Origin of the sequence: Oribacterium parvum ACB1, from assembly GCF_000238055.2 — a bacterium.
Lineage (GTDB): Bacteria > Bacillota > Clostridia > Lachnospirales > Lachnospiraceae > Oribacterium > Oribacterium parvum.
This window is the reverse complement of record NZ_KE148312.1, coordinates 1,595,515-1,653,185: the sequence shown is the minus strand read 5'-3', so window position 1 is coordinate 1,653,185 and position 57,671 is coordinate 1,595,515. Positions and strand designations below refer to the sequence as shown.

Annotated in this window: 56 protein-coding genes and 1 riboswitch (2 of these 57 only partly in view); of the genes, 8 read left to right on the top strand and 48 right to left on the bottom strand. The window is 43.3% G+C overall.

The annotated features are described in order from the left end of the window. A protein-coding gene (locus tag HMPREF9625_RS07395) for an O-acetylhomoserine aminocarboxypropyltransferase/cysteine synthase family protein (RefSeq protein ID WP_009534074.1) crosses the window boundary here: on the bottom strand, window positions 1-150 show its 5' end (the start). Its footprint begins 1,155 nt before the window's first position; the window shows 150 of its 1,305 coding nt (coding positions 1-150); it begins with the start codon at window positions 148-150; the stop codon falls past the left edge of the window. Between the two features lie 282 nt (window positions 151-432). Here HMPREF9625_RS07395 and HMPREF9625_RS07390 point away from each other — a divergent pair, with 282 nt between their 5' ends. Then, window positions 433-1,008, top strand: a complete 576-nt coding sequence (locus HMPREF9625_RS07390) for an ECF transporter S component (protein ID WP_009534073.1) — start codon at window positions 433-435, stop codon at window positions 1,006-1,008. Between the two features lie 106 nt (window positions 1,009-1,114). Here the strand turns inward: HMPREF9625_RS07390 and HMPREF9625_RS07385 are convergent, their stop codons facing one another. The 3 genes from HMPREF9625_RS07385 to recJ form a co-directional block, all read right to left on the bottom strand. Continuing rightward, the gene (locus HMPREF9625_RS07385; protein WP_009534072.1) at window positions 1,115-1,789 is read right to left on the bottom strand and encodes a hypothetical protein; all 675 of its coding nucleotides are present in this window, start codon (window positions 1,787-1,789) and stop codon (window positions 1,115-1,117) included. 257 nt (window positions 1,790-2,046) lie between these two features. Further along, window positions 2,047-3,300 (bottom strand): serine hydroxymethyltransferase, encoded by a 1,254-nt coding sequence (locus HMPREF9625_RS07380; RefSeq protein ID WP_009534071.1) that lies wholly within the window; start codon window positions 3,298-3,300, stop codon window positions 2,047-2,049. A gap of 98 nt (window positions 3,301-3,398) precedes the next feature. Beyond that, window positions 3,399-5,114 (bottom strand): single-stranded-DNA-specific exonuclease RecJ, encoded by a 1,716-nt coding sequence (gene recJ, locus HMPREF9625_RS07375; RefSeq protein WP_009534070.1) that lies wholly within the window; start codon window positions 5,112-5,114, stop codon window positions 3,399-3,401. Between the two features lie 312 nt (window positions 5,115-5,426). Between recJ and HMPREF9625_RS07370 the strand changes: the two genes are divergently transcribed. Next, a complete protein-coding gene (locus HMPREF9625_RS07370; RefSeq protein WP_009534069.1) occupies window positions 5,427-6,398 on the top strand; it encodes a CPBP family intramembrane glutamic endopeptidase in 972 nt (323 codons plus the stop codon). 85 nt (window positions 6,399-6,483) lie between these two features. On the opposite strand, the gene HMPREF9625_RS07365 is transcribed toward HMPREF9625_RS07370, so the two are convergent. Both HMPREF9625_RS07365 and HMPREF9625_RS07360 read right to left on the bottom strand, forming a co-directional pair. Then, on the bottom strand, window positions 6,484-8,013 hold the full coding sequence (locus tag HMPREF9625_RS07365) for a helicase HerA-like domain-containing protein (protein WP_009534068.1): 1,530 nt from the start codon (window positions 8,011-8,013) through the stop codon (window positions 6,484-6,486). Window positions 8,014-8,332: 319 nt separating this feature from the next. Then, entirely contained in the window at window positions 8,333-8,593 is a 261-nt protein-coding gene (locus HMPREF9625_RS07360) for a type II toxin-antitoxin system prevent-host-death family antitoxin (RefSeq protein WP_009534067.1), read from the bottom strand. A 128-nt stretch (window positions 8,594-8,721) separates the two neighbouring features. On the opposite strand from HMPREF9625_RS07360, the gene HMPREF9625_RS07355 reads away from it, so the two are divergent. From HMPREF9625_RS07355 to HMPREF9625_RS07340, 4 genes are all read left to right on the top strand, one after another. Continuing rightward, complete coding sequence (locus HMPREF9625_RS07355) at window positions 8,722-9,135, top strand: RrF2 family transcriptional regulator (protein ID WP_009534066.1); 414 nt, start codon at window positions 8,722-8,724, stop codon at window positions 9,133-9,135. A gap of 181 nt (window positions 9,136-9,316) precedes the next feature. Next, window positions 9,317-10,336 (top strand): glycosyltransferase family 2 protein, encoded by a 1,020-nt coding sequence (locus tag HMPREF9625_RS07350; protein ID WP_009534065.1) that lies wholly within the window; start codon window positions 9,317-9,319, stop codon window positions 10,334-10,336. A 264-nt stretch (window positions 10,337-10,600) separates the two neighbouring features. Then, complete coding sequence (locus HMPREF9625_RS07345; protein WP_009534064.1) at window positions 10,601-11,386, top strand: SDR family NAD(P)-dependent oxidoreductase; 786 nt, start codon at window positions 10,601-10,603, stop codon at window positions 11,384-11,386. 356 nt (window positions 11,387-11,742) lie between these two features. Continuing rightward, window positions 11,743-13,455: an ABC transporter ATP-binding protein gene (locus tag HMPREF9625_RS07340; RefSeq protein ID WP_009534063.1), complete on the top strand. Its 1,713-nt coding sequence runs from the start codon at window positions 11,743-11,745 to the stop codon at window positions 13,453-13,455. A 25-nt stretch (window positions 13,456-13,480) separates the two neighbouring features. On the opposite strand, the gene HMPREF9625_RS07335 is transcribed toward HMPREF9625_RS07340, so the two are convergent. From HMPREF9625_RS07335 to HMPREF9625_RS07260, 12 genes are all read right to left on the bottom strand, one after another. Then, the gene (locus HMPREF9625_RS07335) at window positions 13,481-14,293 is read right to left on the bottom strand and encodes a ZIP family metal transporter (RefSeq protein ID WP_009534062.1); all 813 of its coding nucleotides are present in this window, start codon (window positions 14,291-14,293) and stop codon (window positions 13,481-13,483) included. Window positions 14,294-14,666: 373 nt separating this feature from the next. Beyond that, window positions 14,667-15,194: a GNAT family N-acetyltransferase gene (locus tag HMPREF9625_RS07325; RefSeq protein WP_009534061.1), complete on the bottom strand. Its 528-nt coding sequence runs from the start codon at window positions 15,192-15,194 to the stop codon at window positions 14,667-14,669. Next, window positions 15,194-16,438 (bottom strand): dicarboxylate/amino acid:cation symporter, encoded by a 1,245-nt coding sequence (locus tag HMPREF9625_RS07320; RefSeq protein WP_009534060.1) that lies wholly within the window; start codon window positions 16,436-16,438, stop codon window positions 15,194-15,196. The genes HMPREF9625_RS07325 and HMPREF9625_RS07320 overlap by 1 nt, the downstream gene beginning before the upstream one ends. Window positions 16,439-16,519: 81 nt before the next feature. Further along, a complete protein-coding gene (locus HMPREF9625_RS07315) occupies window positions 16,520-17,224 on the bottom strand; it encodes a gamma-glutamyl-gamma-aminobutyrate hydrolase family protein (protein WP_009534059.1) in 705 nt (234 codons plus the stop codon). Between the two features lie 314 nt (window positions 17,225-17,538). Continuing rightward, the gene (gene grdD / locus HMPREF9625_RS07305; protein WP_009534058.1) at window positions 17,539-18,693 is read right to left on the bottom strand and encodes a glycine/sarcosine/betaine reductase complex component C subunit alpha; all 1,155 of its coding nucleotides are present in this window, start codon (window positions 18,691-18,693) and stop codon (window positions 17,539-17,541) included. A gap of 15 nt (window positions 18,694-18,708) precedes the next feature. Then, window positions 18,709-20,244 (bottom strand): glycine/sarcosine/betaine reductase complex component C subunit beta, encoded by a 1,536-nt coding sequence (gene grdC / locus HMPREF9625_RS07300; RefSeq protein WP_009534057.1) that lies wholly within the window; start codon window positions 20,242-20,244, stop codon window positions 18,709-18,711. 142 nt (window positions 20,245-20,386) lie between these two features. After that, window positions 20,387-20,860, bottom strand: coding sequence for a glycine/sarcosine/betaine reductase complex selenoprotein A (gene grdA, locus HMPREF9625_RS07295; protein ID WP_081485007.1), 474 nt, complete (start codon window positions 20,858-20,860; stop codon window positions 20,387-20,389). A gap of 64 nt (window positions 20,861-20,924) precedes the next feature. Next, on the bottom strand, window positions 20,925-21,254 hold the full coding sequence (gene trxA / locus HMPREF9625_RS07285; RefSeq protein ID WP_009534056.1) for a thioredoxin TrxA: 330 nt from the start codon (window positions 21,252-21,254) through the stop codon (window positions 20,925-20,927). 74 nt (window positions 21,255-21,328) lie between these two features. Further along, a complete protein-coding gene (gene trxB / locus HMPREF9625_RS07280) occupies window positions 21,329-22,276 on the bottom strand; it encodes a thioredoxin-disulfide reductase (protein ID WP_009534055.1) in 948 nt (315 codons plus the stop codon). Between the two features lie 423 nt (window positions 22,277-22,699). Beyond that, window positions 22,700-24,007 (bottom strand): glycine reductase complex selenoprotein B, encoded by a 1,308-nt coding sequence (gene grdB, locus HMPREF9625_RS07270; RefSeq protein WP_081485006.1) that lies wholly within the window; start codon window positions 24,005-24,007, stop codon window positions 22,700-22,702. Between the two features lie 10 nt (window positions 24,008-24,017). Next, on the bottom strand, window positions 24,018-25,298 hold the full coding sequence (locus tag HMPREF9625_RS07265) for a glycine/sarcosine/betaine reductase component B subunit (protein ID WP_009534053.1): 1,281 nt from the start codon (window positions 25,296-25,298) through the stop codon (window positions 24,018-24,020). Between the two features lie 33 nt (window positions 25,299-25,331). Continuing rightward, window positions 25,332-25,730 carry a GrdX family protein gene (locus tag HMPREF9625_RS07260; protein WP_009534052.1) on the bottom strand — a complete coding sequence of 133 codons (399 nt, stop codon included), beginning with the start codon at window positions 25,728-25,730 and terminating at the stop codon, window positions 25,332-25,334. Window positions 25,731-25,818: 88 nt separating this feature from the next. Next, window positions 25,819-25,907, bottom strand: a riboswitch (glycine riboswitch). Window positions 25,908-26,538: 631 nt separating this feature from the next. Between HMPREF9625_RS07260 and HMPREF9625_RS07255 the strand changes: the two genes are divergently transcribed. Then, window positions 26,539-27,900, top strand: a complete 1,362-nt coding sequence (locus HMPREF9625_RS07255; protein WP_009534051.1) for a uracil-xanthine permease family protein — start codon at window positions 26,539-26,541, stop codon at window positions 27,898-27,900. A 128-nt stretch (window positions 27,901-28,028) separates the two neighbouring features. Here the strand turns inward: HMPREF9625_RS07255 and HMPREF9625_RS07250 are convergent, their stop codons facing one another. From HMPREF9625_RS07250 to HMPREF9625_RS07225, 6 genes are all read right to left on the bottom strand, one after another. Beyond that, window positions 28,029-28,256, bottom strand: a complete 228-nt coding sequence (locus tag HMPREF9625_RS07250; RefSeq protein ID WP_009538293.1) for a hypothetical protein — start codon at window positions 28,254-28,256, stop codon at window positions 28,029-28,031. Between the two features lie 267 nt (window positions 28,257-28,523). Next, entirely contained in the window at window positions 28,524-29,900 is a 1,377-nt protein-coding gene (locus tag HMPREF9625_RS07245) for an alanine/glycine:cation symporter family protein (protein ID WP_009534050.1), read from the bottom strand. A 348-nt stretch (window positions 29,901-30,248) separates the two neighbouring features. Continuing rightward, window positions 30,249-30,884, bottom strand: a complete 636-nt coding sequence (locus HMPREF9625_RS07240; RefSeq protein WP_009534049.1) for a GDSL-type esterase/lipase family protein — start codon at window positions 30,882-30,884, stop codon at window positions 30,249-30,251. A gap of 277 nt (window positions 30,885-31,161) precedes the next feature. Then, window positions 31,162-33,087 carry a selenocysteine-specific translation elongation factor gene (selB, locus tag HMPREF9625_RS07235; RefSeq protein WP_009534048.1) on the bottom strand — a complete coding sequence of 642 codons (1,926 nt, stop codon included), beginning with the start codon at window positions 33,085-33,087 and terminating at the stop codon, window positions 31,162-31,164. Then, window positions 33,084-34,496 carry an L-seryl-tRNA(Sec) selenium transferase gene (gene selA, locus HMPREF9625_RS07230; RefSeq protein WP_009534047.1) on the bottom strand — a complete coding sequence of 471 codons (1,413 nt, stop codon included), beginning with the start codon at window positions 34,494-34,496 and terminating at the stop codon, window positions 33,084-33,086. Before selA ends, selB begins: the two co-directional genes overlap by 4 nt. Window positions 34,497-34,683: 187 nt before the next feature. Next, a complete protein-coding gene (locus HMPREF9625_RS07225) occupies window positions 34,684-36,504 on the bottom strand; it encodes an ABC transporter ATP-binding protein (protein ID WP_009534046.1) in 1,821 nt (606 codons plus the stop codon). A gap of 299 nt (window positions 36,505-36,803) precedes the next feature. Between HMPREF9625_RS07225 and HMPREF9625_RS07220 the strand changes: the two genes are divergently transcribed. Continuing rightward, window positions 36,804-37,280 (top strand): hypothetical protein, encoded by a 477-nt coding sequence (locus HMPREF9625_RS07220; RefSeq protein WP_009534045.1) that lies wholly within the window; start codon window positions 36,804-36,806, stop codon window positions 37,278-37,280. Between the two features lie 39 nt (window positions 37,281-37,319). Here HMPREF9625_RS07220 and atpC read toward each other — a convergent pair whose 3' ends face one another. The 24 genes from atpC to HMPREF9625_RS07100 all read right to left on the bottom strand — a co-directional run. Continuing rightward, entirely contained in the window at window positions 37,320-37,721 is a 402-nt protein-coding gene (atpC, locus tag HMPREF9625_RS07215) for an ATP synthase F1 subunit epsilon (protein WP_009534044.1), read from the bottom strand. Between the two features lie 12 nt (window positions 37,722-37,733). Beyond that, a complete protein-coding gene (atpD, locus tag HMPREF9625_RS07210; protein WP_009534043.1) occupies window positions 37,734-39,128 on the bottom strand; it encodes a F0F1 ATP synthase subunit beta in 1,395 nt (464 codons plus the stop codon). A gap of 20 nt (window positions 39,129-39,148) precedes the next feature. Next, window positions 39,149-40,009 carry an ATP synthase F1 subunit gamma gene (gene atpG / locus HMPREF9625_RS07205; RefSeq protein ID WP_009534042.1) on the bottom strand — a complete coding sequence of 287 codons (861 nt, stop codon included), beginning with the start codon at window positions 40,007-40,009 and terminating at the stop codon, window positions 39,149-39,151. 24 nt (window positions 40,010-40,033) lie between these two features. After that, window positions 40,034-41,554 (bottom strand): F0F1 ATP synthase subunit alpha, encoded by a 1,521-nt coding sequence (gene atpA / locus HMPREF9625_RS07200; protein WP_009534041.1) that lies wholly within the window; start codon window positions 41,552-41,554, stop codon window positions 40,034-40,036. Window positions 41,555-41,570: 16 nt separating this feature from the next. Then, the gene (gene atpH, locus HMPREF9625_RS07195) at window positions 41,571-42,110 is read right to left on the bottom strand and encodes an ATP synthase F1 subunit delta (protein WP_009534040.1); all 540 of its coding nucleotides are present in this window, start codon (window positions 42,108-42,110) and stop codon (window positions 41,571-41,573) included. Then, on the bottom strand, window positions 42,107-42,610 hold the full coding sequence (gene atpF, locus HMPREF9625_RS07190; RefSeq protein WP_009534039.1) for a F0F1 ATP synthase subunit B: 504 nt from the start codon (window positions 42,608-42,610) through the stop codon (window positions 42,107-42,109). The genes atpH and atpF overlap by 4 nt, the downstream gene beginning before the upstream one ends. 42 nt (window positions 42,611-42,652) lie before the next feature. After that, on the bottom strand, window positions 42,653-42,934 hold the full coding sequence (gene atpE / locus HMPREF9625_RS07185) for an ATP synthase F0 subunit C (protein ID WP_009428481.1): 282 nt from the start codon (window positions 42,932-42,934) through the stop codon (window positions 42,653-42,655). 200 nt (window positions 42,935-43,134) lie between these two features. Beyond that, window positions 43,135-43,896 (bottom strand): F0F1 ATP synthase subunit A, encoded by a 762-nt coding sequence (locus tag HMPREF9625_RS07180; protein WP_009534038.1) that lies wholly within the window; start codon window positions 43,894-43,896, stop codon window positions 43,135-43,137. Between the two features lie 3 nt (window positions 43,897-43,899). Continuing rightward, complete coding sequence (locus HMPREF9625_RS07175) at window positions 43,900-44,334, bottom strand: hypothetical protein (RefSeq protein WP_009534037.1); 435 nt, start codon at window positions 44,332-44,334, stop codon at window positions 43,900-43,902. Between the two features lie 73 nt (window positions 44,335-44,407). Next, on the bottom strand, window positions 44,408-44,674 hold the full coding sequence (locus tag HMPREF9625_RS07170; protein ID WP_009534036.1) for an AtpZ/AtpI family protein: 267 nt from the start codon (window positions 44,672-44,674) through the stop codon (window positions 44,408-44,410). A 322-nt stretch (window positions 44,675-44,996) separates the two neighbouring features. Next, window positions 44,997-45,845 carry an RnfABCDGE type electron transport complex subunit B gene (locus HMPREF9625_RS07165; protein ID WP_009534035.1) on the bottom strand — a complete coding sequence of 283 codons (849 nt, stop codon included), beginning with the start codon at window positions 45,843-45,845 and terminating at the stop codon, window positions 44,997-44,999. A 9-nt stretch (window positions 45,846-45,854) separates the two neighbouring features. Then, window positions 45,855-46,469: an electron transport complex protein RnfA gene (locus HMPREF9625_RS07160; RefSeq protein WP_009534034.1), complete on the bottom strand. Its 615-nt coding sequence runs from the start codon at window positions 46,467-46,469 to the stop codon at window positions 45,855-45,857. Next, window positions 46,466-47,161, bottom strand: a complete 696-nt coding sequence (gene rsxE / locus HMPREF9625_RS07155) for an electron transport complex subunit RsxE (protein WP_009534033.1) — start codon at window positions 47,159-47,161, stop codon at window positions 46,466-46,468. The genes HMPREF9625_RS07160 and rsxE overlap by 4 nt, the downstream gene beginning before the upstream one ends. A gap of 10 nt (window positions 47,162-47,171) precedes the next feature. Further along, window positions 47,172-47,780 carry an RnfABCDGE type electron transport complex subunit G gene (locus HMPREF9625_RS07150; protein WP_009534032.1) on the bottom strand — a complete coding sequence of 203 codons (609 nt, stop codon included), beginning with the start codon at window positions 47,778-47,780 and terminating at the stop codon, window positions 47,172-47,174. Window position 47,781: 1 nt separating this feature from the next. After that, a complete protein-coding gene (locus HMPREF9625_RS07145; RefSeq protein WP_009534031.1) occupies window positions 47,782-48,720 on the bottom strand; it encodes an RnfABCDGE type electron transport complex subunit D in 939 nt (312 codons plus the stop codon). A 3-nt stretch (window positions 48,721-48,723) separates the two neighbouring features. Then, window positions 48,724-50,127, bottom strand: a complete 1,404-nt coding sequence (gene rsxC / locus HMPREF9625_RS07140) for an electron transport complex subunit RsxC (RefSeq protein ID WP_009534030.1) — start codon at window positions 50,125-50,127, stop codon at window positions 48,724-48,726. 332 nt (window positions 50,128-50,459) lie between these two features. Then, window positions 50,460-51,302: a bifunctional 5,10-methylenetetrahydrofolate dehydrogenase/5,10-methenyltetrahydrofolate cyclohydrolase gene (locus tag HMPREF9625_RS07135; RefSeq protein ID WP_009534029.1), complete on the bottom strand. Its 843-nt coding sequence runs from the start codon at window positions 51,300-51,302 to the stop codon at window positions 50,460-50,462. 45 nt (window positions 51,303-51,347) lie between these two features. Further along, window positions 51,348-52,004 carry a cyclodeaminase/cyclohydrolase family protein gene (locus tag HMPREF9625_RS07130; protein WP_009534028.1) on the bottom strand — a complete coding sequence of 219 codons (657 nt, stop codon included), beginning with the start codon at window positions 52,002-52,004 and terminating at the stop codon, window positions 51,348-51,350. Window positions 52,005-52,075: 71 nt separating this feature from the next. Beyond that, window positions 52,076-54,802, bottom strand: a complete 2,727-nt coding sequence (locus HMPREF9625_RS07125) for a YfhO family protein (protein WP_009534027.1) — start codon at window positions 54,800-54,802, stop codon at window positions 52,076-52,078. A 16-nt stretch (window positions 54,803-54,818) separates the two neighbouring features. Beyond that, window positions 54,819-55,223, bottom strand: coding sequence for a GtrA family protein (locus HMPREF9625_RS07120; protein WP_009534026.1), 405 nt, complete (start codon window positions 55,221-55,223; stop codon window positions 54,819-54,821). Window positions 55,224-55,420: 197 nt separating this feature from the next. Then, window positions 55,421-55,918, bottom strand: coding sequence for a CarD family transcriptional regulator (locus HMPREF9625_RS07115; RefSeq protein WP_009534025.1), 498 nt, complete (start codon window positions 55,916-55,918; stop codon window positions 55,421-55,423). 223 nt (window positions 55,919-56,141) lie between these two features. After that, entirely contained in the window at window positions 56,142-56,621 is a 480-nt protein-coding gene (gene rlmH, locus HMPREF9625_RS07110; protein WP_009534024.1) for a 23S rRNA (pseudouridine(1915)-N(3))-methyltransferase RlmH, read from the bottom strand. Between the two features lies 1 nt (window position 56,622). Next, entirely contained in the window at window positions 56,623-57,198 is a 576-nt protein-coding gene (locus HMPREF9625_RS07105; RefSeq protein WP_009534023.1) for a hypothetical protein, read from the bottom strand. A 34-nt stretch (window positions 57,199-57,232) separates the two neighbouring features. Then, window positions 57,233-57,671, bottom strand: the final stretch of a protein-coding gene (locus tag HMPREF9625_RS07100) for a valine--tRNA ligase (protein WP_009534022.1). Its footprint extends 2,264 nt past the window's final position; only the last 439 of its 2,703 coding nucleotides appear in the window; its start codon lies beyond the right edge, outside the window; it ends in the stop codon at window positions 57,233-57,235.

The window sequence follows — 57,671 nt, the reverse complement described above, 5'->3', positions numbered from 1 at the left end:
AGCCTGATCACAATTCTCAAAGACAAAGGCGGTACTCTGATAAATCGGAACCGCTCTTGCACCGCTTGCCGGATCCGCCTGTTCCTGCCCTACATGAACCGCTCTAGTGTTAAAAGATAATTTTCTTTCCGCTATATTCTTCTTACTCATTTTTTACCTCCATAATTTGTACTACTCTCTTCTGCACGAAAATTTATCACATGCTTTGGTTACTGTCTAATACATTACTTTTTGATTTAGATATAGATTTAAGCTATATCTAACTGGTCTTATATTATTTTGCAAAAATGGGTATTTTATCAAGTCCAGATTTTGTTATTATCAAAAGAAGAATATGCAATTCTATTTCTAAAAATGAAAGTCCCGTCCATTCTCTTTGAATAAGCAATTGACGTACCGGGGCTTATCTTTTTACAACACGGAGGATAAAACATGAATAAGAAAGTTCAAAAGCTGACCCTGTGCGCACTCTTTGCCGCGCTCTCCTATGTAGTCTTCACCTTTCTACAGATAAAAATCCCAATCGGTGCGGACACCACTTCCATTCACCTTGGAAATGCAGTGGTTGTCATTGCAGCCCTTGTGCTTGGCGGACCCTTGGGCGGTCTTGCAGGGGCAATCGGCATGACCATAGGGGATCTCCTCGATCCCGTTTATATCACTTATGCACCAAAGACTCTCATCTGTAAAATGGTTATCGGTTTAATCGTAGGTTTTGTGGCACATAGGTTGGGTAAAATCAATGATTCGCAGGATCGTTCTCATATCTTTAAGTGGGTGCTTCTTTCTGCAGTATGCGGACTCCTTGCCAATGTCATCCTGGATCCCAGTATCGGCTATTTCTATAAACTCCTCATTCTCGGAAAGCCTGCCGCAGAACTCTCTTTTAAGATTAATGTAGCTGCTTCCGCTATTAATGCGGTGATGTCCACCATTGTTTCCGTACTGGTGTATATGGGGCTTTATCCGATTTTACGAAAAGAACATCTTGGTTTGCAGAACGCTTAAAATAAGCTACTATTTCTAATAAACAAGGTATCGCACACTTTACACACGATACATAAATAAAGAGCTTACGCATGTTCTTTCCGCGTAAGCTCTTTATTTATAACGGCTACTTTGATCCGACTTTCAATCCTTGTAAGCCGATTGCCCCCCAGGCAAGGAGCGCATTCCCGGATAAAATCGTCACAATCCAAAACATCGTCTTTCCTAAGCTTTGCTCCCGAATCTTTAAGAAACTGTACGGTCCGGAAACGAGGCCTGTTGCATTGAGAAGAATTAAGGGAATTGCATAAAGCAGGGTTGCGTAAAGGGCATAAGAAATCCATTTTTTCGGTACACGCTCCTCTCCCGTAACAAATAAGAAAAGAGAAAGGAACGGACAGATTAAATGGCTGTAAAGCCTCATCCCTCCCAAAAACTCATGTGCATAGCCATTTTCCGGTCCTAAAACAAGGAGAACCACAACAAAGGTCACCATCAGGGATGCCGTGGAAATAAAGCGCAGAAGGGTAATAAGGCTTGGGCGCTCCTCTTCTAAGGAAATACCGGCCTGCTGCTTCTTTTGAAAATACCCGCTGACCACACCTTTTCCTTCTTGATTTAGCTTTGGAAACTTCTTCAAGATATAGAGTAAAGATGCAATTCCACAAAGGAAATTGGAGTCTGTCGTATAAAAGCGGAGTGTGGTCCAGCCCTCTTCCGAAAAGGCGTGAAGCACTACTAAAAGCTCCAGGAGGAGCAGTATAAAATGCCCCAAAAATAATGCTTTTTCTTTCTTGTTCATCTTCTTTAAACCCCTTTTACTATTTTCAAAAACCCATCTTTAATCAGTTTTTAGAAAACTCATCTTTCACAATTTTTTAGGATAGCACAAATCCGTCAATTAATAAATAAAAATATTTAATCATAATTCCTTGCTTGAAAAAAATGGCTGTAAATTATCAAAGTCGAACTTTTTATTGCAGTGCCTATCTGCTGCATAAAAAAGTTTTGATAATTTACAGCCACTTTTAAAAATGAAAATTCAAAAGGAAAACACGTTTATCCTTCGTAGATTGGATACTTTTTTGTTAAAGCTAAAACCTTGGAAATGACTTCTTCCTGTGTTCCCTCAAAATTCGTAACCACCTTATAAAGGCAGTCTGCAATCACCGCCATATCCTCTTCCTTAAAACCTCTTGTTGTGATTGCCGGGGTTCCGATTCGTACGCCCGAAGTCTCAAAGGGAGAACGCGGCTCACGGGGAATGCTATTTTTATTCAGGGTGATATGCACCTTGTCACAAAGAATCTGGAAATCCTTTCCGCTGATTCCTTCAAAATTCGTCAAATCCACAAGCATAAGATGATTGTCCGTTCCGGAAGAAACAAGTTTAAACCCCCTCTTCATCATCTCGTCTGCAAGCACCTTTGCATTCTTTGCCACCTGCTCCTGGTAAGTCTTATACTCCGGCTTTAAAGCCTCTCCAAAACAAACCGCCTTCGCTGCAATCACGTGTTCCAATGGTCCTCCCTGTATTCCCGGGAAAATGGACTTGTTTAAGTGGTATTTTTCTGCTGCTGCGGCAGAGGAAAGAATCAGTCCACCTCTTGGTCCTCGAAGAGTTTTATGGGTTGTCGATGTCACAATATCCGCATAGGGAATCGGACTCGGATGCACCCCTGCAGCAACAAGCCCGGCAATATGCGCCATATCCACAAAGAGAACTGCTCCGACCTCGTCTGCAATCTCCCTGAACTTTTTAAAATCAATGATTCTAGGATATGCTGAAGCACCGGCAATAATCATCTTCGGCTTGTGTTTCTTTGCAATAGCAAGAACCTCATCGTAATCCAAAAATCCTTCATCGCTTATCCCATAGGGCACAATGTTATAAAACAATCCCGAGAAATTCACGGGCGAGCCGTGTGTCAGGTGCCCGCCGGCATCCAAACTCATGCCCATAATGGTATCTCCCGCCTTGCAGACCGCCATGGTTACCGCCATATTGGCCTGTGCACCGGAGTGAGGCTGTACATTGGCATACTCCGCACCAAAAAGCTTCTTCGCTCTTTCAATAGCAAGAGTCTCTACCTTATCAATCTCCTGACAGCCTCCATAATAGCGCTTTCCCGAATAGCCTTCCGCATACTTGTTGGTCAGAACTGTTCCCATGGCAACCATTGATGCGGTAGAAAGAATATTTTCCGATGCAATTAATTCGATATTGTTTTGCTGTCTTTCATATTCAGCAAGAATACCTGCGCCTACTTCAGGATCCATTTCCTGAATGTAATTCATAATTTCTTTTACCATAATATCCTCCTTGCCAATCTTTACCATGGAAATAGAATATTCCCGAGTTATCTGCTTTTTTACCCGTCAAAAAAGCCATCTTTCAAAACAAGCTCCGGCTATAGAAAACGATGTGCGGAAATCACTGCCTGCACTTGTTTCTGCCCATTATAGGCGTTGATTCGCGGATAGTAAACAATATTCATCTTCTTTCTATCTCCCTTTTCAGAAAGAAAGGCCTCTCCATCCGTAAAATAGATTCCTTCCATCCTCTTCCCCTGAGGATCCGAAAGGTTCAGCTTTACTACATTTCTGTGTTCTCCAAGAACTCGTACCCCCTGTATTTCCACTTCTTTTTCAGCAAAAGAAGGCTTCTCATTGCCTTTTCCGAAGGGCTCTAAGATTCTTAGGGATTCTGTAAATTCCTCCGTGCAATAGGAAAAAGGAAGGACCGTATCAATCCATAACTTTTCCACCATGTCTTCCGGCTCCAGACTACAGTCTTTCTCCAGTTTTTCCTTCAATAACGGTAAATTTTTTTCTTCCAGACTGAAACCTGCCGCCATAGGGTGACCGCCAAAGCGAAGCAAGAGCTCCTTTGCTTTTTCAAGACTTTCCGCCATAGGATAAGCCGGAATCGACCTGCCCGAACCCTTGACCTTGCCTTCCTCCGACTTTGTCACCACAAAGGTCGGACGATAAAACTCTTCCTTAATTCTTCCGGCAACAATCCCGGCAAGACTCTCGTGAAGTGCCGGTAAATAGAGAAGAAGAAGCTTTTTATCTCCCTCGGCCTCTGCAAGCTTCCTAGCTTCTTCCACGGCATTGCCTGTCAAGCTCTTTCGCTCTTCATTCAGTTCCTTTAGGTGCTCTGCTTTCAGCATGGCCTTTTCTCTATCTTTTTCAAGAAATAAGGAAATGGATTCCATAGCACTTTCCAATCTTCCTGAAGCATTGATTGCCGGTCCAAGCTGGAACCCCAAGGTAAACGCGGAAAGCTCTCTTTCTCCTTCTTTCCAATACAAAGCAAGCAGAGCTTCCAAGCCAATATTCCTTGTCTTTGGAAGAAGCTCCAAGGTCTTTCTCACTACAATTCTATTTTCCTTCTGTAAACTCATGACATCGCAGACCGTGGCAATGCCCGCAAAACAGAGAAGTTCATCCAAGACATCCTCTCCCCTACCGCGTTTTTCAATGAGCATTTTCATAAGAAGGTATACCACCATCGCTCCGCAAATCTCGGCATTCTTATATTTACTGTCCTCTCTTTTGGGATTCACGACAGAAAATGCCTCGGGGTAAATCTTTTTCCCATTTTCATCTATTCTTAAGTCATGGTGATCGGTCAGAAGCACATCCATTCCTGCCTCTTTGGCAAAGCGAAGTTCATCGAAAGCGGAAATGCCGTTATCACAGGTAATGAGAACCTGAACTCCGTCCTTCTTTGCTTCTTCAATGATATGCTTGTTAATGCCATAACCGTCGTTAATTCGATGGGGAATCACAAAACTTAACTGCCCCTCTTCCGTAAATTGAGAGATTGCAAGATAAAGAATCGTTGTCGCACAGACACCATCCACATCATAGTCTCCTACGATTCGAATCCTTTCTTTTCCGTCTATGGCTCTCTCCAAGCGATTGATAAAACGAATACTGTCCGGCAAAAATAAGGGAGACGGGATTTCTTCCCCGGTGAGAAACTCCCGCATCTCCTCCTCTGTTTCCAGATCTCTGTTTCGTAAAATGCGAACGAGGACCGGGTCCAGATCCAATTTATCCGCCAAAGCCTGAAAATCCGCTTTTTTACCATAGATATACCAGTTCTTTTTTCTCATATCCTTCTCTCTTATTCATTTAAAATCCGACGAAACGTATCTTTCTTCTTTTTAGCCTGCAAACTGCCAACGGGATGAATCTGCCCGTCTCCTTGTTTGCCTTTTCGATAAAATCTTGCTAGTATAAAGAAGTTTTAATTCCTTTGTATGATTTTGATATTTATCCTGATGTAGAAAGGATATTGTCGATAAAATCCATATTTGGGTGAATTTCATATTTTAGGATATTGGAGTGGGGATTGTGATATAAGAAACCCCTTTTCCCGAAAAAAATGAAAATACCAAGATATTGTAACAGAAAAAGAGGTAGATATGACAGATAAACAAATCAAAAATTATTTTAATATGACTGCACTGGGTTTCCTCGCCTATGCCGTCCTTCTGCAAATCCTTGCCGTAATTGTGGTCGTTCTTTTGGGAATTGCCTTTCCTAACATGTCATCCGATTCGATGTATTACAGTATGATGGTTACTGTTGTTCCCTGTATGCTTTTCCTGCATTTCCTTTTTCGGAACAGTAATCTTCCATCTCTTAGCGTAAATCCTGTGAATATAGAGGAAACCGGATCCGACAGCATGGATTTAGAGGAGAAAAGCTTCTCTCCCCTTGTCTTCCTTCATTACTTTTTGATTTTTTGCGGGGTACAGTGGATTTCCTCCCTACTAACCATGCCTCTGGTTTTCCTCTTTCAGAAAATAGGTATGGACCTAAGCTATTCGGAAATGGCGGCAAAGGGAGGAGCACTGGATAATATTCCCATGCTGATTTATACCGTTTTATTTGCCCCCGTTGTAGAGGAACTGGTATTTCGAGGCATATTTTATAAGCGCTTTAAGGCTTTTGGCGCTTTCTTTACCGCCTTTGCAAGTTCCCTCTTCTTTGCCCTAATACACAGTAATTTCTTGCAATTCATTCCTGCCTTTATGATGGGTTTTGTTCTCTTTTCTATTCGAGATAGATACGGATTGCGTTACTCTATTTTGCTGCACTTAACCAATAATGCTCTTGCCATAGTGGTCAATAACCTAGGTGGATCTCGGCTTTGGGTTTTATCTGCCTATGGCTTGATCCTTTTGGCAGGAACTGTCTATGCCCTTGTAAACTTGGTGAAAAACAGGACAAATCTTTCCTCTTTTCTTCCGGGTGAAGAAGAGCAGAAAAATCTGAGACTCTTCTTCCGTTCCCCGGTACTATGGTTTGATATTCTCATTCTTGTGGTTTTGGCAATCGTAATCATGATGAATCCGGGTGCAGGTGCAGGGGATATAGCAACAACTGTATAACGGATTAACTGTAAAAAATAAATATCTCATTTATATACAATATAGGTCTGCAATTAGGGCAAAACTTCTCGGTAGTTCATCGCCTTTATCTTCCAAAAAGAGTCTCCAATATGCCTCTTCCTAAAGCGGCACCGATATTACCGCCCAGTCGGCGTCCCATACCTTTTCCAAACACGGACTTTCCGATGCTTGCCCCGACTTCTCTTCCGATCGAGCCGGAAACGGATCGGCTGACTGACTTCACCACACGGTTTTGCAGCTTCGAAGTCTGTGCCTTGTCCCTTTCCTCTTCATTTTCTGAAACAGCCTTCTCCTTTTCCGCTTCCTCAGAAAGACCTTTTCTCGTAAGCATCTCGTAAGCAGAATCTCTGTCAATCATCTCATCATACTTAAGAGCCAAGTCTGATCCGAGCTTTGCTTTTTCCTTCTCTTCCGGGCTCAGTTCTCCGAGGAAAGTCTGCGGCGGGAAAATCATTGCCTTCTCCACCATAGTCGGCTTTCCATCCGGATCTAAGCAGGATACCAAAGCTTCTCCGGTCCCGAGATTTTCCAAAACCTCCAAGGTATCAAAGGCCGGATTCTCTCTGAAACTGTCCGCAACCGCCTTCAGCTTCTTCCTCTCTCCCGGCGTATAGGCTTGCAGACCATGCTGAATCTTATTGCCAAGTTGCGAAAGAATTTCCTCCGGAATATCCGCAGGATTTTGGCTCACATAATAAATACCAATCCCCTTACTGCGGATTAACCTCGTTACTTGCGTTATTTTCTCTAAAAGAACCTTCGATGTATCCTGAAAAAGCAGGTGTGCTTCATCAAAGAAGAAAACCATACGAGGCTTTTCCAAGTCTCCCACCTCCGGCAAATTCTCATAAAGCTCGGACAGAAGATACAAGAGGAAGGTGGAGTAAATCTTCGGGTCGGATGCCACTGACTTCGCATCCAAAATGGAAATCACTCCCTCACTGTTCGTTGTCAAACGGAAGAAGTCTTTGACATTAATCGCCGGCTCTCCGAAAAATTCCTCTCCACCCCTGTCTTCCAGAGCGACAACGGAACGCAGAATAGCATTTAAACTTTGTGTGGAGAGCTTACCGTAGGACTTTTCATACTCTTTACCGTTTTCACTGACATACTGCAGCATGGAACGAAGATCCTTTAAATCCAGTAAAAGTAATCCTTCTTCATCCGCAATGCGGAAAATGATACGGAGAATATCGCTCTGCACATCGGAGAGATTCAAAATACGACTCAAGAGCAAGGGCCCCATCTCCGACACGGTAGTTCTAAGAGGAATCCCTCCCTCCTTCGTAAAAGAGAAGAACTCCACCGGAAAGGCTCGGTAGGAAAATTCACTCTCGGAAAGCCCGCACTTCTTTCTTCTCTCTTCTATCTTTTCCGTCGCCTCTCCCGCCTTAAAAAGCCCCGAAAGGTCTCCCTTGAAGTCCGAAAGAAATACCGGAATGGAAAGTGCGGAAAAATGCTCCGCAAGAACTTTCAAACTCACGGTTTTTCCCGTTCCCGTTGCACCGGCAATAAAACCGTGTCGGTTCAGTTTATCCGAATTAATGCTTACTCTTTGTCCTTCGCTGTTTATTGCAAAATCAATCTTAGCCATAGTGCCTCCTATATCTAAAATATTCTATATTTTTTCTCTGTAATTTTCTAACACAGGAAAAAAACCGACTAAATATACGGTATTTTCCTCTACACGATATATTATAAGATAATCATGCTTCTTAAGTGCAAACTTCCTATACCCCTTTGAAGCTAAGTAGGAATCTTCACAAAATGAAAAAGAAGCTGCAAAAGCTTCCAAAAGGGCAAAAAGCTTGATTGATATCTTCCATCAGTTTATTTGCAGCTTGCATACTTTTTAAATTAACTGCTAAATACTGTATTGCGTTTCCAATTCCGCTCTATCAGTAACTTCAATATTATAAACCATACTTTGCCTTTATTTCCCTTAGCATAGTGCCTGCCGGTTTCGTTCTACCTGCAAGAATATCTGATTCTGCTATCTCTAAGTCTTTATAAATCTGCTCTTTGCGATGGATTTCCTCGTAGCTTTCTATACTCATTAGTACCATATCCCCGTAGCCATTTTTTGTAACATAAATCGGTCCGTCATTTTCATGACACATTTCTGAAATCTTAGCGGTATCTTTCAATTCTTTTATCGGAATAATTTTAGGCATTCACTCACCTCCTTTTCTAAGTTCTAATTATGCCATAATTATGTCCTTTATGCAAAGCACTTTCCCCGCTCCTTGCGTATTCCCCAGTGCTATGCTAGGATATTCAGTTATAAGAGGAGATGAAGACTATGATGATTTCAACCAAGGGGCGCTATGCCCTAAGCACTTTAATCGATATCGCAAAAAATCAGGATGAGAACAGTCCTGTTTCCATAAAGGAAATGGCAGAGCGGCAAGGCATTTCCCTGAAATATCTCGAACAAATTATTTCCCTGATGGTAAAAGGAAAGCTCTTAAAAAGTGTGCGTGGAGCAAAGGGAGGCTATCTTCTCTCTCGAGACGCCAAGGATATTCTGGTTGGTGAAATTTTGAATGCTGCGGAAGGGACTCTTGCACCGGTAGATTGTGTCAGAGACGGTGTAAGCTGTGAAAAATCCGCATCCTGCCCCACCTTTCCTCTCTATAAAGAAATAGAAGATGCGATTTATTCCGTGGTAAATCGCTATACACTTCGGGATCTTGTGAAAGGGGATAAGGCTTAAAATCCCTGTGCTTTCCTTAGCTTTTATGTTATATTGAATGTCGAGTCTTTCTTTCCGTGTATACTGCATTTTTCTATGAATGAGTACTGTTGCAATTTAGCCAGTATAAACGGTTTTAGAAAGAAAGCTGAGGTTTTAAACGACACGGTAATCTATCTTAATTTTTAAAAATGGAGAGTCTATGAAGTTAATCAGTTTTGCTATTCCTTGCTACAACTCTGCTGCCTATATGGGAAAATGTATCGAAAGTATCCTCCCCGCCGGGGACGAAGTGGAAATTCTTATTGTGGATGACGGTTCCCAGAAAGACAATACTTTAGAAATTGCAAAGGAATACGAGCAGAAATATCCTACTATCTGTAAGGCAATTCATCAGGAAAATGGCGGTCACGGGGAAGCCGTAAACACCGGCTTAAGAAATGCAAGCGGGCTTTATTTTAAGGTCGTGGATTCCGATGACTGGTTGGATTCCGAGGTTCTTTTAGAGATTCTGGAAAAAATCAGAAATATTACCCTTTCCGGAGACAGCATTGACCTGTTCGTTGCGAATTTCGTCTACGACAAGGTCGGGCAGGAGAACAAAAAAGTAATGTCCTATGGCAATGCCTTCCCGGAAGAAAAAATCTTCGGCTGGAACGACATGAAGCGTTTTAATCTGGGGCAGTATATCCTCATGCACTCCGTGATTTACCGCACAAAGCTTCTTCGCGATGCCAATCTTGTCCTTCCTAAGCACACCTTCTATGTGGATAATCTTTTTGTTTATCTGCCGCTTCCCCATGTAAAGAAGCTGTATTACTGCAATAAAAACCTCTACCACTACTACATAGGTAGAGAAGACCAGTCCGTGAACGAAACCGTAATGATCGGAAGACTGGACCAGCAGTTCCGTGTAAATCGCCTCATGATTGATTCCTGTGATGTCATGAAGGTACAGCCGAAGAAGCTCCGGAACTATATGATTCTTTACCTGGAAATCATCACTACCGTCTCCTCCGTTCTTTCCATCAAGTCGGAAAACGAAGAAAATATGGAGCGAAAGAAAGAGCTTTGGAACTATCTTAAGAAAGAGCATTTCCCGCTATGGATCCGTATGCGCTCAAGTTTCCTTGGTCAAGGAGTAAATCTTCCCGGGAAAATCGGAAACAAGCTGACTATTTTAGCTTACCGCTTAAGCAGAAAGTTCTATGGCTTTAACTAATTGTTATTCGATTGCAAGTTTTCCTTCATGATGAGTCCTATCTTCTTCAGTTCCAATTTCAAGCAACAAGGTCAAGAAGAAGTTAACTTGTGAATAAATAAATAAATAAACTTGTGAATAAAAATTTTAAAAAGAAAAAACCGGCTTTGCATGGCAAATCTTCCTTGCACAGCCGGCATATTTTTGCTAAAAAATACTTAAATCGTAATTATACTTAAATCGAAATCGCAAATAAGAATCATTCACTATCAACAGGGAGAAGAAATGAAGATTGCCATGATAAGCGGTGCATCAAGAGGCATCGGAAGAGCTGCAGCAAAGGCCTTTGCCAAGGAGGGATATTCTTTACTCCTAAACTGCGAAAAAAATATAGACTTACTGGAAGAATTAAAGGGGGAAATCGAAGAAGAGTTACAAAGATTGGAGATAAGCAAAGAAAAGGATGGCTCTGAGAACAACTTTGCACAATCCTTGGATATTACTCTAAAAAAAGGGGATTTCGCTTCCCCTTTCTTGGAAAGCTATTTTCGCGCTAAAGAAGCAGAGCAAGCTGAAATAGAAGAACTGGTCTTAGTCATTAATCAAGGAAAGTCTACCTTGAATCTTACACAAGACTATAGCTCTGAAGAAACCGACAGTCTCATTCAGGCAAACCTTCTCGAGCCTTTTCATCTTGCACAGCGCATGATTCCTTATCTGCTCCGCGCAAAAACAGGAAGAGTTTTCTTCAGCTCTTCTGTTTGGGGAAATGTTGGCGCCTCCATGGAAAGCTTATATTCTCTCACAAAGGGGGGTATCAACAGCTTTGTAAAGGCACTTGGAAAGGAGCTTGCTCCCACTCATATTGCCGTAAACGCCATTGCCTTCGGTGCGATTGATACCGATATGAATGCTTGGCTTTCCGAAGAAGAAAAATCTGAGCTCGAAAAATCCATTCCCTACGGCAGAATGGCAACAGTAGAGGAAGCCGCTGATTTCCTGCTTCTTCTTTCCAAAGCACCGCTCTATCTCACCGCGCAGGTCATTCCCTTTGACGGAGGATGGATATAAGCACTTAAGTACACAGCTTCAAACTCTCGCAGGTTCATTCTTGTAGTAATGCAAAAGCCTTGCGTATGTTCCCAATTTTCTATATAATCAAGAGCAGATACTAAACTTCAGTTAAACGAGATACCGCAAGCTTTGCGAGCGATACTCGTTATGAATAAAAACTGAAGTTTATTTTTTCTTGGAATAAGATTCCATCAGGACGTAAGTCTACGTAAAAGGTGATGCCATGATTCATTATCAATTTTGTCAGATGTAAACATAAGACGATATTTTACAAACCAAGATAGTGTTTTACCACGTCTTGTCCACTTATCAAGTGGGTATCGTTCTTTTCTTATGCGAAAGGACAGTTGATAATGATGAAAAAATTGAATAAAGAGCTTTATAGAACCCCTTTTTCTGTTGGAAAAAAATGGTTTCTTATTTCTATGATTTCTATGGTGATTTTAAGTGCCTATAATCTGATTATTTCATGGCTGCTCCAAAAAATCATCGATCTTGCAGCCGGAATAGATAAAACTCCCTTTTATCAGCTGGCACTCGTTTCTCTTCTTTCTTTTCTTGTATTTATTGTCTTCTACTTTATATTTCGATATGCTCACCCTAAATTTTTGCAGACATTGTCTACTTCTTACAAGGACTTGCTGTTTGCAAAAATTCTCCGGAATAATAGTAGAAAGGTTTCAGAACTTGGAAGCGGACAATTTCTTTCAAAACTCAGCAACGATTTGAAATCCATCGAAGAGAATTATTTTGATTTTTATATTACTCTGATCGATATCGGAATCAGTTTCGTTGGAGCCATCGTCTTAATGCTTTGGTACAGCCCTGTACTTACTATGGTAGCTATTGCTTTATCAATATTGCCACTACTCGCATCCATTCCGGCATCAAAGGAAATTACGAAAACCGAAAAAAATCTTTCCAAAGAAAATGCCGGATTTATGGAATTTATGAGAGATACACTTTCCGGTTATTCCGTAATCAAAAGTTTTCAAGCGGAATCCGAACTGGAAAGCCGTTTTCATGAGGAAAATGTAAAAATTGAAAAAGCAAAATTCCTTCGCAGATTTGCAGAGGAAAATATCAATCTCCTTTCCACCGCTGCAAGCGTAGTGATGAGACTGGGTGTATTTCTTTTCGGAGCCTGGCTATCCTTATCGAATTCGCATGTTACCCCGGGGATTGTGCTCGTCTTCCTTCAACTGCTTACCTTTGTTATCACTCCAATAGAAAAAATACCTTCTCTCTTTGCAAATCGTAAAGCGGCACGCTCTCTGATTGCACAAACTGCTGAACTTCTTTATGAGAAACCTGATGAACAAGAAAAAACAGAAATCCATTCTCTAAAATCGGCAATTGAAATTCAAAACCTTTCTTTTTCTTATGAAGCTAGTGAAAAAGCACTACGAAACGTCTCTTTGACTTTTCATGCCGGGAAAAAATATGCCATTGTCGGCACTTCCGGTTCGGGGAAGTCCACATTATTTAAACTGTTGACCAAGTACAGCAGCGAATACGACGGTAATATTCTATTTGACGGAATAGACTTGAGAAATATTACTTATTCCTCCCTTTCACAGATTATTTCTGCAGTGCAGCAAAATGTTTTTGTGTTCCATGACAGCATTTATAACAATATTTGCCTGTATAAAAACATACCGGAAAAGGAATTTGACTATGTGATTCAAAAATCCGGACTTTCCTCCCTTATTCAGCAAAAAGGAAAAAACTTCTCTTGCGGAACAAACGGAAATAAACTCTCCGGTGGAGAAAAGCAACGGATTTCCATTGCACGAGCCCTGCTTAGAAATACATCCATTTTACTTATGGATGAGGCAAGTTCCGCATTAGATGAAAAAACGGCAGACGAAATCATGCATTCTATTTTAGATATGCCCAGTACCACAAGCCTTGTTATTACACATCGTTTAAATAGTACGTTGCTTAAAAAATATGATGGGATTTGTGTTCTGCATCACGGGAAAATAATCGAGTTTGGCCCTTTTGATGAACTTATGAAAAATAAAGGCTTGCTTTACTCTCTGGTTCTGCTTTCCCAAAGTTAAAGAATATAGCAGCTAAAGGATATAACTACCCCAGAGCCACATCCAGTGCCATCATGACGGTAAATCCAACAGCGAAGAGCAGCACTCCCCAGTTTGAGTGCTCCCCTTCCGCGGTTTCCGGAATCAGCTCCTCGACAACCACATAGATCATCGCTCCTGCCGCAAAGGAGAGGAAATAGGGCATAAGAGGCGAAAATACCGGTGCAAAAAGAAGCATAAGAACGGCTGCAACCGGCTCCACTGCTCCGGAAAGAACACCATTCACAAAAGCCATATGTTTATTCTGTCCGTTTGCGTGCAGGGGCATAGAAATAATTGCCCCTTCCGGAAAATTTTGAATAGCAATACCGATGGAAAGCGCAAGCGCCGCACCAAGGGAAAGTCCTGCATCTCCGGTAAGCATTCCGGCATAGACCACACCTACCGCCATACCCTCCGGAATATTGTGAATGGTCACTGCAAGGAGCATCATAGTCGTACGCTGAAAAGAGCTCCTCGGCCCCTCCGCTTTCTCTGCATTCAGATGCAGGTGTGGAATCAGCTTATCTAAGGCAAAGAGAAAGAGCGTCCCAATCCAAAAGCCGATAACAGCAGGAAGAAAAGCAAATTTTCCGAGGCTACCGCTTTCTTCCATCGCCGGTATGAGTAAACTCCAGATGGATGCCGCAACCATGACCCCGGCCGCGAATCCCGTTAAACCCTTCTCTACATCCGGAGGAATCACGGGTGCATTTCCCCCTGTAGTCTTATTTCCCTTCAAAAAATACACGCACGCGGAACCAAGGCTCGTGCCCACGAACGGAATCAAAATTCCCAAAGCAATATATTTACCATCCATTCTTATTCTTTCCTTTACTACTGTCATTTTTCTAATGAAGAATCAGCCTTTTCTATAAGCTACTACTTTGCTATATGCGCGCGACTTTTCTGTCATTTCACTGCAACAAGAAAATCGTTATAGATTCTCCATTTGTACAAAATTAGATACAATAAACAATATACATCCGGTAAACACAAGAAATTTTTTATAGAAGTGAAATAGTAAAAAATGAGATAGAAAAAAAGAATAGAATAGTGAAATCCGCAAACAATATAGCTGATCCTTAAAAAATGCGTATCATGTATTCCCGCACGATACGCATTAAGCAACAGAATTTTCAATTTTTTCGATTTTTTTGATTTCTATTTCCTATTTCCTCCAGCCATCTCTTTTAAAACTTCAGGCGCATCTGATACCACTCTACATTCCCGTGTACCGAGTCGGAAAGTCCTTCCAAAGAAAAACCTAGCCGTGAATAAAAAGGTATTTTTTCTTTCTTACAAGTAAGAACCAGTCCCTCTCTTCCCTCTTCTTTCGCCATTCGAATGAACTCTTCCAACATCTTCGAAGCAATCCCTCTCCTTTGATAAGCGGGAACCGTATTCACTCCGAAAATCATCTGCCAGCTTCCCTCTTCATCATGCAGGGACGCATCCTCATACATTAGATCGGTCAAATTTTCTTCTTTCGTGCAAAATCCGTCCACAAAGGAAATCAGCTGATCTCCTTTATACAAAAGGAGAAAATGATTTCCGTAGAACTTTAATCTCTCTCGAAAGCTCTCTTCCGTTGCCGCTTCCAAAGGCGGAAAACATTCTTTTTCCACATCAGACACTGCAACAAGGTCTTCTATACTCCCTTTTCTTAAGCTCCAGTTCCCCTCCGTAAATCCCAATTCTTTCAACCATGAACTATTCATTATTTCTCCTGTAAACTCATCTTTTTCATCCAATTCTTACCGTCCACAAAACGAGAAACCATGAAGGACACCACATAATCTCCGGCTGCATTAATCATGGTTGCCGGAGGGTCAATCAGGTTCCCTATAGCCACAAGAATAGGAAATGCCAGTTCCATATTGTTCGGGAAGAAAATCGAAGCAATAATGTATTCTCCTATATATCCGCCTCCCGGAACACCACTCATGCCGACTGAGGACAGTACTGCAACAAGAACAATGGCCGGAAGCTCGGAAAAGTGCACCGGTGTTCCGAGTGCCCCCATTACAAAAACAATCTTTAAAACACAGGAAAAGCAGGAGCCGTCCATGTGCATGGTTGCTCCCAGGGGAATCACGATATCCGAAACATCCTTAGAGATGCCGCTTTCCGCTGCAGCCTCCATATTGGTCGGAATGGTCGCCACGGAAGAACAGGTTCCGAGAGACACAACGGCAGGCTTTAAAATGTGGCGGAACATCATTTTCACTCCATCCGCTCCGGCACCGATATAAGCCATAAGAGGGAAGGCCGTGAAAATGTAAATAAAGCAAACAGGATAGTAAAGAAGCAAAGCTCTCGCATAGCTTTCCGTAATCTGCGAACCGTAGGTCGCAACGAGATCGGCAAAGATGGCAAAAAAGGCAATCGGGGCATAGTATGTCACGATCTGCACAAACTTCATCATCACGGCGGTAAGACTGTCCAAAAACTCCGCCACCTTCTTTCCCGCTTCTCCACTCAGATTCACGGAAAAACCGAAGAGCAAGGAAAAAATAATCAGAGGAAGCATCGCCTTACGGGAAAGCAGCATGGAAAAGTCTTCTACCGTAAAGAAATTCAGCACCATTTCCGTCATGGTAGCATGTTCCCCGACTTCTCCTTTTGGTAGATTTGCCCATGCAGCTGTTACGGGCGGAAATATTTGACAAAGTAGAAAATAAACGAAGGCGGCAAAGGCTCCGGTAAGTACAAAGCTGATAATGGTTACCATCATGATTTTTCCGGCTCTTTTTCGGCTCTTGGTACTTGCAACTGCTCCGGCAATCGAAGCAAAGACCATAGGCACTACAATGCAAAACATCATTCGAATGAATAAAGTTCCGAGGAATGCAATCGAATGAGAAAAGCCCGGTGCCAGTGCTCCCGTAACTGCGCCAAATATCATGGCTAAAAGTAAGATAATTAAAAAGCGATAATTATTCGCTACGGATTTTGCCTTCATGTGTTTCTCCTTTTTTTGTTTTTTCCCAGTATAGCACCGGTACTACAAAAAAATGAAGCTCCTATTTCATTTTTTGTAAAATTATCCTTCTAATGGAAATCCGGTTAAAAACCGGAAAATTCCGGGGAAGCTTCCGTCAATTTCGGGGTGAAACTGAATCCCCAGCACCTTCTCCCCATACTCTATCGCTTCAATCGTCCCATCCTCACTGTGCCCTACGACTTTCAACTCCTCCGACGGCTCCGTAATCCGATAATTATGCATACTTGCGCCTTCTATCTCCTTTTCCGGAAAATACTTCCGAAGAACCGAGTCCTCCGAAATCGTGACTTTGTGTTTAACCAAGTCTTCCTCACCCCGATTCGGATTTAATTTCCAGTGCTCTTTCACAGGCTCAACAAAAAAGTACTTTTCCTTTTTCATTTCCGTATAGACTTCCAGAGTACTCTTACCGGGTCGGTTTTTCCGCTCTCTTTTCGCAATAAAATAACTGTGTATTGCCTGCATGCCGAGGCATACCCCGAGGAGCCTTTTTCCGCTTCTTAGTGCATAATCGATGACCTGAAAGTGATACGGGAAAATGCGTTTTCCTCCGCAGATTAAGAAGCTGTCACAGAGTTCCAGTGCTTCCTCTGAAAGAAAACCACCTACGTTTAAAATTCCAATTGGAAGTCCTCCATTTTCCGTAATACGTCTGGTGTAAAGCTCCAAAAATTGTGAACGGTCATGATAGGGGTTATCGGTCTCCAGTAAATTCGTTGAGGGAATGATGCCTACTTTTTTCATCGTTTACTGCTCCTTATCTATAAAAAGCCAAGTTGCTCTCATCCACTATAATGCAACCCGGCTTTTCATAAGAAAATATTTACTTAAAAATAATTTAAGATTGAAGAATATTCCTTATCTTAATTTGCTCTTTATCTTTATTTTAATTCTCCTCTTTACCTTCCTTTACCAAGGTTTTACTCATGCAGTGGTTTCTCCCGAATTTTGGGCATAAAAATAAGTGTGCTGCAAGAATGCTTTGAAACCTGCAGCGGCACTTATCTTATTCTTACTGATTACCTCTTACAAAGCGAGTAATAGTTCATTTATGTACATTAAGAGATATATCCCTTGGCCCTAAGCTCTGCTTCAGACTTTTCCAGGTTTGCCTCGGATACGAGGATAATCGGTCCTGTACAACCCATTCCGGATTCCGCATAGATTCCGAGTTTCCACAGGCAACGAACCGCATCATCAAGATCGGTGACTTCAATCCCGAAAAGTGCTGCAGTAACCACTTCCTTGGGAGGTTCCTTAACCTCTTCACCGCTTTCCTTCGGCTTGTTTGCCTCCCGAATCTCGGCAAGAATATCGTCAAGTCCGGCTCTCTTCGCCTTCTTGAACTCCTCTTTTGCAACTTCGAAAACCTTACCCTTAACGAGTTCTCCTGCAAAACGAAGTGCATTGGCTACAACAGGAGCACCGGAAGCACGAGAGACAATCATCACGAGCTTCTCATAATTCTCTCCGATACCGGGTCCATAACCGAATCCCTGCGCCTCAAAGGATCCGCCTGTTGTAAAGGAGGAAAGCATCTTGGAAAGCACATTTCCGGTTAAAGAATCGGTTACCAGGATATCCGCCGTACCGCGAAGTACATCGTTTCCTCTCATCACGCATCCACCGTCGGAACGGGAAGACTCTGCAAAATGAATCGGATAACCGTTCGCCTGAAGCTTCTTTAAAGCCTTCTCCGTCTGTCTTGCACCGTCTACGTTTAAGATACCGATAGTCGGCTCGGCATAGCCGCAGGCCTTTGCAGTGATGATGCCGTAAATGGCATTTTTTACCATTCCTTCGATACGGTCCGTACTGGAAGTACCGGTAGTGTTCGCAATAAACATTTCCTTACCGATACCCGGTGTTACGGCACGTCCTACAGTAGATACCCCGATAGGGAACGGATAATGCATGGTTACCGCACCGTCAATCTTTCTTTCGTTTAGAAGCTCGTCCATCTTATCATGTCCTGCTTCATCATCCGGAACTTCCACGGTCTCTACCAGCTCATGCTTTAAGGAACCGATATATACTACATCAACGCCGTCTCTTGCCGCGTCCACCGCAGCCTTCATGGAGTTTTCCTCCCCATGCTCGGAACCCATACCTGTTAAAGCGATACGAGGCTTCTTCCCAAAAGAACCGGTCTCTAAGCCCTCTGCCATGGCTAAAAAGGTATCGGCAATCAGCTCTTTAATTTCCTTAGCCATTCTACCCTTCCTTTCTTATTCCTGATTTCCCAAAATGGAAGCAGCAAAATCCTTCATGGACTTCGCAATCATAGAACGAACTTCTTCCTCCGATACTGCTCCTGTTCCCTTTCCGGTATTTTTCTGGATAATGAAGGAAACACCGTCAAAGAGGTTGGTCATTCTTCCAAGGAAAAGTGATCCCTTACCGATAATCATAGCCTTGTTCATCTTTCCGGCTTCAATGTCTTCCTTGGCAAATCCAACAAAAGGCACACCGGAAGGAATATGTCCCTGTGTCGGAGCATAACCCACTAAGCCCTTCTCCTCGGTAAAATTAGCAAGGTCAGCTTTCTCAAGCCAGCCCTTCTTTACGGCAAGAGCGGCAATCATCTTATAGTTCGCCATCGGCACATCTCCTGCACCTGCGGGCTTGGTAATGTCGGCATTCTGCATCTCCGGAGAGAATTTATCGATATCCTTTACGGTAAGTCCTGCGCGCTCAAGCGGATCGGCTACAAGAGAACCGATAACGTTCTGCGGAGCAGCTCCTGTACCTACAGTATGACGACCGATGATATCCAGATTGATTTCAGCGGACTTTCCGTCATTCTCGGAAACGATAATACAGAAGGAAGCAAGGCAATCCTCAAGCATCGGAAGCTCTTTCTTTACATGGTCTTTCCCGTTCATGGCAAGTTTCGGTACACAACCTCCACCGATTACGGCAACGGTATGGTATGCCCCGGCTTTAACCAAAGCGGCGGCCTCAATCATGGCATGAGACGGACCTGCACAGAAGCCTCTGGCATCGGAACCGGTTGCATTCATAAGTCCTGCAATTTCAGCAGCTGCCTTCGCAAAGTTTCCGCCGCCACGCTGGTTTACATCACCGCAGGCTTCCTCGGAACAGTCGATAACATACTCGATTTCATTGGCATTTACGCCGGAGTGCTTTAAGGAATGTAAAATAGCAAGAACAGAACTTGCCTTATTCATGATGTTCTCAAGCATTACCTCTGCGGATAAGTTTACATCAATATCATGTGCTCTCTTTACACAACCGATAAGCTTACCTTCATAGAACAAAGGCTCAGCCTCATGTCTGTCTACAAAGCCCTGAATCTCGGAAAGCTCAGCACCCTCTGTTACACGATTTAAGATTTCTTCGGTAATAACAGGATCCTTTGCAAGCTCCGGCTTATGCTGAGCCACAAAGCCCTTCTCCATATATACAACTTCAAAGCAGTCACAAGCCTGTGCAAGAAGCAGGAACTCCGCCTCCGGCATAATCTCACCGAACTTACCGTAACGGCTTGCACCCTCTACTTTTTTATCATAATAAGGAAACTCCACTCCTTTTAACTCTTCCGGAGTCTTGTTTCCGATATAAACCTGATTTGGCCAATATGTCACACAATCCTCAAAGGAACGAACATGCTTTCCCATCTCCTTTAAGAAATCTCCGTCCGGATTTACCACTCTTTCCGTAGCAATGGTGGAACCATGCTGCAACATCAGTCCCGGTGTGTAATTTAAGCAATAACCTACGCCTTTAATAATACTATTCATATTGATTCCCTCTTTTAAAGAATTAAACTTGTCATATCGTGACTAAGATGAAAGAAACTAAGAGATTTTTTTGCTATTTTTTTCTCAATTTTTCGTAATTTTTTTAGAAAAAAGGGGAGCCCGAAAAAGCTCCCCTATTTTTTTAAAGGTACTTACAATACTCGGAACGAATATTGTTCATTTCATTTACGATGTCATCAACATCTAAAACCATTTCCATCATGCTGACCTGGTCGTCATAAACGGCCTCGTCAAACTCTGCTTTAAGCTCCGGTTCGCAAACATGATAAACTGTGAGTCCAAGCTGGACCCCTGTCAATGGACCTGCGAAGGTAGGATCACCTGCTGTAACGGTCTCAGCTGCAAGCCCTGCAGCCTCTCCCTCAGCAGCGCCAAGAACTACAACCAGATTCTCCGGTCCGAACTTCTCAGCAAAATCCTTTACTCTCTTCTGATTTTCCAAATCCATTGCGCCTGCGCTCGTTCAAACGAAGCATTCAGTGGAAGCGAAAACTACTTCTCCGCCGGCAGTCTCAACACAAGCCTGAATAGCTGGTCCTGGAACGCCGTCACGGTCTCCGATGATGATTACTTTTTTACCCTTTAAAATAGCCATCTCTTCTCTCCTTTCTTGAAAAGTTTATATCGTAATGGCAAAACGCCAAATACGCGGTATAAATTTAGGCATTTAATGCAACGTACTTCTCCACCATTGTCTTAATGGATTCTTCTGTTGCAGCATCCTTAACTAATTCTTCGACCTTCTGGCCATCCTTATAAATCGCCATAACCGGAAGTCCGAGAATCTTCTGGCCGATTGCCAGTCTTCTTGCCTTTGTTGTATTTAAGGAAGTGAACTTCAGCTTTCCTTCATACTGATCAGCTAAAGAATGAACGAAAGGCATCAGTGCAGCACAAGGTACACATCCGTCTCCAAAAAAGTCTACGAATACATAGCCTTCAGCCTTTAATACTTCCTCTTCAAAATTGTCCTTATTAACTTCTAACATAATTCCTCCTTTTATATAAAATAATCTGTTTTAAAATGATGATGTACTCAAGAAAACGTATCTTCGAGGAATGATTACTCCATCTCGTTCAGATATTTCTCTGCCTGCGTTGCGGCAATTGCACCGTCAGCGGCAGCGGTCACAACCTGTCTTAAACTCTTCACACGAACATCCCCTACGGTAAATACACCGGGGATATTGGTGTGCATATCTTCATCAGTAGGAATATATCCTCTTTCATCCATCTTAAGATTGGTTCCCTGGAAAAGCTCCGTAGTCGGAATTCTTCCGATGAAACCGAAGATACCGAACATACCGTCTTCTTCACTTGCTTCCAGAACCTGCTCCTCGCCTGTAACTACGTTCTTTACCTTAATCTTCTGTAGGATATCGTCTCCGGAAAGTTCCTCTACAACAGTATCCCACATAATATGAAGCTTCTCGTTCTTGAAAGCCTTCTCCTGAATGGATTTTGCCGCTCTTAACTCATGTCTTCTGTGAATGAGCGTTACGGAGCTTGCAAACTTAGTCAGGTACATAGCCTCTTCTACAGCGGAATCTCCTCCACCGACTACAAATACGGGAAGGTCCTCAAAGAAGTTGGCATCGCAGGTTGCACAGTAGGAAACACCCTTTCCGAGGAACTCCTGCTCTCCCTTACATCCGATAGGACGAGGATTGGCTCCCGTAGCAATAATCAAGGTTTTTCCCTCATACGTTCCGTTAACACCCACAAGTCTCTTTACATCCCCCTCCAGCTCTACAGACTTGATTGTATCGTGTACACGATCACAACCAAAATGCTCAGCCTGCTCTGTCATTCTCTTAATCAGAGAAGGTCCGGACTCTCCTTCTACAATCTGTCCCGGATAGTTCTCAATAGAATCCGTGATTGCAATCTGTCCTCCATCCTGCCCCTTTTCGATAATACAAGTGGAGAGCCTTGCTCTACCTGCATAAAGGCCTGCTGCAAGTCCCCCCGGACCGGCACCTAAGATCAAAACATCATACAGCTTTGACATAGTCTTCTGAATCTCCTTCCCAATGCTTTATTATTTATTTTTTCTGCAAAAGCAGTAGAAACCCGTTTCAAATCAGTATCTCTATTATACACTAAGCAAAGTTCTAGGAAAGAAAATTTCCAAGTTATTCCTTTGTGTATTTACACTCTAGAGGTACTATCCGTAAAATAGCCAAATATGAAAAAATCCTTTTTTGCAAATCTCTTTTACAAAATCTTTTGGGTTCTCACCCATTCTGTTAATTCAGAACGAGATGTCGCACGCTTTGCGAGTGATACTCGTTAAGAATTGTAAGGGGCAGGGTTCCTGCCCCCTCGAATTCTGTTTAGTTCAATACAGAGCTTAAACTCCTGTACTAAACTTGCGTTTTTAAAGTTGATTTAAACTTTATAAATCGCAGATATCTTACAAGAAAATCATCCTTTACTTAAAGATGGTCTGCTTATCTACATCCACGGTGAGTGCATGTAAAGCTTTCTCTACGATCTTTCTTCTCAATGCCTTCTCTTCCTCAGGCTTTAAGGACGGATTACCAAGCGGGTGAGGAATAGCAATAGCCGGAACGATACGGTTTGCACCTACTGTCATGGAAATAGGTGTAACAGTACATACATGTACAACAGGAATTCCTGTAGCTTCGATACCTTTAACCATCGTTGCACCGCAACGTGTACAGGTTCCTCACGTACTGGTCAGAATGACCGCATCTACATGGTCTTTCTTCAGTTTTGCACCGATTTCCTCGGAGAACTTCTTAGCGGAAGCAACGGCTGTTCCGTTACCTACAGTAGTAAAGAAATAATCGTAAAGCTTTCCGATCTTTCCTTCCTTCTCAAGGTCTCTTAAAACATCCACCGGAAGAACTCTATCCGCATCCTGATTTGCGTAGCTCGGATCATATCCGCCGTGTGCAGTCTCATACGTCTCGGCGGTTAAATCATTTACTCCCTTGATGGAGTACTCGCCGTAACGAGTTGCGTTGGAAGACTCGATGTGGTCCGGATTTCCCTTCGGAACAATACCGCCGGAAGTAACTAAAGCGATAGTAGCCTTGGAAAGATCCTTAACAGCAGGCATCGGATCTACACGGTCGAAGGACGGCATCGGATACTCTGTAGTAAATTCCTTGCCTGCAATCTTAGCAAGAAGCATCTTAACCGCACGCTTGGAACCTCTCTCCTCTTCGAAGAAGTTTACACGAATTCCCTGCGGGATATATCCTTCTTCCTTGGAAGAACCGATATGCTCTCCGCGAGCAATCTTTAAGCCTAAAGGAGCCATCTTTTTAACGGCATCTCTCATGCCGGCAGCGCTGTTCTTTGTGGAAACAATGTAGACCTTGCTCTTTGCTTCATCAGCACCCGGGTTCTCTACATACATACCTGTAATAACAGGGATATGCAGCTCATCCTGAACGGCAACAGCGATGGTTGCGCAAGCAAATCCGTAACGACCGGCGTTAAATGCAGGTCCTGCGATGAATAAATCCGGCTTAAGCTCAGCAACCTTCTTTAAGATTTCCGGCTTTACCTTGTCTGTATTCTCACCAAAAAAACTGTCTCCGCAAACGATGGTTCCGATAATTTCAGCCTCATCGCCGAAAGCCTGCTGAAATGCAAGTCCCGGTCCCATTGGGCCCTCATGGTACTCCATTGGATAATCAGCCTTATCCTCTCCACCTACCTGAGCGAAGAACTGGTTAATATATTGTACAACTCTTAATTTTCCCATTTCTTTCTCCTTATCTTGCACTAAGCTTATTGAATCCTACTTCAGAAGTAGCACCGGTAATAACCTGTAATTCCACTTCCAACGATCCGTCCGGCTTCAGTGTTGTATCACTTGCTCCTGCAATCTTTGTTACATAGTCCAGTGTGCCGATCAGCTTATCGAGCTTCGGAAGGGTGATCAACTGGTTCGCATTTCCGGCAGTTACCAATGCATTTGCGGCAACATCCGCATCGGCAAGAGACTGAGACTTTCCGTCTCTTCCTGCATACTCATCGGTAACGATAACGGTCTTGATTCCCTCAGCCTCAATCTTCTTGCAGTTCATAATGAGGTCAGTATCCGGATTTCCGAAGCCTTCCTCGGTAACAATTACCGCATCCAGGTGAAGCATCTTGCAAAGCTTTGCAGTCTGGTTGGAAGAACGCTCCTTATCAGCAAGGTAAACGTTCTCATTGGTAATAATATGTGCTACAAAGTTGATGGTCTTTCCATGCTCCTCGAAGAGATCCTCAATAACCGGGTTGTTCTCGTGAACATAGGTCGGATTCTTATCACAAGCGGAAACACAGTTTCCGGAAATGATAGCGCCATCCATATCCTCTGTCGGATAGAGAATGGTGGGAAGAATCTTCTTCGCATCTACGCCGTATACATAGGTATCATGAAGAAGTCCCTGAGACTGTAACATCTGTACATAACCAACTCTCGGAAGATTCGGATAGGCATTTGCTCCCTCGATAAGATCTAAGGTCTCGTATACCTTGGTCTCATCCGGAGTTAACTCCTTTGCCTTCTCCGCGATAAATGTAGCAGTCTTAAGACCTGCCATACGAACAGCCTGCTCATACGCGTGAGACTCTGTTCCCTCTACCGGTTTACATACACAGGTTAAGTTAAGAGTCTTGGAGAACGGAGTGTACTCTGCGCCAAGACCTGTCATATCAATGATTCCCTCCTGGAAACCAACAATCGGTCCTGCAGTAACCACCGCCATACCCTTTAAGCAGTAGGTCTTTCCTGAGCCGACTGTCTCTACGGAAGAAATCACTCCCGGGAAAACGCCGCCCTTTCCTTCTACCTTTACTCTGGGCTCAATAACATCCTTAACCGGAGTGATACGAACCGACTCGCCCGGTTTAGCGATATCGAATTCTACTTCTTTGATCTTTTCTTCCGTAAGGAAGACCTCCGTAAGTTCCTTCTTCGACACATAGAGAACATGATCCTTAATCTCGGTTGTGTCTGCGAACTGGATGTCCTTGATGAAAATCTTACCTAATTCCAGTTTCACTTTTGCTACCTCCTTTAAAAAACTTTATGTTAATTAATGCAACATAAGCGACTCTAATCCGCTATCCAGAAGCGTCCAATCCAAAGTCTGAAAATCCTTCTGCACTTCTTCTGCATGAATACGATCCTTTTCCTCGAATTTCTCACAGGTATTTAAAGCATATTCAATCAAATCCAGAGATTTCATATCAAAGCCCTCTTCCGGGGTCTTATCCAAAAGGACTGACTCATACGGAGTTTCATTCGGCTTGATGGAACCGTCAAGAGGATGTGTCAGAATCTTTCCTCCCATATGAACCATATCCCTTACTCCCTTTAAAATATCCATGAATGAGATTTCACGAAAATCAATTTCGACATCCGTATTCGGATACTTTTTAGGAAAATTCTCCTTCACCAGCGGGTTATTTGTTACAATCACCAGACTCTTCATCTCTTTTCTCCTTTCTTCCATAGAGAAACAAAAAACAGGGTCGGAGAACTGTCATTCCCACAACCCTGTTTCACATTGATTCAGAGTCCCCAATATATCCATCCTTTTACCTGAAAGATTCATTGCGCTTTGCAACTTGCCTCTTCGGTGGTTTGCACTCTCTCTGGATATATCTTGTTTTTTATTTAGTATAAAAAACAGAATTTAGGCGTCATACCTTTGTTTATATTTTAACGTAATCCTTCGTTAAATCAACCAAAACAGGGTAATTATAGCCATCTTCTATGAATGTCGGCTAAGGAGGGGCAAAGAATTAATTCAAGAGCCGATATACGGCATAAAATCTATAAATATTATCCTATATATATATATTTCTTAACGGATGAAAATAAAACAAAAGTCTCTTATTTTCACTTATAGAATTTATCTATTACGCTTATGCAATATAGCTAAATACAATTTTACATTTTTTAATTTATTAGATACTATATACATAACCCGAGACGAAAGTCAAAAATAGCCAAAGATGAAAAAAAGAGAGAGAAAAGGCATGAATGAACATGTCTTTTTTCTCTCTTTTGTATAGACATTTTTCGCTCACCGACTGTACAATCCTAATCCGATTCAAAAAAATTTCAGCTATTCTCAGCACTGCATAAATCATTTTTAAAACTCAAAAAATTATACAAAATCATAAATTAAAATCTGTAGGAATTGCCAAGTTGTATTTCGAAGTGTTTTTAGCTAGTATTATTTGGTCAAAAAATAATTTTGTTTCCATAAAATCATTTTGGTCAGGAGGGGCTATATGAATGTAGAACAAAACAAAATGAATGAGTTATTTAAGTGGGACGGAAAGCCGGCTGTGGCTCCCACCATATCCTTGGCTTTACAGCACCTTGTCGCCATGATTATCGGCTGTGTAACTCCGGCGATTATCATTTCCAACGTAGCAGGATTGGAAATAGGGCAAAGAATCATCTTGATTCAAGCATCTTTAACCATGTCTGCCGTTTGTACTTTCTTTCAGCTCTTTCCTATTAAGAAAGGATTTTTCGGAGCGGGACTTCCGATGATTCTGGGAATCAGCTTTGCCTATCTCCCCAGCATGCAGGCCATTGCAGGAGAAGGTGGCGGAGTCGAAACCATTGTAGGCGCTATGATGGTCGGCGGTATCGTTGCCGTAGTAGTAGGTGTTTTCGTAAAGAAGATTAGAAAGTTTTTCCCGCCGCTCATTACCGGTACCGTTGTGTTCACTATTGGTCTATCTCTCTACCCGACTGCCATCAACTATATGGCAGGTGGTGTTGCAAATAACGCTGAGTTAATTGCTAAAAAGGGACTTCCGGAATCCATGATTTACGGTTCCTGGCAGAACTGGCTGGTTGCTCTTATTACCTTGATTGCCGTAATGTGCTTCAGCACCTTCGGAAAAGGTATTTTTAAACTGGCTTCTATCTTACTCGGTATGGTAGTCGGATATCTTGTTGCACTCGCTTTCGGCATGGTATCTTTCAAAGAAATCGGCACTGCATCCTGGTTCTCCTTACCGCATTTCTTACCCTTCGGTGTTAAGTTCAGCACCCCCGCTTGCATTTCCATCGGCTTGCTTTTTGCGATTAACTCCATTCAGGCAATCGGTGACTTTACAGCAACTACCATGGGCGGTTTCAACAGAGAGCCGAGTGATGATGAGCTTCGTGGCGGAATCATTGCCTACGGTGCAACGAACTTCCTGACTTCTTTCTTCGGAGGACTTCCCACAGCAACCTATTCTCAGAACGTGGGTATCGTTATCTCCAACAAGGTTGTTGCAAGAAGAGTATTTGCCACAACAGGACTGTTTATCTTAGCTTGCGGACTTTGTCCTAAATTCTCCGCACTGCTTACTACGATTCCGCAATGCGTACTCGGAGGAGCAACCATTACCGTATTCTCTACCATTGCCATGACAGGAATCAAATTAATCACACAGGAACCTTTAACAGCACGCTCCACCACAGTTGTCGGACTTGCTGCCGCTATCGGTGTAGGTATCGCACAGGCTCCGGCTTCCTTAGGACTCTTCCCGGTTTCCTTCACCATGATCTTCGGAAAGTCTCCTGTTGTATTGGCTACCATCATTGCGGTATTCTTAAATATCGTTCTTCCAAAAGAGAAGAAAGCATAAGATATTGTCACTTAACGAGATGGCGCGTACTATGCGGGCAACACTCATTTTGAATAAGAGCCAAAAGAGCTTAAGACCATTCCGTCTTAAGCTCTTTTTCTTTTTATATTCTATTCCCGAAGTATTTTTTAACTTTCTTTTTTCCTTAGCATTGCATATCCGGCAAGAGAAAGGAGAGATATTCCAAAAAGGGACGCCCACAGTCCGGAAAACATTTCATCTCCCGTGGAAACAGTTGATCTTCCTCGAGCATTCTTTCCGTTTGCGTTACGATTCGCAGCAAGCACGGTTCCGTTCTTTTCTTCGGGAAGATTTCCCTCAGTAGCAGATAAAGAAACACTATCTCCGGAAGTCATCGGACGATCTGCACCAAGAACTCCTCCCGAACTTTGCGGAATAGAATTTCCCGGGATTGCAGATGTATCGGACGGTTTGGGATTTACAGGGGTTCTTTCCGTAATTCCGTTTCCGCCGGGATTTCCGTTCTGTCCGGGATTTACCGGCTGATTCTTCTTCTCCAGACGAGTAGAGAAGGCAGCCCTGTTTTCACCGGACTGCCTTCAAATATGGATTAAAACTCTCCCCCCTTCAATGCATTTCTGCAAGCTTGAGTTTAATGCAATTTACTTTTCTCTCTTCTTCGTATCTCTTACCACATTAAAGAGAGCAAGAAGAGCGAGTACGTTCGGGATTACCATAAGTGCGTTGAAGAAGTCGGACATATCCCAAACCAAGTTTACCTTTAAAGTTGTGCCGATAATGATACAAACCACAACGATTGCAGAATAAAGCTTTACTGCTTCCTTGCCAAACAAGTACTGAACATTCACTGCACCAAAGAAATGCCATCCTAGTACTGTAGAGAAAGCAAAGAAGAAAAGACAGAAAGCTACAAAGAAATGACCAAAATTACCAAATCCGGCCACAAAAGCCTGCTGGGTTAAACGAATACCGGTAAAAACCTCACCCGTAGACGGATCAATCGTTCCGAGGATACCGCTTGTCAAGATAACAAACACGGTTAAGTTCAATACTACGAAAGTATCGATAAATACGGAAACCATAGCGCAAAGTCCCTGTGCATCCGGGCACTCCGCCTTTGCTCTTGCATGAGCGTGAGGAGTAGAACCCATACCTGCTTCGTTAGAGAAAAGTCCTCTAGCCACACCGAAACGAATTGCCTGACGGATGGTAATACCTGCTGCTGCACCTACAACTGCCTGCGGGTTGAAAGCACCGATAAAGATGGATGCAATTGCTCCCGGAAGCGCTGTGATATGCAAAACAATGAAAATCAAAGCACCTACAATATAAATACCTGCCATGAGCGGAACAACTTTTTCCAACACAGCAGCAAGTCTCTTTGTACCGCCAAAGAAAATGAAAGCGGCAATGGCTGCTACAAATACTCCGATAGCCACACTGGGAATATTGACATTCATAACAGCAAATACTTCCTTGAACGCAGCACCAATGGAGTTGGACTGTACCATATTTCCCATGAAGCCGAGTGCAAGGGTAATAAAAATCGCAAAAGCTGCTGCCATTGCTTTTCCTAATCCACCCTTAAAAGCGGCTTTAATATAGTAAACCGGACCTCCGGTTACTTGTCCGTTTTTTTCCTCTTTATAAGTCTGCGCAAGAACAGCCTCACCGTAGATGGTAGCCATTCCAAAAAAAGCGGATACCCACATCCAGAAAATTGCCCCGGGTCCACCACTTACGATTGCTGTTGCCGCTCCGGCAAGGTTTCCTGTACCAACCTGAGCTGCAATAGCAGTTGCAATCGCCTGGAACGGAGACATTTCTCCTGTATCATGCTTCTCACCATTCAGATTGAAATGCCCGAAAACCAGTTTGAACCCCTCTCCAAAACGACGAAGCTGGATAAACTTCAGACGAAAAGTGTAATAAATACCTGTTCCGCACAAAAGGATGATGAGCAAAAATCCCCACAAGAAATCATTCCCTTTGTTAATGATAGCATTTAAAGCATCCATATCTTTCTTCTCCTCTTCTAGAGTCGCTTTTCTCTGAGATATTGTATTGTTTGTCTCAAATCAGCGCCTCATCACTTAGACATTGTGATTGACCCTTTCATCAATCGCTCCCCGCCATTGGATCATCTTTTCTTTCCGGAAACATAAAAATAGCTGAAATAAGATAATGGTTCCCATGAAAGAAACTGTATCTTGCCTCCTCTTTATTTTTATCTTATTTCGAATTTGTTAAGATTTTATCTATATTTCTCGTCTTTTTCAACAATATTATTGTATTTATAGGGATAGTCTATAGTAATTTTTTATAAGGAATGTAGTTCTCCTGTAATTTTTAATAAAATGACTTTCTTAGTCCAGTTTAAAGAAATCTTCTCTTCGAATAAACTCCGCAAGTTTCGCTCCAAGATTCTTTTGCGCATCTCCTGTAAGATGCACTTTATCCGGATACCTTTCCAATGTAAGTTTTGCCGTATTAAAAGAAAGAATTCCTTCCGACTCACAATACACGGACAATGCTTCATTCAGTTGTCCATCCACAGTACTAAAAGCGGAATAGGCTTTATCACCGCTAAAATCCAGACTAGGAGGACAGACATAGAGAATATCTTCAGAAAGAAAGGGAATATTTTCTTTTTTAAAATCAGAAAAAAAGCCCTTAAGATGATTCAAAACTCTTGGAATATCCGGACGACCATAACTTAAAAAATCATTTACTCCCAAAAAAAAGATAAGGAAATCCTTACTTGTCAAGTTCTTACAGGCCTCCTTAAAGTCTTCCCACTCAAAAGGAAGATAGGGAATACAACGCCCCACCTTGGCTCGGACAGAAAAATGAACTTCCGGAAAAGCTTTCTCCAGCATCGTCGTGTAGCGTTCCTCCACCGGGAGCCTCAGATCCTGATGCGCATCATTCGGAAGATAGCCGTAAGTTAAAGAATCCCCATAAATCAGACAAGAGCATTTTCTTTCAGTTCCGTCCTTCATGACATTCCCCCTCTTATTGATTTGATATTTATAGACGAGATACCGCACGCTATATAAGCGACACTCATTAAGACTATGAATTTCAAGTATCCGATTTCTATCGAACCTGAATTGTAATTAATTTCGATTGTTATTCTCCCCTATCCTTTTTGTAAAGCGTGCGAAGACATCGGCACTTAATGAGCACAAGCAAAGCGATGTGCGAATTTAGTACCGCTATGTCGTAGCCCGAGCGAGAGCGACTTTACAAAAAGGATAGAGGAGAAGAGATAAACGCTTATTGATGCTTCAGCTCCTGGCCGGCCACTCTCTCCGCCTCTCCCGCAACTCTCTTCGTCATCTTCACCTTATCAAAGTACTGAATCAGTGCTTTAGCGCACTTTCTGCTCGTTCCAAACTGTTCCTTCAAGCTTGCAATGCCGAGTATCTCATTTTCTGAAAAATAGCTCTTAAGATAGTCTTCCGCCTTGTCAAGATTCTCTTTTAAGATTAGAAGCTCCGGATCCTCTCCGACCTTTACAAGCTGCCCTTCCACTACCAAGTTTTGCAGAATGTCGAGAAAGTCCTCTTCCTTCGCTTTCTTTCGGTCGAGCTCCTCCACACGAGGAAGCATAAAGCCGGCTTCGGAAAGCTGGGACAAGATATTTGTTTCCATTCTTTGGTAGGCTTCGTCCTTGAAATCCGTTCTATCTGTGAGGAGCAGGTATTCGCCTTCCAAACGCACGCCGGAAATAAAGGGCATACAGGCATCAAAGAGGTTTTGCTTACTATTCTTTAAGAGCTTTTCGCGCATCTCCGCCTTCGGAATGCCGATTCGATAGGGGTGTTTTTTATAAAAAGTTTCCAGTACATGCTCCATTTCCGTACTGAGGATATACGCATTTTCTTTATGCAGAAAATAGCGTTCCTTCTGCACAAGAACAGGGAAAACACGCTCTTCCCGGATCAGATTCTCCATGGCGGGCTCGATTTCTTCCTTCGAGTGAGAAATTCGCTTTGCGAGAGCCGAAATCGTATACAAGGTTTCCAGTTCTTCTCGAAGAAGGGTTTCCAGTACATCCTCTAAAGAGCCCTTGTCCTTACTTAAAAGCTCCTGAATGGTATCGTCCGAGAAGCGTTTCTTCTTTCTGGCATTGGGTTCAAGTACCACGCCGCCTCCGATGGTTTCCACCGGACTGTAAAAGCGGAGAATAAAACGATCACCCCTCTTAAATACCGTTTCCTCTTCCAAAATAAACTCACAAAGCCCCTCTTCTCCCGGGCCGATTTCTTCCTTGTCCAGAAGCACCACGCGACAAAGCACTTCCTTTGTCCCGGACAGGAAATGCAGTCTTTCCCTGTTTTTCAGGCTTCTCTTCGTATCGGGAAGCATGGTCACCTTTCCGTCCATAAGGGTGGAATTCTCCATACTGTTTTCCGCAGAAATAACGGAGCCCTTATGGAGCTCTTCCTTCTTTACACCGGTTAAATTCAGCGCCACACGCTGTCCGGCTTCCGCAATTTCGGAGTCCTGCTCATGCACCTGAATGTTTCGAATCCGCGCTTTCAGTCCTTCCGGATAGATCTCCAGTGCATCTCCCTTATGAAGCGTTCCGGAAATAAGCGTACCGGTAATAATGGTTCCAAATCCCTGCAGGCTGAACACGCGGTCAATCGGAAGACGCGGAATTCCTTTGGTATCTCTTTCCGGAAGCGCCTTTACCATCGCGGAAATTGCCTTTTTGCAATCCTCTATTCCCTCCCCTGTAACGGAAGAAACACGAACAACCGGTGCGTCCTCCAGGATGGTATCCTTTAGTTCCTTCCGAATATCCTCTTCCATCATAGAAATCCATTCCAGATCCACAGTATCACACTTTGTCAGCACCAAAATACATTTTTCAATACCGAGGAGCTTCAGGATATCCAGATGTTCTCTTGTCTGCGGCATGATTCCTTCATCGGCGGCCACAACCACAAGTACCATGTCCATCCCCACTACACCGGAGACCATTTGCTGAATAAACTTCTCATGTCCGGGTACATCAATGATTCCGCAGCGTAAGCCTTCTTCCAAGTCAAACCAGGTAAATCCCAGCTCAATGGTAATCCCTCTATCCTGCTCTTCCTTTAAGCGGTCTGTATTCCTACCGGTCAGCGCCCGTATCAGTGTCGTTTTTCCGTGATCGATGTGTCCCGCCGTACCGATGATAATGTGTTTCACTCTAAAGCCTCCTGAAAACTCTCTACTACTCTTTCTAATTCTTCTTCCCGAATCGTGCGAAGGTCAATCCAGAAATCATCCTCCATAACTCTTCCGATTAAGGGCTCCTTGGTAAAATGCAGTCGTTTCTCCAGCTCCGGCACGCTGATTTTATGCGGATGGAAGGATACGGCAAAACTGTCCATATAAGTATCCGGAAGAGATCCGCCTCCCACCTGTGAGGTACAGGCACGAACTGTACAATCTCCCGGTAAACGATTGTCCCGAAACAAGTTGCATAAGCTCTCCGCTCTCTCCTTTATAGAAGAAAGCGGTTCGGAAAGCATTTTCAAAACCGGAATCCGCTCTTCAATCCCTTCCATGTGAAGGTACTCCCGAAGCGTCATGGAAAGTGCCGCTACCGTAAACTTATCAATTCGAAGAGCTCTCGTCAGCGGATTCTTCTTCATGGCATCGATATACTTTTTCTTTCCGATGATAATGCCGGCCTGCGGTCCGCCAAGCAACTTATCTCCGCTAAAGCAGACAACGTCCACCCCGGACTCGATTGCCTCCTGCACCATCGGCTCATGCCGAATGCCGTACTTTTCCAGCGGTAGAAGTACACCGGAGCCCAAGTCCTCAATAATCGGAATATTGTGCTCTAGGGAAAGCGACTTTAAATCCTTTGCCTCTACCGACTCGGTGAATCCCATGATGCAATAGTTACTGGTATGCACTTTTAAGAAGGCCTTCGTATTTTCCGTAATTGCCTCTTGATAATCGGATAGATGGGTCTTATTCGTCGTTCCAATCTCCACCATCTCCGCATCGGACTGTGCGCAAACGTCGGGAATCCGGAACTTTCCCCCTATTTCAATTAACTCTCCACGGGAGACAATAACTTCCCCGCCCTTAGCCAGGGTGGAAAGAATGAGCAGCACGGAAGACGCATTGTTATTCACCACCATGGCATCCTCCGCCCCGGTGATTTTACAAATCATCTCTTTCATATGAGAATAGCGCTCGCCTCTCTTTCCCTCTTCGAGGTTATACTCGAGGTTCGAATAGGAAGAAAGCAGCGTCGCAAGCTCGGTGGAAATCTTGTGGCTAAGCGGTGCTCTTCCGAGATTCGTATGTAAAATAGTTCCGGTTCCGTTTAAAACCGGACGAAGTTTCAGCTCGATTCCCTGCTCCACGTGCTCCGCTATCGCATCCTCAATATGGTCAATTCTGCGCAGAATTTCGTCTTCTCTATTTTCTTCGGAGGGAGACAGTAGTTTGATTTCTTCCCGTATCTCCTCGACCGCTTCTCTTACCTTGTCAGTCACATAGGAGAGACCGTAGTCTTGAATTAAATCCAGTACTTTCCCCTCTTCCAGAAGGATGTCTACCTTCGGAATTCTTCGGAATAAATTGTTCTTGTCCATATACAGCTCTTTTCTGTTTTGATGATGGGAAAAACGAGATACTGTGCTTTTCTCGCATGAAACGCATTATAGACGAGATACCGCATACACCGCACGCGATAGCCGTCCATAAAGATAATAAAATGATATAATCAATATATTATAGCAAAAAAGAGGAGAGGGAAAAAGCAGGACTTTTCCCCTCTTTTTATTCCGCCTCCACATGATACAAGGCATAGAAATAGCCCTTTTTCTCCAATAGCTCCGTAAAGTTCCCTTCTTCCTCGACTTTTCCGTTCTTTAATACGCATATTCTATCCACACGGCTTAAAATCCGGCTATCTAGGTCATGAAGAACCAGAATTTCCGTTGTATTTTCTATGTTTAGCAAAGTGTCCAAGACCAGATAAGTATTTTCCTTATCCAAGGAAGCCGTAATCTCGTCCGCAAGTAAAATGGGCGTTTTCCGAAGCAAGCTTCGCGCAATACTGATTCTCTGCCTCTCTCCTCCGGACAAGGCTGCTCCGTTTTCTCCACATAGATAGTCTAAGCCCTTTTCCTTTACGAGATTCCGAAGTCCTGCCCGCTCTATCACGGACTGTAGTTCCTCTTCCCGGCAATTCTGAAAAAGACAGATATTTTCTCGAATCGTTCCGTCAAAGATAAAGACCTCCTGCTGGATGTAGGAGATTTCCTTGAAAATTCTGTCTTCTCCCAAATCCATAGTGTCCTGCCCGCCAATGCGGATTGTCCCGGACTGTGCTCTTTCCATGCTCATAAGGATTTTCAAAATGCTGGACTTTCCGCTTCCGGAAGTCCCGAGAAGAACCACCTTCTCTCCCTCTTTTACCCGCAAGTTTAAACCTTTCAGAACTTCTTTTCCTTCCGAATAGGAGAAGCAAATCTGATTAAAGAGAATCTCTCCGCGAAGGGAAGGTAGTGCTTCCGCCATACCTGATTGCTCTTCTATAGCAATTTTATCCCCTACTCTGTCCTTATGCTCGGTTGTGCTTTGATGCTCTATGAATTCCTGTTGCTCTAGGGCCTTTTTGTTCCCCACAACTTTTCGTAACTCTTCCTCCCTCTTTATCGTATCCCAAAACTTATCCGTAAGCCTGTACGCGGCCTTCGCTTCCGAAAGCATGGAAGGAAGAGAACTTAAAGGATCAATCAGATAATGAATCAGCTGTGAGAAGGCAATGACTGTTCCGATGGAAATGCTATGCCTTGTAAATGCAATATACGCAGAAAGAAAGAGAATGGAAAGCCTTGTGATATAGCCTGAAATAGCCGCAAAGTAATTTACCTTTTCGACGCACCTTTCCCGTTTCAACATCGTTTCTTCCGTTTTTTCGTTTACCGCGCCATGCAATTTTGAAAAGATGGCTTCCACCTTATAACTTTTGATAATGGTAAAGCCGATGGAAAAGTCTTTTAAAAAAGCGAGATACTCCGCATTTCTTGTCGACAACCGGTCTTCCAGCTCTCCCATATTTTTCCCGGAATACAGCGCCGCAAAGAAAGGAATGAGAGAAAGAACGCAGGACATACAGGCCAAAAAGACATTGTAACGAAGCATCACGATCATCGCGCCGATACCGCAGAAAAGAATCTGCGTGATAATCGGAATCTGATCCAGAAACTGCTCTTTTATCTTCATGAGGTCGGTACTTAAAGCGGAAAGATACACCGAACTGTTCGAAGCATAAAAATCCGCAACCTTCTTTTTCAATAAATAATCGCAGGCAAAGTTCCGGTACTGTAAGACCGCCCTGGTACTGAATTTTGTTCTAAAAAAATATGTCGCTACGGCGGAAAAGAACTCCATCAAAAAAATACCGGCAGTAAGAAGAATAATCCCTCTTAAAGAATATTCTCTACTTCCCGATAAGTAATCAATCAAAATCTGAAATAGCTGCGGCACCGAAAGAATCGCCAAAGATAAAACACTGGTTCCAAGCACTGCCATAAACAAATTTAAGCTGTTATTCTTAAAAAAATTCCGGCTCAGCGGATTGCATTTTAACATGATTCAAGTATGCCTTTCGTTGTTCTAACTCACGATAAATATTCTATATTAATTTATAATAGCATAAGTAAATATATTACAAAAGAACCGATAAGCTACATCCTTATAAGCTGTTCAACTATCCTTTTAACTAAGATGCTTATCTAACTATTTACTTGCATGCTATACAGGACTTTTTAATTAATTATGGCGTGTTGTGATTATAATTAATATATTATTCCATTTTATTTAATCTATACTCCTTATACTATTTTTCATATAAAAGATGATTATATTTCATATAGTAAGGATACAAATCAATGGCTAACAAAAATTTACTGAAACTAAGATTTCTCTTCTATCTTCTATTAGCAGTCTGTTTTTTTCTAATTGCACTAAAGCCTGCCGGCCGTTTTCTGCAAATAGAGGATGATTTAAAAGAGCTAAAAGGAAAGGCAAGCAACAAAACTATTGAATATCGCAGTGAAAGAGGCTTTGGAAACGATCGTCTGGACATTTATTCCTTTACACTTCCTCCGGAGGCTGTGCAAACGCAATTCTTTTCTATCTTAGAAAGCCAAGATAGCTTTTTCAAAATAAAGTCAGACGAAGATGTAAAGGATAGAGTTTTGAACTTAATCGACATACTCCCCAAAAATGATCCTTTAAGAAACAAACTGGAAAACTTATGCAATGAGAAACCACGATTTCGTTATCAAAGCACATTTGGAACTGAAAAAATATATATCATCAATGAAGGTCAAGAAAAAGGATATTGCCTGATTAGCGAGATTTAAAGAACTGCGGAGGAAAAATCTCCTCCGCAGTTCTTCATTTTATTTCTCTGCTGTTTGTAAACGAATCAAAGCTCTATAGAGTTTAGCCTGTGCACGAACTCGCGCTTCTTCGGAACTTTCCTCCTCGATGCGCTTTTCGGCCTTGGCTTTGGCGCGCTCTGCACGCTCCACATCGATTTCATCACTCCACTCGAAGGTGGTCGGAATCAATCTACAGTGGTTGTCCATCATGGAAAGCATACCGCCGATGCAGGCGCCCTTTTTCTCGGTACCGTCCGGAAGAATGACCTTGGCTGTTCCCATTCCCACAGCAGTGCAGTAGTTAATGTGATGCGCCATGATAGCCAAATCTCCGGTGATACTGCGAAGGCTCAGTCTTTCCACTTCGCCGTTGAACTTCTCTCCGTCCATAGAAACAATCTCTAATGGGAACATTGCCATAAGCGTCCCTCCTTACTGTTTCTTTGCTTTTTCAAAGACTTCTTCAATCGTTCCTACCAAGAGGAATGCGGACTCGGGAAGTTCATCACATTCTCCGTCCAGAATCATCTTAAAGCCGCGTATGGTTTCCTTCAAAGGAACATACTTTCCTTCGAGTCCTGTAAACTGCTCCGCTACGGAGAAGCTCTGAGACAGGAAGTTCTGAATCTTTCTCGCACGGTAAACGGTAATCTTATCCTCTTCGGAAAGCTCATCCATACCCATGATGGCGATGATATCCTGCAATTCCTTATAACGCTGTAAAACCTGCTGTACGCCTCTTGCTACCTGATAGTGCTCTTCTCCGACAACTTCCGGAGTAAGAATACGGCTGGTGGAATCCAGAGGATCCACTGCAGGGTAAATACCCTTACTTGCGATATCTCTGGAAAGTACGGTCGTCGCATCAAGGTGCGTAAAGGTTGTTGCGGGAGCCGGGTCTGTTAGGTCATCCGCAGGCACATAAACCGCCTGAACGGAAGTAATAGAACCCTGCTTTGTGGAAGTGATACGCTCCTGTAAAGCACCCATGTCGGTTGCAAGGGTCGGCTGATATCCTACGGCAGAAGGCATTCTTCCAAGAAGTGCGGAAACCTCTGATCCTGCCTGGGTAAAACGGAAGATATTGTCAATGAAAAGTAGTACGTCCTGATGCTTCACATCACGGAAATACTCCGCCATAGTAAGGCCGGAAAGTCCGACTCTCATTCTTGCTCCGGGCGGCTCATTCATCTGTCCGTAAACTAGGGCTGTCTTATCCAAAACGCCGCTTTCCTTCATTTCCCCGTAAAGGTCGTTACCCTCACGGGTACGCTCTCCTACACCGGTAAATACGGAAATACCGCCGTGTGCTGTTGCGACATTGTGGATTAACTCCATGATTAAAACGGTTTTTCCTACACCCGCACCGCCAAAGAGACCAATTTTACCACCCTTTGCATAAGGGCAAATGAGGTCTACAACCTTAATTCCGGTTTCCAGAATTTCTGTCGCGGGAGTCTGTTCTTCAAAGGAAGGCGCCGGACGATGAATCGCCCATCTTTCCTCTGTTTCGGGAGCCGGCTTCTCATCCACAGGCTCGCCCAAGATATTAAAAATTCGTCCTAAGCAGCCGTCTCCGACAGGCACCGTAATGGGGCTCCCTGTATCAACTGCTTCTGTTCCTCTTACAAGGCCATCCGTTGAGCTCATGGCAACGCAGCGAACCGTGTCATCCCCCAACTGTTGTGCCACCTCACAAATCAGCTCATGTCCGTTAAGCTGAATGGAAATGGCATTTAAGAGAGCTGGCAGTTCGCCTTCCTGGAATCGAATATCCAGAACGGCGCCCATGACCTGTATGACCTTTCCTACATGTTTCTCTGTCATGTATTTCTCCTCTAGCTATCCTATAACTCTTCCGCACCGGCAACAATTTCCGTAATTTCCTGGGTAATGCTTGCCTGTCTGGCTCTGTTATAGAACAGACTCAATTTATCAATCATCTCTCCGGCATTGTCCGTAGCCGCTTCCATTGCAGTTCTTCTCGCCGCAAGTTCACTGGCGACAGAAGTGCAAACACCGCTATAGACGAGTCCGGCAAGATACTCCGGCACTATCGCATTAAAAACATCCTCTCCACTCGGTTCATAAAGAATCAAGTTTCGGATTGCCTTCGCCTCTTCTTCACTCTCCTCTTTCAGGTCTGAAAGCGGCAGGAGGGAAAGGCTGTCTACCTTCTGGCTCATCATGGAAATAAAGTCTGTATACAAAAGAACAATATGTCCAAACTCCCCTTCACGGTAGGCTTTACAGAGTTCTTTTCCTATGGCATAGGTATCGGAGACATTGAGTTCTCCCACCAAACTATAGTTTTCATTCACAATGCTGTAGTGTTTCTGCCTTCCATACTCAAGGGCTTTCTTTCCTAAGGGAAATAAAGCGAAATCCTTTCCCTTCACTTCTTCCTCAAGGGCACGGAAAAGGTTTGCGTTATACCCTCCCGCCATGCCTCGGTCACCGGCAATCAGCACATAGCACCATTTTTCCGATGCGTTTCTCTTCACATAGGGAGAAGAAAAGTCTGTGTTGCCGTTTGCGATTTCCGACAAGGTTTTCTTCAGCGTTTGGAAGTACGGCTTCGTATTCTCCGCCCTCTCCTTCGCTCTTCTTAACTTGGAAGAAGCTACGAGTTCCATTGCCTTGGTAATCTGCATTGTGTTTTGAATGCTTTTAATACGGAGTTTCACGGACTTCATATTTGCAGCCATGTTTTTCTCCTTTTATCTCTACTTCTACAGTCTCTTTAAAAATTCCTCTGTAAAACGCTCCAAGGAAGAATTTAACTTCTTCTCCGTATCCTCTTCCAGCTTTCCGGTACTTACGATAGCCTGCATAGTATTGACCGCCTCCGCATCGGAATCAAGGAAATGATACAGTTCTTCTTCGTACTTCTTGATATCCTTTACTTCCACCTTGCTCAAAATGCCGTGTACTACGGCGTAGAGGATCGCTACCTGCTTTTCTACCGGAACGGGCTCGCCCTTGCCCTGCTTCAGTACTTCCACGATACGTTCACCTTGTGCAAGTCTTTGCTTGGTATCCTGATCCAGATCGGATCCGAACTGGGCGAAGGATTGCAACTCTCTAAACTGAGAGTAAACGAGCTTCAAGGTACCGGCAACCTTCTTCATGGCCTTAATCTGTGCATTTCCGCCTACACGGGATACGGAGATACCGGGGTTAACCGCCGGCATGATTCCGCTATGGAAAAGCTCGGTCTCGAGGAAAATCTGTCCGTCTGTAATGGAGATGACATTGGTCGGAATATAGGCCGATACATCTCCTGCCTGTGTCTCAATAATCGGAAGCGCCGTAAGGGATCCTCCTCCAAGCTCTTCGGAAAGCTTAGCCGCTCTCTCTAAGAGTCTGGAATGCAGATAGAAAACGTCTCCGGGATAAGCTTCTCTTCCTGGCGGTCTTCTAATCAGAAGGGAAATTGCACGATAAGCCACAGCATGCTTACTCAAATCATCATAAATAATCAGGACGTGCTTTCCCTGATGCATGAAATACTCGCCCATCGCGCAGCCCGCATACGGTGCGATATACTGCAAGGGGCTCGGCTCGGAAGCGGTTGCCGCAACAACGATGGAATAATCCATAGCGCCGGCATCCTTCAATTCATTCACAAGAGCGGTAACCGTAGATCTCTTCTGTCCGATAGCGACATAGATACAGATTACATCCTTCCCCTTCTGGTTGATAATGGTATCGATAGCAATCGTTGTCTTACCGGTCTGTCTGTCACCGATAATCAACTCTCTTTGTCCCCTTCCGATAGGAATCATGGAGTCAATGGCTTTGATTCCCGTCTGCAAAGGTTCTTTAACCGGCTGTCTTTTGATAATGCCGGGTGCAGGACTTTCTACAGCACGGAACTCCGTGCTCTCAATGGGGCCTGCTCCATCAATAGGCTGTCCGATGGCATTCACTACTCTACCAATCAGAGACTCGCCAACCGGTACAGAAACAACTCTTCCTGTACGCTTTACACTCTGTCCTTCCTTGATTCCCACATCGGAACCGAAAAGGACAGCGGAAACACTGGTTTCTTCCAAGTTCTGCGCCATACCGAAAGTACCGTCACTAAACTCCAGAAGCTCACCCGCCATACAGTTTGTAAGGCCGGAAACTCTGGCAATACCGTCACCAACCGTAAGGACGGTGCCGGTTTCATTTTGTACGATAGCATTTTGGTAATATTTAATCTGGCTTCGAATGACCTCGGATATTTTTTCTGGTTTTAATTCCATTCTATGCCCATCCTTTTTACAAGACTACTTCATTTACATTTTTCCGTATCTCTTTTAATCTGCCGGAAACGGTACCGTCCAAGGTCTTTCCGTCGACTTCCACCTTGAGTCCCCCTAAAACCTCGGGGTCAATCTTCTCCGACAGGATAATCTTCTTCTGACAAAGCTTCTCCAGCTTTGTAATCAAAGCCGCTTTCTGCTCTTCACTTAAGGCTACAGCACTGACCACAAGAGCATCGGTAATTCCCTCATCCTCTTGATATCGCTTTTTGTATGTTTTGTAGCACTCGGAATAGCTCCTGAGCAGGCCCTTTTCCAATAAAACCTTTAAAAAGTTTAAAAGATAAGGCTGTAAGTCTTCCGAAAAAGCCTGATCTAAAAGAGATAGTCTTTCCTTCTTAGGAATAGACGGCTCCAGCAAAAGACGGATATAATCGGGATTTTCCCGGAAAAGAGCCTTCACAAGCTCCATTTCCTCCAGAACTTCCTTTGTAATCTTCTCTTCCTTTGCTAAGTCATAAAAGCTCTTCCCATACAAAGCGGACGACTGATTCATGATGCCTCCTCTACATTTTGTAAGAATTCATCAATTAAAGCCTTATGATCATCTTCGTGGATTTCCTTCTCCACAACTTTACCGGCAATGTCCATAGCGAGACTTCCGATTTCGTCCTTCACTTCATTTAAAGCTTTCTTTCTTTCCAGACGAATATCCGCTTCCGCTTTTGCCTTGATAGAGCTTGCTTCAGCCTGTGCCTCTTTAATCATTTCCTCCGCACGGATGCCTGCATCCTTCTTTGCGTCTTCAATAATACGGCTGGCCTCACCTCTGGCATCGGACATGCTGCTCTCATATTCCGCCTTTACAGCTTCCGCATCTTCCTTTGCTTTCTTTGCCTCTTCTATATTCTGATTCGCAAGCTTCTGTCTCTTCTGTAAAACCTCATTGATTGGCTTAAAGAGGAAGCGCTTAATCAGATATGCTTGTATAAAAAGGTTCAAAATCTGGGCAATGAAGGTCCACGGTATGATGGTTACCAACTGTTGCGATTCCATCCTTTTTCTCCTTTCTATCTTCTTTCTAGGAAAATCATCCTATTATGCCAGGAAGTTCATGAACATTCCGGGTGCAACGAAGATTAAAAGAAGACCGGTAACGAAACCGTAGATACCTGTGGTCTCTGCGATAGCACAACCGAGGAGCATGGTGGAAGTAACATCACTCTTGCACTCCGGCTGTCTTCCGATTGCTTCCAGAGCCTTTGCTACGGCGTTACCTTCTCCAATACCGGGTCCGATACCGGCAATCAATGCTGCTCCTGCACCGATTCCACAACCTGCTAATGCAATACCTTTTGCCAAAAATTGAAAATCACTCATTGTTTTCCTCCTAGAAATTCATTTCCTATACTAAACAGGCTCTCATGTGTCCTGTTTATTTTAAATTAACTTTTCTTCTACAAGATTTATTCTTCTGCAGTATTTATCTTTCGCCGACTTATCCTTCCATAATATTTATCTCTCTGCAGTATGTATTTTCTCAAGTATGTATTTTCTCAAGTATTTATTTTCAGAAGTATTTATCCTTCCGCTGCATTGGCGATATACATAATCGTGAGCATCGTAAAGATGAATGCCTGCATGGCTCCGGAGAACCAGTCAAAATAAAAAGATAAAATAGCCGGTAAACCTACACTCAAGATAGGAATATGGGATAAAAACGCTCCAACAGCTCCCGGAATGAGTCCCAGTAACGCGGATGACGCAAGCGCAAGCGCAGTGTAAATCAATCCGTTAATAACGATGCCGGATAAAATATTTCCAAAATGACGACACGCCATACTAATGGGGGTAGCAATCTCCGAAAGGATATTGAAGGGTGTCATAATGAAAATCGGGGTAGTAAAGCCCTTTAGGTAGCCCAAAAATCCGCCGGCCTTAATCTTATTTGCCGTAATCATGGTAAATACGACGATGGCCCAAGCCGCTTCCGTCGATAAATCTGCTGTGGGGCTTCGTAAGCCCGTCAAGCTGATTAAGTTCGAAACAATACTTGTTCCAAAGAGTGCCGCCACAAAAGGAATCATCTTGTCAAAACGATTTCCTCCCGTATTGGTCCGAACAAGATTGTTCGCACTTTCCACAATTAGCTCCGCTATAGCCTGCCTCTTACCGATATTTTCCACCTTCAGATTTCTTGTCAGGAAAATGCAAAGACCGGTAATGATGAGCATAACCACCCAGCTGACGACTAGGGTTTCCGAAAGCAAAAAGTCCCCTAAAACAGGAATCCCCGTAGGAATTTTTAAGAATATCTTTGCACCGGAAATATCAAAATTCATACTCTAGTTTTCACCTCCTTGTTTTTGTTTTTTTCCCTTTTTCCACTCTACAATTCCTCTTATTCTGAGAAATGCTCCCGGAAAAAGTAAAGGAATAATACCCGGTACGGCTTGAAAGCATGGTGCCACAATAGCAAGAATAATCCAACCAAGCTGCAACATGGTACGTTTTCGGTAAGAGAGCCGCATCCTCTGGTAGGCCTCTTCCTGATTTTCTACGCTAAGAACACTCTGAACTGTAATCCCCATAAGCAAAAAATTCATTACAGCCACAACTGTTCCAAGCAGTCCGGACAAAATCACCCGATAATCAAAGCTCACTTTCTCCGGAATAAAATGGTGAAGAATGAAAATGCAAATCCACATAATAAGCGTGGCTATGCCGCTTTGCACGGCAATCTGCAGACTTTCCTTCTTCACAGTTTCCTGAACCCTCATTTTTCTTCCTTTCCATAGGTAAGAGACTTTCGCAATAAACAAAACATCCTTCTTCGGACAGATTCTCTCCTTCTCAGGACTTATGTTCGTTAAATGCCTTGTCCTTACTTTTCTTTTCTTCCTCTTCCTTTTTACAAACGGAAAGGTAGACTTTATATGCCGTCATACATGAACCACCTAAGCCAAAGAAAAAAGCGGGAATGTATATCCAATAGCCCAGAGAAAAGGCTTCTCTTAAGCGATATACCAAAAATAGGCAAAGTAAAAGCGGCATCGCAAGGGATAGTCCTAACTGTGTCAGAATCGACAGATTCTTTAAGGCCTTTGACCATTCCTTCATGCCACCCTCCTTGATTAAGAGTCTATAGTTTTCCTATAGATTCTTCTCCTTCTTACTCTACACCTCACTCTCCATCTATTCGAAAGTGAATGTGACAAAACAATATCATTTTGATTCTACACTAGCCAAAATGATTATTCAAGAAGCTAAGCAGTAGATTACTATAGTAAAATGCAATATAAGGGCTCTAAGAAATCTGTACGCTCTATAATATCGTCATAATTTGAGATTTTAAAAGATATATATAAAATAAAATAGCTTGTGAAACAGTTTCTTTTCCGCTTCACAAGCTATTCTTATACTCCGGGTTTCCTAAGCTGCATTACGCTTTTTCCATTGCGACTTTTGTTTCTTCCTTCTTCGGTCTCTTTCCGGTAATTGCGGAGGTTGGGCACTTCTGTGCACAGATTCCGCAATCTTTACACTTCTCATTCATCACTGCAAGATCATCAATGACATGAATGGCATCGAAAGGACAGTTTTTCTCGCACATTCCGCAGGCAATACAGCCGATGGAGCAGGAATCCTTAACCTGTTTTCCCTTCAAATGATTTTTACAGGAAACGATGTGTTTTTTCTTATAGGGAACTAAGGCAATCAAGGACTTCGGACAAGCCTTTACGCAGGCACCGCAGGCGGTACATTTTTCCTTATCCACTACCGCTACACCGTTAATCACATGAATGGCGTCGAAGGCGCAAACCTTTACGCAGGAACCGTAGCCGCAGCAGGAATAAGGACAAGCCTTCTCCGTTCCGCCCGGAACTACCACAAGGTCATTACAATCGGCAATTCCGCTGTAATGTGCCTGCTGCTTTGCCTTATCACAGTCGCCCTGACAATGCACATGCGCTACTTTTTTTACGTTATCCGTAGAAACAGAGTCTGTTCCCATAATGGCTGCAATCTTCTCCGCAACAGGAGCTCCGCCTACAGGACACTGATTGACCGGAGCTGTACCCTTTGCAATCGCCTTTGCACATCCGTCACAGCCGGGAAAACCGCAGGCACCGCAGTTACTTCCCGGGAGAGCAGCACGAACCTCCGCCTCTCTCTCGTCTACTTCAACTTTAAATTTTTCCGAGGCAACGCCTAAGAATAAACCCAATATCAATCCGGTTGCTCCCACAAGGCCTGCGGCAACCAGAATCAGAGTAGTCATTAAACTCATAATCCCTCCTTAAATTAATCCGCCGAAGCCGAAGAAAGCAATCGCCATAAGACAAGCTGTAATCAAAACGATGGGTGATCCTTGGAAAGAATGAGGAATACGATCATTTCCTTCGATAATATTTTCTCGTATCCCCGCCATAAGAAGGAGTGCCAAAGCAAACCCCACCGAAATTCCCAGTCCATAGACAAAGCTCTCCGCCAAGTTATAACCATAAGAGACATTGTTTAAAGCTACACCAAGTACCGCACAGTTTGTCGTAATCAAGGGAAGATATACTCCCAAAGACTCGTAGAGAGAAGGAATATTTTTCTTTAAAAACATCTCTACAAACTGCACAAGAGCGGCAATCACCAAGATAAATACAATGGTGTTTAAATATTCCAGACCGTCCTTTAAGCCAAGGGCCTGACAAAGCGGGCCGGAAGCCGCAAGGAAAGTCACATAAATCCCGTGTGTAATGACGGACGCGATTACAATAACGAAAATAACCGCTCCTCCCATACCTTTTGAGGACTCCGTCTTCTTGGAAACACCGAGGAAGGGACAGATTCCCAAGAATTGGGAAAGTACTACGTTGCTCACCAAGGAATACTTAATGGCAATTAAGAGTAAGTCTTTCATACCGTCTCCTCCTTCTCCTTATTTTCCGTCTTACAATCCGAGAAACATCCCATACAATTTCCGCTACATACGAACTCGCTCTGCACGGCATCTCCGTTCGTCGCGGAGGGCAGACGAAGTTTGTTTTGGATCGCGGTCAGCATCGCCAAAACGAGGAACGCTCCCGGTGCCAAAACAAAGATACTGATATTGTACGCTTCCGGAATGATACGAAAGCCGAAAATGCTTCCGGATCCGATAAGCTCACGCACCGTACCGATAATCACTAATGCAAAGGTGAAGCCGAGTCCCATACCGAGTCCGTCGCAGAAAGAAAGTAAGGGTCCGTTAAAGAGTGCATAGGACTCTGCTCTTCCTAAAATAATGCAGTTTACCACAATAAGCGGAATATAAATACCCAGCGCCTCATATATAGATGGCACATAGGCCTGAATAAGGAGCTGCACAATGGTCACCAACGATGCCACTATAACAATTTCTCCGGGTAATCTCATTCTCTCCGGAATGACCTTTCTTAAGGCGGAGATGACCAAGTTCGAAAACATCAGAACTGCCAGTGTGGAAAGTCCCATTCCAAGTCCGTTCATCGAACTGGTCGTAGTTGCCAAAGTCGGACACATTCCCAGCATGATGATAAAGGTCGGGTTCTCTTTAAATATTCCGTTTGTAATTCTTTCTAAATATTTATTCATAATCCCCTCCCTACTTTTCCGCATATTCTTCCACAAACTCCGTGGCAGCATTGACTACATTGGTAACAGCGGTACTCGTAATCGTCGCACCGGATATGGCATCAATTTCATTTTCACCGGCTCCGCCGCCCTTCTTTACGGAAAGTTTCGTGCCTTTTCCTTTGAACTGCTCATAGAACTCCGGAAGAGTCGCCTTCTGTCCAAGACCGGCAGTCTCAGGAAGTGTCTCCGGGAAGGAAATGCCCGTCACCTTTAAATCACTGCTTACCCCCACTACGACCACAACCGCTCCGCCGTAGCCGGCAGCTTGTCCCTTAAGTACATAGCCTACAATATTTCCGGACTCATCCTTCGCAAGAATGGCTTCGGAAAGGCTTGCATTACCGTTGTTTGCGGCAAGTTTTCCCTCCGTTGTTGCCTGTTCCAGCTTTTCCTTAAGACTGTCCGCATCATAATCATGTGCATCGAGAACTACTTTATAGGCAGCATTCGTCTTCTGCCTGATTGCTTCCGCAATAGTATCTTTTGTTGCTCCGTAAACCGCACCGAGAAGCAAACCGGAAATGAGGGTAATTGCCGTTAAAACAAGTGCATCTTTGATAAAGGAATCTTTCTTCATCTTATTTACCCTCCCTTCCAAATGCCTTCGGGACTGTCTTATTATTGATAATCGGAACTACAATGTTGGAAAGGATAATCGCGTAGGATACTCCCTCTGCCGATCCGCCATACAAACGGAAAAGCCCGGTTAAAAGACCGGCAAGAACAGCGAAAATCACTTGTCCCAGGGGTGTAATCGGAGAAGTTACATAATCCGTCAGCATAAAAAAGGCACCAAAGATCAGACCTCCGCCAAGAATTTCCGAAAAGAGATACTCGGGACTTGCCCCTCCCTTTCCGAAAAGTAAGGTAAAAAGGGCAACTGTTCCGATATAGATTAAAGGCATCTTTGGAGAAATCACCTTCCGAATAATTAAGTAGAGTGCACCGATAAGGAGACAGATCTTCGAAACTTCTCCGATTGTTCCCGGAATTCTGCCAAGGAACATATTCATTAAATCCGGTGTTGCTGTGGGACTCGCCTTTAAAACCGCAAGCGGAGTCGCGGTAGCTACTGCATCCGTTCCCACTCCGGTAAAGGTTGTCATCTTTCCCGCAAAGGAAATGAGAAGAAAACAACGTGCCGCAAGAGCCGGATTCATAAAGTTAGCCCCCAGCCCTCCGTAAAGCTGCTTCACCACAATAATGGCAAAAACAGATCCTACAACAGGAATCCAAAACGGAATGTTTGGCGGACAGTTTAAAGCAAGAATCATACCTGTTACTGCTGCGGACCAATCGTTTATCGTCACGGGAAGCTTCATCGCTTTCTGATACACAAGTTCCGTCAAAACTGCCGCCAAGGTAGTCAAAACCACAACAAAGAAAGCATGGAAGCCCCATTGCAAACTACCGTAAATTGCTGTTGGAAGCATGGCAATCACAACATCCCGCATAAGTTCTGAAGAACGCACGTCCTCTCTAATATGGGGACTGGATGAAATTTGTAACATTTTCATAATTTAAGCTTCCCCTTTCTTTTCTTCTGCGGCTTTCTTTTCCTCTGCAACTTTCTTTTCTTCTGCAGCTTTCTTTTCCGCTGCGGCTTTTCTAGCCATTTCCGACTTGATTCTTCTCTTCATTTCTTTAAAGCCCTGTGTCAAAGGCCGTTTTGCCGGACAAACATAGGCGCAACATCCGCATTCAATACACTCTGTTCCATAGAGAGCCGTGAAGCGATTGATATCCTTCTGTAAAACAGCCTTCATCATCATGACCGGCATCAAATTGGTCGGACAAGCAACAGCACAACGACCGCAGTTAATGCAAGGGGTAACAGGCTCTTTAGAAACCTGATCTTCTTTAAATGCCAAAATCGAGCTGGAATTCTTTGTCACGGGAACATCCAGCTTAAATAAAGACATCCCCATCATAGGTCCTCCGGAAATGATTTTTTCCGGCTCTTCGGTAAATCCGCCCGCAGCATCCACGAGTTGCTGATAATTAGTTCCGAGAGGTACACGGAAGTTTCCGGGATGCGCCACAGCGTCTCCCGTAACCGTAAGAATTCTTCTTACGAGAGGCTTTGATTCGCAAACTGCCTCATAGATCGCAATAAGCGTATCTGTATTGTTTACCAGTACGCCCTTATCTGCCGGAAGAATAGAGAAATTAATCTTTCTTCCTGTAACAGCATAAATCAGCTGACGCTCTCCTCCCTGCGGATAGCGAGTTTTTAAAGAAACGACTTCGATATTCGCTTCATCCTTCGTCATCTCAGTCAAAATGCGAATGGCTTCCGGCTTGTTGTCCTCAATACAAATCTTTCCCTTCGCATTCGGAAAAAGAGAAAGCACGACCTTTAAACCGCCGATAAGCTTTTCCGGTGTTTCCAGCATATCTCGGTAGTCGGAAGTAAGATAAGGCTCACACTCCACTGCATTAGCCAAGAAATAATCAATCTTATCCGGATTCTTCGGGCAAAGCTTCACGGAAGTAGGAAATCCTGCTCCGCCTAAGCCTACGATACCGGCATCTTTTACAATCTGCACGATTTCTTCTTTAGAAAGCTTGGTATAATCTCTCTTCTCCCCAAAGCCCGGAATCGTCTCATATTCCTGGTCGTTCTCTACCACAACAGACTCCACCATGCTACCGCCTACGGTCAGTCTCTTTTCAATGCTCTTCACCGTACCGGAAACGGAAGAAATCACCGGGGCAGAAATAAAACCTGTCGCTTCTGCTATTTTCTGTCCCATCAGCACTCTATCACCCTTTTGTACAAGAGGTGTTGCAGGAGCACCTATATGCTGAGACAGGGGATAGACCATCAGCCCCTCAGGACGCAAATCGACAATGGCTTTATCCATCGCCAATTCTTTTCCATCATAGGGGTGGACACCACCCTTAAAAGTGGAAACACCCATCTTTTTACCTCCCAAAAAAATCAATAAATAAACCAAAATGAATTATACTATGAAGCAGAGCAAAATTCACTAATGCACAAAGTATGCACTAAATTAAATGCAGTATTCTTCATTATTCACAAAACCTCTCTCCATATCCTCTACTATTTCGCATGGAATCAACAATTTGAGTCCTTTTTCAAATATTGTAATTGTTATGAAAATGAGGTTGTAAAGTTCCCAACATCCTTCCTACACAAAAAACGACCTCCCAATTGCCGGTTTTTCACCCCGGCAACCGGGAAATCGCTTTATTATGGATTCAGTATTTAACAATCTTTACAAGACTAAGTTTATTTTTCTTCTAGAAGCTGATAAGCCCTCACGAGATGCTGCGCCAAAACAGCCGTTGTCACAAGTCCCAAGCCTCCCGGAACCGGTGTAAGCTTATCCGCCACCGTCTTCATGGTATCAAAGTCTACGTCTCCGCAAAGGTTCCCTTCTTCATCCACGTTGATTCCCACGTCGATTACGGTAGCGCCTTCCTTACAATAGGAGGATCCGATGGCTTTGGCTCTACCTATTGCCGCAACCAAAACATCGGCTCTCTTACAAACCTCTTTGATGTTTTCCGTCTTGGAATGGCAGACGGTAACCGTAGCATTTTGATTGAGCATCAAAATCGCCAAGGGCTTTCCTACCACGAGAGAACGTCCGATAATGCAGACCTCTTTTCCGGCAAGCGGGATTTCAAAATGCTTGCAAAGCTGCATAACCGCCTCGGCAGTACAGGGTGCAAAGGCATTTTCGTCCTGTAGGAGAAGACCTGCAAGATTCTCTCTCGTAATGCCGTCCAAATCCTTCTCTTTCTTCATGTAACGCAGCATTTCTTCTTCATTGATCTGCTTCGGAAGAGGACGGAATACCAAAATACCGTGAATCTCCGGATCGTCGTTTAAAAAACGAAAGACCTTCATGAATTCTTCATTACTGCAATTCGCATCCAAATGATAGTCCTTTACCTCCAAGCCAAAACCCTGAAAGCGCTTCTTAACGGACTGCTCATAAGCAATATCCGATTCTTTCTCTCCTACCCTCAAAACTGCCAGAGTCGGAATACAATGATGCTCTTGCACAAAGCCGAGACATTCCGCCTTGATTTTCTCTACTAACTCTTTTCCTCTTAATTCTTCCATAGTGCTTCCCTTTCTGCTATGTATAAAATAGGGGAAAATCCCCGGCTAGATTGCTTTTTCTACTGTCTGAATTGCCTCTTCCAAAACCTTTAGCTTCTGTAAGGCTTCTTCAACCGCGTCTTCTCTCTTCTTCTTCGTTTCCGCATTTTTCATAAGATTGGTATTAATGCGTACATTCAAAGCTGCTCCACGCATAGCGGTAATGAGAAAGGATGCCCCTACCCCAACGTCCGAGATAGCAATTCGAGATCCGTTCTTTGCCAATTCCAAGAAACTGTCTGCCTTTCCTGCACAAAGCTGTAGAAGATGCAAGGGAACAAGAGAGGCTTTCTTAAGACACTCTTCCATCTGCTCTTCATAATGCTTTTTTTCTTCTTCTGTCTCCTTCGGAAGAGAATAAGCCTGAGACAAGGGATAGAATACTTCTTCATCCGCCTTGGCAAATCGTAAAGCGGATTGCTTCGCTTCTTCCCATTCCTTCATCCTTCCCTGCAGACATTCTTCATAATCGGCATATTTCTTCTTGCCCAGGGTGAGATTTCCCACCATGAGTGCAAGAGAAAATCCCAAGGCTGCCGATAGCGCTACCGCACCGCCTCCGCCCGGAACCGGACTCTTAGAGGAAAGGGCCTCCAAAAAATCCTTAATCTTCTCTTCTCCTAAACGTTCCTGCATTTCCGTACTTCCATACTGCTTCTCCATTCAGTCTTCCTCCTTTATGTTTTTTGAGTTCACAGCATAAGTCTAGATACAGTCTCTTCTTTCCCTCCATTCTACTCTTTTACTTCCATTTTTTCCACTACTTGTGAGCGGCTTCTTCCTCTTGGCAGATTTCCTCGGTACGGGGCAAGTTCATTGCCTCTTTTTCGACTTCGTCCATTGGCTCCGACAGGCACATTACTGTTTTTTTCTTCCTCCTCCAAAGCTTCCTGATTCTTACTTTCATTAGAAAGCTCTTCTTTTCTTTCCTCTTTTTTCTCTCGTCTTTCCGGTCTTCTCTCTATTCGCTCCGGTCTTATGTAGTACGCCTCCTCGCTATCCCACCTTTTCTTCATAAAGAGAAGCAAAACAAAGAATAGGATTGCACCGATACTGAAAAGAATTCCTAAATAATATCCCTCCGGTACAAAACGCATCTCGATTTCGTGATCACCTGCAGTTAACGGAATTCCCAAAAATGCGGAAAAGCTTTTTTCCGTCTCGATGCGTTTACCGTCAACCTTGACCTTCCAGCCCGGATCATAAGGGATAGATGTGAAAAGAACCGCATCGGATCCTGCAGTAATTTTTCCCTTCACATAGCCATCCCTCCACTTATCCAATTCCATTGCACGGCCGGAAAGCATGTCCGTAATTTCTCCAAGTACCTCATAGGAAAAGGAATATACCGTCGCGTCCATATTTTCACCCGTGGTCAGTGATTTCAGCTCCACTTCCGTACCGGCCTCCAAATATCCGAGGGAAAGAAAATATCCCCGGTCAACATGTTCAAAGTTCTTTTCATCGCCGGGAAGGATTGCCTTCACTTCCTTTACCTTATCATTATTGACATAAACATAAATTTCCGACGACTTTTCTACAGTAAAGTAATAAGAGGAAGAATCCATTTTCCCGAGTATGGTTGTGAATATATCCTCTGCACCGAGTGCTCCGGAAATAGAATTCTGTACCAATGCAGGAGTCCCTGCATGAAGATCAAAAGCGTCCAACTCCTTTTTACTAAGAAGATAGGCCAAGGGAAGCGCGAAGTGATTTTCATATAAACGATACTCTCCTACTCCGGACAGGTAGGAAAGACCCTTATCTTCCGCATGCTTCGGTTCTTTTTTCAAAATTTCATATTTTATGCCCAATAAGCTCTTCATCAGAGGACTGGCCCCATTGATTGAATATGCATTGGTAGAGGCCTCCATCCCTAGCTCCGTATACCAATCCGACATATCTCCATAAGCTGTCGATGAAAAGACGGACGCACTGTGGTATTGCATCAATGCACCGTCATCCTTGGTCTTCGCATCTTCCCGAATAAATCTATAAAATCCGGAATCTTCTCTTCGAAGCTCCTTCAAAATCTTAGAACTTTCCTTCGATCCTTCGAGATACGCTGCTCGACTCGTCGTCGGAACGGAAGTCACCGCCATATTGATGCTTAGTTCCACAAAACAAAGTGCAATCAACAGAATCTCAGTAATCCGTACTTCCATACCTCTCTTTTCAAGATAAAAGAGCAGATAAAAGAGAAAAAGAAAAAGGAGAGTCAGGTAAAATACAGACCAGTGAAATGCCTCCTCCGTAATCAGCTTCTGGCAAAGAATCACAAAGGAAAAACTTAAAAACAAAGCAAATGAAAGATCTTTCTTAGCACTGGTCTTTCGTTTCAAAAACCACTCCGCCCCCTGCATAATCAGAAGGAATATAAAAATAAAGCTTTGTCTTGCCGGCAGACTGTTCGGATAATGGAAGCCGTGCCAGATAAAATTCAAAGCATTTACGGAAAAACTCATGAAGAAAAAGAGCATAAAAGCAGCGTAAATGATTTTTTTCTTCTTCTGGATGGCGGGATTTTTGTAGTATAAGGGTAAAATAAACAAACTCAAGGTTCCTGCATAGATATTGGGCCAATGCTTTAAGCCCTGCTCTGTTTCCACAAAAGGAAAGAGTCTTGCCATCATATCGATAATGCTAAAATACTGAATCAGGGTCTTCGGAAAGGAAATACTTGCCGATGCAGTCAAACGCAAAGCAAAAAAAGCAGGTAAAAGCAGGATGCCGGCCATAATTCCGGAAAGGAGCGAGTACAAAGCAAAGCGTCCTGTTTGCCTTCCCAAGTCCCTTACGTCTGTTACTGCAGCATAAAAAAGCCTGCTCACGAAATAGAGAATCAGAAAAAGGCAGATCATGATACTGATATAATAATTGGATAAAATTGCGAGTGCCAGGCTCACGGTATAGAGAATGGGCTTTCCCTCATCCATAAGCTCCTCCAGCCCTAAAAGAATCAGAGGAAAGAGAAAAATACAATCCAACCACATCACATTCCAAGAATAGGCGGCGACATAACCGGAAAGTGCATAGAGCATAGAAAATAAAACGGCAAAAAGACCATTTTTCTGAAAATGCTTTCTCAAATAAATGGAAGCGGTCATTCCGGAAAGTGCTATCTTTAAGATAATGAGATAGCTGATATATTCTACTACAAGCCCTTTTGGAAACAGAATTACAAAGAAGTTCAGAGGACTTGCCAAATAATAAGCAATAAGAGAAGTAAAGTTAACGCCCAAACCGATATTGAAGCTATACTTTAGAGAGGAAAAACTCTGCAATTTCGCTTGAAATTCTCTGAGAAACGGAGCGTATTGATGATAGAGATCCGTCCTTAGAAAGCTCTCCTGCCCGAAAGGGAAGATTCCTTTTACAATAAAAATAAGTAGCATGGTCACAAGGGGCAAAAGGAAAGATAGCATATCCTCTTTCCGAATCCACTTCTTTGTCATTTTCATTTTCACCTCAAAAACCTCATTTAAAAATAAAGAACTTACTTCCGATATAGTTTAATACCAGATTGATTCCGGAACTGAGAATCCAGCCCGGAGTATGCGTAAAATGCAGAAAATCCACAAAAAACATCAAAAGCAAAAAGCTGAGAATACCCGATCCGATACGGAGGCTAAAAAAAGAAAAAAGCTCTCTTCCTTTATTCCCGCCCGACTTTTGAAATACCAGATATTTATTCGCAAAATAAGCAAAAAACACCGCTATAACAAACGCAATCAGATACGCAATTTTATAAGAAAAAAAAGGCGGAATTCCCATTCTTTCGAACAGAAAATCGCAGCCGGCATAAACAATATAATTTATCGCCGTGGTGAGTACTCCCACAATGATATAACGTACGCCTTCCTCCAGTATGTTTTTTTTCACGACCCCTCCAAATAAAACCGGAATAGACCGACTTTCTCTTAAGTCTTTTTAAAATCCAATGTCAAGTATACGAAAAAGCATCTTTAATGGCAATGCCCAGAATGGGAAAAGGGAATAAGGCATACACCTTATCCCCTCTAATACTCTGCTTTATTCCTTACAAGTCAGCTTTTATCTCCCGATTCCTACTCTTGCCCTTATGACGCATAAGCTCGAATCTTCTCTTCTACCTCTACTCTGGAAATACTCAGAGAAATCGCCAGTTCTTCATACAGTATATCTTCCGCCTGTTCCATGAAATGCAGATCTAAAAGTGTAAGCTTCTTTCCCTGCCTGGCTCTTTCTTCCCTTCTCTCTTTCACCGTTTTAATCACTTGCAGCAATGCATTCGGAGAACAACTCTTTATTCCTTCCCGACAGTTCTCTTCTCTTTGCTTCGGTGTCTTACAACATAATGCGTGAATCTGCTCTGCGGTATGCAGAAAAATCTCTGCCTGCTCTCTGGTCATTACCGATCGCATATTCGTCTTGCCGGCTTCCACAGGAGCATATACTGCTCCGGCCGGTTTCTTTACTGCCTGCATCACATAGTACTCCCGGTCTTTCGGAATCCCTTCCAAGTTCAGATGAGTGGTTCCAAGAATCTTATGAACCCCCTTACAGCCATAAACCACATACGTGCCTGACTGAAACATTTTCCCCTCCTTTTCTTTAAATTTTCCTCACTTTTTTCACTTTTCGGACAGCTTATTTTTTTAAATACAGAGTAAAAAAATAAAGCCTGTCACGAACAAATTTCTGTAACAAGTCTATCATTTTTCGGAAGAAGATTCCAGCCGAATTACACGAAAATAAAATCTTTGTCTGTTATAAATAAATAAGATTTATAAAAACAATTATTCTTTGGCATATTTTTTGTTATTTATGATAGGGCTCTCCCGAATTAATACGAAAGCTTCTGTAAATCTGCTCCAATAAAATAACACGCATCAACTGATGCGGGAACGTCATTCGCGAAAAGCTGAGCAAAAGATCCGCTCTTTGATAGAGTTCTTCACTAAGCCCCAAGGAACCGCCTATAACAAAAGTAATATCACTTTTCCCTTCCAGAAAAAGTTTCTCCATATTCTTTGCCAATTCAGGAGAATCCATTTCTTTTCCTTTTATTGCAAGAGCAATGACAAAGGAGCGTTCCGGAATCTTTTCCATCAGCCTCTTCCCTTCTTTATCGAGGACCATTTGCTCTTCTAGAGAACTTGCTCCTTCCCTTGTCTTCTCGTCTGCTACTTCTATCATTTCTAATTTGCAATACTTAAAGAGGCGCTTTCCATATTCGGAAAGTGCCTCTTTAAAAAATTTCTCTTTGATTTTACCAACAGCACAGACTCTTAAAGTCATCTTACACTCTCTTTCCCGAGAACTTCTGCACATCTCCCGGAGCGGTCCGTGTATCCGCATAGCCCTGGTCATCAAAATAAACCTCTCTGCCGTCGATGGTGAACGCATCATAGCGTCCCGCATCCCCCTGCAGCATGCCGCTTGGTCTTCCATCCTTATCCGTTGCAAAGTAGAAGGTATGGTAGCGACCTCTGTCGTTGGAAATACTTGCCCAGCCTGTACGAACCACGCAGGCCGTTTCACTGTTTCTCATTGTGGAATCATATTCCGCAAAATACCACTTTCCTTCAAGCCGGAACCAGCCTTCTTCCGCATTGCCTTCTCCATCGAAATAGTAAAAGCGACTGCCAATCTGCACCCAACGATCCTTTGCATACTTCCAAGACTTTCCCTTCACATCCAAGTACAGCAGCTTCCAGTGATTTCCACTGTTTTCCCAGCTGTATGCCGTACTATGTCCGCTCTTTACCGCAGCAATTTCTTCATTACTTGCAGCTCTTTCTTCCGCCGTTACCGTAAAGGCAAGGCAAAACAATAAAGCTGCCGTAAGAAAACTTAATTTTATTAACCTCTTCATAGAACCTCCCGTTTTCTGAAGGAAGGTTGAAATTTTAGGAAAGCATTCCCTTTCTCTCTTTAACTTGCTCTAACATCTGTCTGTACTTATCTGCCTTTTCCTTTTCTTCTGCAACCTTTTCTTTGGGCGCCTTGGAAAGGAATCGCTCGTTTTTCAACATTCCTTCTGCACGTTGTATTTCATTCTTCAGCCTCTCTTCTTCCTTCTCCAGTCTCTCGCGCTCTTTTTCGATATCCACAAGATCACTGAAGGGAATGAACAGATTCGCCTTCGGAATGAGAACGGATACGGCATTCTCCGGAATGCCGTCCCGATTCTCCTGTATTATAACATCGGAAGCAAAAGCAAGGGTAGCAAAGAATACCTTACTATGTTGGAACGATTTTCTTAACGATTCATCCTCGGAAACGAGATAAATTGTAGCTTTTTTAGATGGGGGTACATTCATTTCCGTACGAATATTTCGGACAGCA

Coding starts and splice junctions, on each gene's coding strand:
- HMPREF9625_RS07390 (WP_009534073.1), top strand. CDS start 433: ATGAATAAGAAAGTTCAAAAGCTGACCCTGTGCGCACTCTTTGCCGCG.
- HMPREF9625_RS07385 (WP_009534072.1), bottom strand. CDS start 1,789: ATGAACAAGAAAGAAAAAGCATTATTTTTGGGGCATTTTATACTGCTC.
- HMPREF9625_RS07380 (WP_009534071.1), bottom strand. CDS start 3,300: ATGGTAAAAGAAATTATGAATTACATTCAGGAAATGGATCCTGAAGTA.
- recJ (WP_009534070.1), bottom strand. CDS start 5,114: ATGAGAAAAAAGAACTGGTATATCTATGGTAAAAAAGCGGATTTTCAG.
- HMPREF9625_RS07370 (WP_009534069.1), top strand. CDS start 5,427: ATGACAGATAAACAAATCAAAAATTATTTTAATATGACTGCACTGGGT.
- HMPREF9625_RS07365 (WP_009534068.1), bottom strand. CDS start 8,013: ATGGCTAAGATTGATTTTGCAATAAACAGCGAAGGACAAAGAGTAAGC.
- HMPREF9625_RS07360 (WP_009534067.1), bottom strand. CDS start 8,593: ATGCCTAAAATTATTCCGATAAAAGAATTGAAAGATACCGCTAAGATT.
- HMPREF9625_RS07355 (WP_009534066.1), top strand. CDS start 8,722: ATGATGATTTCAACCAAGGGGCGCTATGCCCTAAGCACTTTAATCGAT.
- HMPREF9625_RS07350 (WP_009534065.1), top strand. CDS start 9,317: ATGAAGTTAATCAGTTTTGCTATTCCTTGCTACAACTCTGCTGCCTAT.
- HMPREF9625_RS07345 (WP_009534064.1), top strand. CDS start 10,601: ATGAAGATTGCCATGATAAGCGGTGCATCAAGAGGCATCGGAAGAGCT.
- HMPREF9625_RS07340 (WP_009534063.1), top strand. CDS start 11,743: ATGATGAAAAAATTGAATAAAGAGCTTTATAGAACCCCTTTTTCTGTT.
- HMPREF9625_RS07335 (WP_009534062.1), bottom strand. CDS start 14,293: ATGGATGGTAAATATATTGCTTTGGGAATTTTGATTCCGTTCGTGGGC.
- HMPREF9625_RS07325 (WP_009534061.1), bottom strand. CDS start 15,194: ATGAATAGTTCATGGTTGAAAGAATTGGGATTTACGGAGGGGAACTGG.
- HMPREF9625_RS07320 (WP_009534060.1), bottom strand. CDS start 16,438: ATGAAGGCAAAATCCGTAGCGAATAATTATCGCTTTTTAATTATCTTA.
- HMPREF9625_RS07315 (WP_009534059.1), bottom strand. CDS start 17,224: ATGAAAAAAGTAGGCATCATTCCCTCAACGAATTTACTGGAGACCGAT.
- grdD (WP_009534058.1), bottom strand. CDS start 18,693: ATGGCTAAGGAAATTAAAGAGCTGATTGCCGATACCTTTTTAGCCATG.
- grdC (WP_009534057.1), bottom strand. CDS start 20,244: ATGAATAGTATTATTAAAGGCGTAGGTTATTGCTTAAATTACACACCG.
- trxA (WP_009534056.1), bottom strand. CDS start 21,254: ATGTTAGAAGTTAATAAGGACAATTTTGAAGAGGAAGTATTAAAGGCT.
- trxB (WP_009534055.1), bottom strand. CDS start 22,276: ATGTCAAAGCTGTATGATGTTTTGATCTTAGGTGCCGGTCCGGGGGGA.
- HMPREF9625_RS07260 (WP_009534052.1), bottom strand. CDS start 25,730: ATGAAGAGTCTGGTGATTGTAACAAATAACCCGCTGGTGAAGGAGAAT.
- HMPREF9625_RS07255 (WP_009534051.1), top strand. CDS start 26,539: ATGAATGTAGAACAAAACAAAATGAATGAGTTATTTAAGTGGGACGGA.
- HMPREF9625_RS07250 (WP_009538293.1), bottom strand. CDS start 28,256: ATGACTTCCGGAGATAGTGTTTCTTTATCTGCTACTGAGGGAAATCTT.
- HMPREF9625_RS07245 (WP_009534050.1), bottom strand. CDS start 29,900: ATGGATGCTTTAAATGCTATCATTAACAAAGGGAATGATTTCTTGTGG.
- HMPREF9625_RS07240 (WP_009534049.1), bottom strand. CDS start 30,884: ATGAAGGACGGAACTGAAAGAAAATGCTCTTGTCTGATTTATGGGGAT.
- selA (WP_009534047.1), bottom strand. CDS start 34,496: ATGGACAAGAACAATTTATTCCGAAGAATTCCGAAGGTAGACATCCTT.
- HMPREF9625_RS07225 (WP_009534046.1), bottom strand. CDS start 36,504: ATGTTAAAATGCAATCCGCTGAGCCGGAATTTTTTTAAGAATAACAGC.
- HMPREF9625_RS07220 (WP_009534045.1), top strand. CDS start 36,804: ATGGCTAACAAAAATTTACTGAAACTAAGATTTCTCTTCTATCTTCTA.
- atpC (WP_009534044.1), bottom strand. CDS start 37,721: ATGGCAATGTTCCCATTAGAGATTGTTTCTATGGACGGAGAGAAGTTC.
- atpD (WP_009534043.1), bottom strand. CDS start 39,128: ATGACAGAGAAACATGTAGGAAAGGTCATACAGGTCATGGGCGCCGTT.
- atpG (WP_009534042.1), bottom strand. CDS start 40,009: ATGGCTGCAAATATGAAGTCCGTGAAACTCCGTATTAAAAGCATTCAA.
- atpA (WP_009534041.1), bottom strand. CDS start 41,554: ATGGAATTAAAACCAGAAAAAATATCCGAGGTCATTCGAAGCCAGATT.
- atpH (WP_009534040.1), bottom strand. CDS start 42,110: ATGAATCAGTCGTCCGCTTTGTATGGGAAGAGCTTTTATGACTTAGCA.
- atpF (WP_009534039.1), bottom strand. CDS start 42,610: ATGGAATCGCAACAGTTGGTAACCATCATACCGTGGACCTTCATTGCC.
- atpE (WP_009428481.1), bottom strand. CDS start 42,934: ATGAGTGATTTTCAATTTTTGGCAAAAGGTATTGCATTAGCAGGTTGT.
- HMPREF9625_RS07180 (WP_009534038.1), bottom strand. CDS start 43,896: ATGAATTTTGATATTTCCGGTGCAAAGATATTCTTAAAAATTCCTACG.
- HMPREF9625_RS07175 (WP_009534037.1), bottom strand. CDS start 44,334: ATGAGGGTTCAGGAAACTGTGAAGAAGGAAAGTCTGCAGATTGCCGTG.
- HMPREF9625_RS07170 (WP_009534036.1), bottom strand. CDS start 44,674: ATGAAGGAATGGTCAAAGGCCTTAAAGAATCTGTCGATTCTGACACAG.
- HMPREF9625_RS07165 (WP_009534035.1), bottom strand. CDS start 45,845: ATGAGTTTAATGACTACTCTGATTCTGGTTGCCGCAGGCCTTGTGGGA.
- HMPREF9625_RS07160 (WP_009534034.1), bottom strand. CDS start 46,469: ATGAAAGACTTACTCTTAATTGCCATTAAGTATTCCTTGGTGAGCAAC.
- rsxE (WP_009534033.1), bottom strand. CDS start 47,161: ATGAATAAATATTTAGAAAGAATTACAAACGGAATATTTAAAGAGAAC.
- HMPREF9625_RS07150 (WP_009534032.1), bottom strand. CDS start 47,780: ATGAAGAAAGATTCCTTTATCAAAGATGCACTTGTTTTAACGGCAATT.
- HMPREF9625_RS07145 (WP_009534031.1), bottom strand. CDS start 48,720: ATGAAAATGTTACAAATTTCATCCAGTCCCCATATTAGAGAGGACGTG.
- rsxC (WP_009534030.1), bottom strand. CDS start 50,127: ATGGGTGTTTCCACTTTTAAGGGTGGTGTCCACCCCTATGATGGAAAA.
- HMPREF9625_RS07135 (WP_009534029.1), bottom strand. CDS start 51,302: ATGGAAGAATTAAGAGGAAAAGAGTTAGTAGAGAAAATCAAGGCGGAA.
- HMPREF9625_RS07130 (WP_009534028.1), bottom strand. CDS start 52,004: ATGGAGAAGCAGTATGGAAGTACGGAAATGCAGGAACGTTTAGGAGAA.
- HMPREF9625_RS07125 (WP_009534027.1), bottom strand. CDS start 54,802: ATGAAAATGACAAAGAAGTGGATTCGGAAAGAGGATATGCTATCTTTC.
- HMPREF9625_RS07115 (WP_009534025.1), bottom strand. CDS start 55,918: ATGTTTCAGTCAGGCACGTATGTGGTTTATGGCTGTAAGGGGGTTCAT.
- rlmH (WP_009534024.1), bottom strand. CDS start 56,621: ATGACTTTAAGAGTCTGTGCTGTTGGTAAAATCAAAGAGAAATTTTTT.
- HMPREF9625_RS07105 (WP_009534023.1), bottom strand. CDS start 57,198: ATGAAGAGGTTAATAAAATTAAGTTTTCTTACGGCAGCTTTATTGTTT.